This window comes from Agromyces arachidis (assembly GCF_052805135.1).
Genome location: NZ_JBRBDK010000001.1, coordinates 563,003 through 619,473, shown reverse-complemented (window position 1 = coordinate 619,473; position 56,471 = coordinate 563,003). Strand labels below are relative to the sequence as shown.

General features: G+C 70.9%; 54 protein-coding genes and 1 tRNA gene (1 of these 55 cut by a window edge). 27 read left to right on the top strand and 28 right to left on the bottom strand.

The window, feature by feature from the left end; genetic code table 11:
• Nucleotides 1-35 precede the first annotated feature (35 nt).
• The 4 genes from ACUY4T_RS02960 (at nt 36) to ACUY4T_RS02945 (ending at nt 4,603) form a co-directional block, all read left to right on the top strand.
• Nucleotides 36-950, top strand: a complete 915-nt coding sequence (locus ACUY4T_RS02960; protein WP_446017392.1) for a proteasome assembly chaperone family protein — start codon at nt 36-38, stop codon at nt 948-950.
• 188 nt (nt 951-1,138) lie between these two features.
• Nucleotides 1,139-2,611 (top strand): RNA polymerase sigma factor, encoded by a 1,473-nt coding sequence (locus tag ACUY4T_RS02955; protein ID WP_446017391.1) that lies wholly within the window; start codon nt 1,139-1,141, stop codon nt 2,609-2,611.
• Between the two features lie 7 nt (nt 2,612-2,618).
• Nucleotides 2,619-3,875, top strand: coding sequence for a Mur ligase family protein (locus ACUY4T_RS02950; RefSeq protein ID WP_446017390.1), 1,257 nt, complete (start codon nt 2,619-2,621; stop codon nt 3,873-3,875).
• Nucleotides 3,872-4,603 carry a type 1 glutamine amidotransferase gene (locus tag ACUY4T_RS02945; RefSeq protein ID WP_446017389.1) on the top strand — a complete coding sequence of 244 codons (732 nt, stop codon included), beginning with the start codon at nt 3,872-3,874 and terminating at the stop codon, nt 4,601-4,603. Before ACUY4T_RS02950 ends, ACUY4T_RS02945 begins: the two co-directional genes overlap by 4 nt.
• A gap of 62 nt (nt 4,604-4,665) precedes the next feature.
• On the opposite strand, the gene ACUY4T_RS02940 is transcribed toward ACUY4T_RS02945, so the two are convergent.
• On the bottom strand, nt 4,666-4,902 hold the full coding sequence (locus ACUY4T_RS02940) for a DUF7455 domain-containing protein (protein ID WP_446017388.1): 237 nt from the start codon (nt 4,900-4,902) through the stop codon (nt 4,666-4,668).
• Between the two features lie 146 nt (nt 4,903-5,048).
• Here ACUY4T_RS02940 and ACUY4T_RS02935 point away from each other — a divergent pair, with 146 nt between their 5' ends.
• Complete coding sequence (locus ACUY4T_RS02935; protein WP_446017387.1) at nt 5,049-7,127, top strand: DNA gyrase/topoisomerase IV subunit B; 2,079 nt, start codon at nt 5,049-5,051, stop codon at nt 7,125-7,127.
• Between the two features lie 51 nt (nt 7,128-7,178).
• Here ACUY4T_RS02935 and ACUY4T_RS02930 read toward each other — a convergent pair whose 3' ends face one another.
• Nucleotides 7,179-9,647: a DNA gyrase/topoisomerase IV subunit A gene (locus tag ACUY4T_RS02930; protein WP_446017386.1), complete on the bottom strand. Its 2,469-nt coding sequence runs from the start codon at nt 9,645-9,647 to the stop codon at nt 7,179-7,181.
• Between the two features lie 81 nt (nt 9,648-9,728).
• Between ACUY4T_RS02930 and ACUY4T_RS02925 the strand changes: the two genes are divergently transcribed.
• The gene (locus ACUY4T_RS02925) at nt 9,729-10,874 is read left to right on the top strand and encodes an alkaline phosphatase family protein (RefSeq protein WP_446017385.1); all 1,146 of its coding nucleotides are present in this window, start codon (nt 9,729-9,731) and stop codon (nt 10,872-10,874) included.
• A 10-nt stretch (nt 10,875-10,884) separates the two neighbouring features.
• On the opposite strand, the gene ACUY4T_RS02920 is transcribed toward ACUY4T_RS02925, so the two are convergent.
• A complete protein-coding gene (locus ACUY4T_RS02920; protein WP_446017384.1) occupies nt 10,885-11,466 on the bottom strand; it encodes a DUF3043 domain-containing protein in 582 nt (193 codons plus the stop codon).
• 40 nt (nt 11,467-11,506) lie between these two features.
• Here ACUY4T_RS02920 and ACUY4T_RS02915 point away from each other — a divergent pair, with 40 nt between their 5' ends.
• From ACUY4T_RS02915 to ACUY4T_RS02895, 5 genes are all read left to right on the top strand, one after another.
• Nucleotides 11,507-12,955 carry a dipeptidase gene (locus tag ACUY4T_RS02915; RefSeq protein WP_446017383.1) on the top strand — a complete coding sequence of 483 codons (1,449 nt, stop codon included), beginning with the start codon at nt 11,507-11,509 and terminating at the stop codon, nt 12,953-12,955.
• A 97-nt stretch (nt 12,956-13,052) separates the two neighbouring features.
• Nucleotides 13,053-13,403 carry an iron-sulfur cluster insertion protein ErpA gene (gene erpA / locus ACUY4T_RS02910; RefSeq protein ID WP_446017382.1) on the top strand — a complete coding sequence of 117 codons (351 nt, stop codon included), beginning with the start codon at nt 13,053-13,055 and terminating at the stop codon, nt 13,401-13,403.
• Between the two features lie 197 nt (nt 13,404-13,600).
• Nucleotides 13,601-14,494, top strand: a complete 894-nt coding sequence (ctaC, locus tag ACUY4T_RS02905) for an aa3-type cytochrome oxidase subunit II (RefSeq protein WP_446017381.1) — start codon at nt 13,601-13,603, stop codon at nt 14,492-14,494.
• 6 nt (nt 14,495-14,500) lie between these two features.
• Complete coding sequence (ctaD, locus tag ACUY4T_RS02900) at nt 14,501-16,237, top strand: aa3-type cytochrome oxidase subunit I (protein ID WP_446017380.1); 1,737 nt, start codon at nt 14,501-14,503, stop codon at nt 16,235-16,237.
• The gene (locus ACUY4T_RS02895; RefSeq protein WP_446017379.1) at nt 16,238-16,684 is read left to right on the top strand and encodes a cytochrome c oxidase subunit 4; all 447 of its coding nucleotides are present in this window, start codon (nt 16,238-16,240) and stop codon (nt 16,682-16,684) included. It abuts the gene before it with no gap.
• 63 nt (nt 16,685-16,747) lie between these two features.
• Here ACUY4T_RS02895 and ACUY4T_RS02890 read toward each other — a convergent pair whose 3' ends face one another.
• The 6 genes from ACUY4T_RS02890 to ctaE form a co-directional block, all read right to left on the bottom strand.
• Entirely contained in the window at nt 16,748-17,407 is a 660-nt protein-coding gene (locus ACUY4T_RS02890; protein ID WP_446017378.1) for an SAM-dependent methyltransferase, read from the bottom strand.
• Nucleotides 17,408-17,427: 20 nt separating this feature from the next.
• Complete coding sequence (locus ACUY4T_RS02885) at nt 17,428-18,114, bottom strand: methyltransferase domain-containing protein (protein WP_446017377.1); 687 nt, start codon at nt 18,112-18,114, stop codon at nt 17,428-17,430.
• Between the two features lie 203 nt (nt 18,115-18,317).
• Complete coding sequence (gene qcrB / locus ACUY4T_RS02880; protein WP_446017376.1) at nt 18,318-19,925, bottom strand: cytochrome bc1 complex cytochrome b subunit; 1,608 nt, start codon at nt 19,923-19,925, stop codon at nt 18,318-18,320.
• Nucleotides 19,922-20,998: a cytochrome bc1 complex Rieske iron-sulfur subunit gene (qcrA, locus tag ACUY4T_RS02875; protein ID WP_446017375.1), complete on the bottom strand. Its 1,077-nt coding sequence runs from the start codon at nt 20,996-20,998 to the stop codon at nt 19,922-19,924. Before qcrA ends, qcrB begins: the two co-directional genes overlap by 4 nt.
• A 30-nt stretch (nt 20,999-21,028) precedes the next feature.
• A complete protein-coding gene (gene qcrC, locus ACUY4T_RS02870; protein WP_446017374.1) occupies nt 21,029-21,820 on the bottom strand; it encodes a cytochrome bc1 complex diheme cytochrome c subunit in 792 nt (263 codons plus the stop codon).
• A gap of 52 nt (nt 21,821-21,872) precedes the next feature.
• Nucleotides 21,873-22,502 carry an aa3-type cytochrome oxidase subunit III gene (ctaE, locus tag ACUY4T_RS02865; RefSeq protein ID WP_446017373.1) on the bottom strand — a complete coding sequence of 210 codons (630 nt, stop codon included), beginning with the start codon at nt 22,500-22,502 and terminating at the stop codon, nt 21,873-21,875.
• A 139-nt stretch (nt 22,503-22,641) separates the two neighbouring features.
• Between ctaE and trpD the strand changes: the two genes are divergently transcribed.
• On the top strand, nt 22,642-23,694 hold the full coding sequence (trpD, locus tag ACUY4T_RS02860) for an anthranilate phosphoribosyltransferase (protein WP_446017372.1): 1,053 nt from the start codon (nt 22,642-22,644) through the stop codon (nt 23,692-23,694).
• A 106-nt stretch (nt 23,695-23,800) separates the two neighbouring features.
• Here the strand turns inward: trpD and glpK are convergent, their stop codons facing one another.
• Nucleotides 23,801-25,315 carry a glycerol kinase GlpK gene (glpK, locus tag ACUY4T_RS02855; protein WP_446017371.1) on the bottom strand — a complete coding sequence of 505 codons (1,515 nt, stop codon included), beginning with the start codon at nt 25,313-25,315 and terminating at the stop codon, nt 23,801-23,803.
• A 96-nt stretch (nt 25,316-25,411) separates the two neighbouring features.
• Entirely contained in the window at nt 25,412-26,206 is a 795-nt protein-coding gene (locus tag ACUY4T_RS02850) for an MIP/aquaporin family protein (protein WP_446017370.1), read from the bottom strand.
• 228 nt (nt 26,207-26,434) lie between these two features.
• Between ACUY4T_RS02850 and dhaK the strand changes: the two genes are divergently transcribed.
• From dhaK to ACUY4T_RS02830, 4 genes are all read left to right on the top strand, one after another.
• Complete coding sequence (gene dhaK, locus ACUY4T_RS02845) at nt 26,435-27,436, top strand: dihydroxyacetone kinase subunit DhaK (protein WP_446017369.1); 1,002 nt, start codon at nt 26,435-26,437, stop codon at nt 27,434-27,436.
• Nucleotides 27,437-27,445: 9 nt separating this feature from the next.
• The gene (dhaL, locus tag ACUY4T_RS02840; protein ID WP_446017368.1) at nt 27,446-28,093 is read left to right on the top strand and encodes a dihydroxyacetone kinase subunit DhaL; all 648 of its coding nucleotides are present in this window, start codon (nt 27,446-27,448) and stop codon (nt 28,091-28,093) included.
• The gene (gene dhaM, locus ACUY4T_RS02835; protein ID WP_446017367.1) at nt 28,086-28,790 is read left to right on the top strand and encodes a dihydroxyacetone kinase phosphoryl donor subunit DhaM; all 705 of its coding nucleotides are present in this window, start codon (nt 28,086-28,088) and stop codon (nt 28,788-28,790) included. The genes dhaL and dhaM overlap by 8 nt, the downstream gene beginning before the upstream one ends.
• A gap of 140 nt (nt 28,791-28,930) precedes the next feature.
• Entirely contained in the window at nt 28,931-29,260 is a 330-nt protein-coding gene (locus tag ACUY4T_RS02830; protein ID WP_446017366.1) for a hypothetical protein, read from the top strand.
• 432 nt (nt 29,261-29,692) lie between these two features.
• Here the strand turns inward: ACUY4T_RS02830 and ACUY4T_RS02825 are convergent, their stop codons facing one another.
• From ACUY4T_RS02825 to ACUY4T_RS02805, 5 genes are all read right to left on the bottom strand, one after another.
• A complete protein-coding gene (locus ACUY4T_RS02825; RefSeq protein WP_446017365.1) occupies nt 29,693-30,130 on the bottom strand; it encodes an iron chaperone in 438 nt (145 codons plus the stop codon).
• 45 nt (nt 30,131-30,175) lie between these two features.
• Nucleotides 30,176-32,572, bottom strand: coding sequence for an ATP-binding cassette domain-containing protein (locus ACUY4T_RS02820; RefSeq protein ID WP_446017364.1), 2,397 nt, complete (start codon nt 32,570-32,572; stop codon nt 30,176-30,178).
• A 2-nt stretch (nt 32,573-32,574) separates the two neighbouring features.
• Nucleotides 32,575-32,985, bottom strand: a complete 411-nt coding sequence (locus tag ACUY4T_RS02815) for a VOC family protein (RefSeq protein ID WP_446017363.1) — start codon at nt 32,983-32,985, stop codon at nt 32,575-32,577.
• A 10-nt stretch (nt 32,986-32,995) separates the two neighbouring features.
• Nucleotides 32,996-33,439, bottom strand: coding sequence for a helix-turn-helix transcriptional regulator (locus ACUY4T_RS02810; protein ID WP_446017362.1), 444 nt, complete (start codon nt 33,437-33,439; stop codon nt 32,996-32,998).
• A gap of 89 nt (nt 33,440-33,528) precedes the next feature.
• On the bottom strand, nt 33,529-35,163 hold the full coding sequence (locus tag ACUY4T_RS02805; protein WP_446017361.1) for a RecQ family ATP-dependent DNA helicase: 1,635 nt from the start codon (nt 35,161-35,163) through the stop codon (nt 33,529-33,531).
• A gap of 92 nt (nt 35,164-35,255) precedes the next feature.
• Here ACUY4T_RS02805 and ACUY4T_RS02800 point away from each other — a divergent pair, with 92 nt between their 5' ends.
• From ACUY4T_RS02800 to ACUY4T_RS02790, 3 genes are all read left to right on the top strand, one after another.
• Nucleotides 35,256-36,092: a patatin-like phospholipase family protein gene (locus ACUY4T_RS02800; RefSeq protein WP_446017360.1), complete on the top strand. Its 837-nt coding sequence runs from the start codon at nt 35,256-35,258 to the stop codon at nt 36,090-36,092.
• Nucleotides 36,092-37,171 (top strand): 1-acyl-sn-glycerol-3-phosphate acyltransferase, encoded by a 1,080-nt coding sequence (locus ACUY4T_RS02795; protein WP_446017359.1) that lies wholly within the window; start codon nt 36,092-36,094, stop codon nt 37,169-37,171. The genes ACUY4T_RS02800 and ACUY4T_RS02795 overlap by 1 nt, the downstream gene beginning before the upstream one ends.
• A gap of 124 nt (nt 37,172-37,295) precedes the next feature.
• Nucleotides 37,296-37,904: an HdeD family acid-resistance protein gene (locus tag ACUY4T_RS02790; RefSeq protein WP_446017358.1), complete on the top strand. Its 609-nt coding sequence runs from the start codon at nt 37,296-37,298 to the stop codon at nt 37,902-37,904.
• A 95-nt stretch (nt 37,905-37,999) separates the two neighbouring features.
• On the opposite strand, the gene ACUY4T_RS02785 is transcribed toward ACUY4T_RS02790, so the two are convergent.
• Entirely contained in the window at nt 38,000-38,767 is a 768-nt protein-coding gene (locus tag ACUY4T_RS02785; protein WP_446017357.1) for an SDR family oxidoreductase, read from the bottom strand.
• Nucleotides 38,768-38,894: 127 nt separating this feature from the next.
• On the opposite strand from ACUY4T_RS02785, the gene ACUY4T_RS02780 reads away from it, so the two are divergent.
• The 4 genes from ACUY4T_RS02780 to ACUY4T_RS02765 all read left to right on the top strand — a co-directional run bounded on the left by ACUY4T_RS02780 (nt 38,895) and on the right by ACUY4T_RS02765 (nt 41,508).
• Entirely contained in the window at nt 38,895-39,368 is a 474-nt protein-coding gene (locus ACUY4T_RS02780) for an NfeD family protein (RefSeq protein WP_446017356.1), read from the top strand.
• Nucleotides 39,365-40,294, top strand: a complete 930-nt coding sequence (locus ACUY4T_RS02775; RefSeq protein ID WP_446017355.1) for an SPFH domain-containing protein — start codon at nt 39,365-39,367, stop codon at nt 40,292-40,294. Before ACUY4T_RS02780 ends, ACUY4T_RS02775 begins: the two co-directional genes overlap by 4 nt.
• Before the next feature lie 7 nt (nt 40,295-40,301).
• Entirely contained in the window at nt 40,302-41,057 is a 756-nt protein-coding gene (locus ACUY4T_RS02770; protein ID WP_446017354.1) for a glycerophosphodiester phosphodiesterase family protein, read from the top strand.
• A gap of 85 nt (nt 41,058-41,142) precedes the next feature.
• Nucleotides 41,143-41,508 carry an RNA polymerase-binding protein RbpA gene (locus ACUY4T_RS02765; protein ID WP_446017353.1) on the top strand — a complete coding sequence of 122 codons (366 nt, stop codon included), beginning with the start codon at nt 41,143-41,145 and terminating at the stop codon, nt 41,506-41,508.
• Here the strand turns inward: ACUY4T_RS02765 and lnt are convergent.
• The 9 genes from lnt to ACUY4T_RS02720 all read right to left on the bottom strand — a co-directional run bounded on the left by lnt (nt 41,505) and on the right by ACUY4T_RS02720 (nt 51,484).
• Nucleotides 41,505-43,121: an apolipoprotein N-acyltransferase gene (lnt, locus tag ACUY4T_RS02760; RefSeq protein ID WP_446017352.1), complete on the bottom strand. Its 1,617-nt coding sequence runs from the start codon at nt 43,119-43,121 to the stop codon at nt 41,505-41,507. The two genes, ACUY4T_RS02765 and lnt, sit on opposite strands and share 4 nt — an antisense overlap.
• Nucleotides 43,118-45,544 carry a DEAD/DEAH box helicase gene (locus tag ACUY4T_RS02755; RefSeq protein WP_446017351.1) on the bottom strand — a complete coding sequence of 809 codons (2,427 nt, stop codon included), beginning with the start codon at nt 45,542-45,544 and terminating at the stop codon, nt 43,118-43,120. Before ACUY4T_RS02755 ends, lnt begins: the two co-directional genes overlap by 4 nt.
• Before the next feature lie 12 nt (nt 45,545-45,556).
• On the bottom strand, nt 45,557-46,306 hold the full coding sequence (tatC, locus tag ACUY4T_RS02750; protein ID WP_446017415.1) for a twin-arginine translocase subunit TatC: 750 nt from the start codon (nt 46,304-46,306) through the stop codon (nt 45,557-45,559).
• Nucleotides 46,307-46,355: 49 nt separating this feature from the next.
• Nucleotides 46,356-46,652 (bottom strand): twin-arginine translocase TatA/TatE family subunit, encoded by a 297-nt coding sequence (gene tatA / locus ACUY4T_RS02745; RefSeq protein WP_446017350.1) that lies wholly within the window; start codon nt 46,650-46,652, stop codon nt 46,356-46,358.
• 64 nt (nt 46,653-46,716) lie between these two features.
• Nucleotides 46,717-47,703, bottom strand: coding sequence for a helix-turn-helix transcriptional regulator (locus ACUY4T_RS02740; protein ID WP_446017349.1), 987 nt, complete (start codon nt 47,701-47,703; stop codon nt 46,717-46,719).
• Between the two features lie 29 nt (nt 47,704-47,732).
• A complete protein-coding gene (locus ACUY4T_RS02735) occupies nt 47,733-48,752 on the bottom strand; it encodes a helix-turn-helix transcriptional regulator (RefSeq protein WP_446017348.1) in 1,020 nt (339 codons plus the stop codon).
• Between the two features lie 48 nt (nt 48,753-48,800).
• Nucleotides 48,801-49,754 (bottom strand): FKBP-type peptidyl-prolyl cis-trans isomerase, encoded by a 954-nt coding sequence (locus tag ACUY4T_RS02730; protein WP_446017347.1) that lies wholly within the window; start codon nt 49,752-49,754, stop codon nt 48,801-48,803.
• A 42-nt stretch (nt 49,755-49,796) separates the two neighbouring features.
• Nucleotides 49,797-50,813: a tRNA (adenine-N1)-methyltransferase gene (locus tag ACUY4T_RS02725; protein ID WP_446017346.1), complete on the bottom strand. Its 1,017-nt coding sequence runs from the start codon at nt 50,811-50,813 to the stop codon at nt 49,797-49,799.
• The gene (locus ACUY4T_RS02720) at nt 50,810-51,484 is read right to left on the bottom strand and encodes an HAD family hydrolase (RefSeq protein ID WP_446017344.1); all 675 of its coding nucleotides are present in this window, start codon (nt 51,482-51,484) and stop codon (nt 50,810-50,812) included. Before ACUY4T_RS02720 ends, ACUY4T_RS02725 begins: the two co-directional genes overlap by 4 nt.
• A gap of 77 nt (nt 51,485-51,561) precedes the next feature.
• Between ACUY4T_RS02720 and ACUY4T_RS02715 the strand changes: the two genes are divergently transcribed.
• A complete protein-coding gene (locus ACUY4T_RS02715; protein WP_446017343.1) occupies nt 51,562-52,470 on the top strand; it encodes a PAC2 family protein in 909 nt (302 codons plus the stop codon).
• Between the two features lie 45 nt (nt 52,471-52,515).
• On the opposite strand, the gene ACUY4T_RS02710 is transcribed toward ACUY4T_RS02715, so the two are convergent.
• Nucleotides 52,516-53,337 (bottom strand): undecaprenyl-diphosphate phosphatase, encoded by an 822-nt coding sequence (locus ACUY4T_RS02710; RefSeq protein WP_446017342.1) that lies wholly within the window; start codon nt 53,335-53,337, stop codon nt 52,516-52,518.
• 92 nt (nt 53,338-53,429) lie between these two features.
• Entirely contained in the window at nt 53,430-54,785 is a 1,356-nt protein-coding gene (locus ACUY4T_RS02705) for a M20/M25/M40 family metallo-hydrolase (protein ID WP_446017341.1), read from the bottom strand.
• Between the two features lie 104 nt (nt 54,786-54,889).
• Here ACUY4T_RS02705 and ACUY4T_RS02700 point away from each other — a divergent pair.
• The 3 genes from ACUY4T_RS02700 to ACUY4T_RS02690 all read left to right on the top strand — a co-directional run.
• Nucleotides 54,890-54,973 (top strand) — tRNA-Leu (locus ACUY4T_RS02700).
• Nucleotides 54,974-55,306: 333 nt separating this feature from the next.
• Entirely contained in the window at nt 55,307-56,080 is a 774-nt protein-coding gene (gene imuA' / locus ACUY4T_RS02695; protein WP_446017340.1) for a DnaE2-dependent mutagenesis accessory factor ImuA', read from the top strand.
• On the top strand, nt 56,077-56,471 hold the start of the coding sequence (locus tag ACUY4T_RS02690) for a DNA polymerase Y family protein (protein WP_446017339.1). 1,162 nt of this gene lie beyond the right edge of the window; the window shows 395 of its 1,557 coding nt (coding positions 1-395); the start codon lies at nt 56,077-56,079; its stop codon lies off the right edge, out of view. Before imuA' ends, ACUY4T_RS02690 begins: the two co-directional genes overlap by 4 nt.

Here is a 56,471-nt window from a genome sequence, read left to right as displayed (position 1 = left end):
CCCGGCCGCGCCCGCGACGTCAGTAGCCTTGAAGCATGCACGATCCCCGTTCCCTGTACGAGCTCGCCGAGGTCGAGGTGCCGCCCGGCCTTCCCCTCGTCGCCGGGCTCACGGGATTCGCGGACGCCGGGGGCGGCGTCGCACAGACCACCGAGTACCTGCGATCCACCCTCGAGACGACCGTCGTCGCGACGTTCGATGCGGACGAACTGCTCGACTACCGGGCGCGCCGGCCGATCATCATGTTCGAGGAGGACCACCTCACCGACTACCGGCCGCCGCGGCTCGCGCTCGACCTGGCCCGCGACGAGCTCGGCCAGCCGTTCCTCCTGCTCACCGGGTTCGAGCCCGACTTCCGATGGGAACGGTTCTGCGCGGCGGTCCTCGACCTCATCGAGCGGCTCGCGGTCGGTTCGACCACGTGGATCAACTCGATCCCGATGCCCGTGCCGCACACGCGCCCCATCGGGGTGACCGTGAGCGGCACCCGGGACGACCTCGTCGAGGCGATGTCGGTGTGGCGCCCGACGACGCAGGTGCCGGCCAACGCGCTGCACCTGGTCGAGTACCGGCTCCAGGAGCGCGGGCACCCGACCACCGGCTTCGTGCTGCTCGTCCCGCACTACCTCGCCGACGCCGAGTACCCCTCGGCCGCCGTCGCGGCGCTCGAGGCGGTGAGCGCGTCGACGGGCCGCATCTTCCCGACGGACGCGCTCCGGGAGCAGGGGCGCGACTTCGTCGCGAGGATCGACGAGCAGGTGGCCGAGAACGGCGAGCTCGCCAAGCTCGTGCATGCGCTCGAGGAGCGCCACGACGCCTACATGGAGGGCACGTCGCTGCGGTCGCCCCTCACCGACGAGGACGGCGAGCCGCCGTCGGCCGACGAGATCGCCGCCGAGCTGGAGAAGTTCCTCGCGGCGCGACGCCATCGCGACGACGAACCGGGCTGACCCGCGGCCTCGCCGGGAATGTCTGCCGCGCGTTCGGCGTTGTGGTGGTCGAGGGGCTGGAGCGCCCGATTCCGGCGGAGTCGCGGGACGGATGACGCTTCCGTACCTGTATAATGGGGGAAGGACCCGTTCTGGTCCGCCGTGTGGCTCGCGCCGCACACCGCGCGGACTTGACATGGGTCCTCATCGTGTCCGAAATCGCCGGATCGCGACGTTCTCCGCGTGTCCGAGCTCGGACACCGCGCGCGACGGCGAGGAAGAGGTTCATACGCATGGCATCCAAGGCCACCAAGGCGGCGACCGACGAGGTCGAGGCGAGCGCCGCCGCCCCGAAGCGCGCCGCCACGACGAGGAAGACCGCCGCGGCCAAGCCCGCGGCGAAGACCGCCGCGAAGGCCCCCGCGGCCAAGTCCGCCGCTGCCGAGTCGGACGCCGCCGCCAAGCCCAAGCGGGCGACGACCGCGTCGAAGACCCCCCGCGCGTCGACGGCCAAGTCGTCGACCGCGAAGTCGTCGAAGTCGAAGTCGGCCGCCGCGGCCGACGGTGACGAGGCCGCCGAGCTCGACGACGCCGCTCCGGACGCCGCCGAGGCGGCGGTCGACGCGGCCGCTGAGGCCGCGGCCCCCGCGGAGGACGAGGAGGAGGCCAAGCCGATCCCCGTCGAGCCGCACCCGACCGGCGCCCTGGTGCTGCGTGCGTCCGACGACGAGGACGAGATCCCCGTCTACTCGACCACGATCACTGGCGCGACGGCCGACCCGGTCAAGGACTACCTCAAGCAGATCGGCAAGGTCGCGCTGCTGAACGCGGCCGAAGAGGTCGAGCTCGCGATGCGCATCGAGGCCGGCCTGTTCGCCGAAGAGAAGCTGTCGCACATGTCCGACGCCGAGAAGAAGTCGCAGCTCGGCCGCGAGTTGCAGTGGGTCGCGCGCGACGGCCAGCGGGCCAAGAGCCACCTGCTCGGCGCGAACCTGCGCCTCGTGGTTTCGCTCGCCAAGCGATACACCGGCCGCGGCATGCAGTTCCTCGACCTCATCCAGGAGGGCAACCTCGGCCTCATCCGCGCGGTCGAGAAGTTCGACTACACCAAGGGCTTCAAGTTCTCGACCTACGCGACCTGGTGGATCCGCCAGGCGATCACGCGCGCGATGGCCGACCAGGCCCGCACCATCCGCATCCCGGTGCACATGGTCGAGGTCATCAACAAGCTCGCACGCGTCCAGCGGCAGATGCTGCAGGACCTCGGCCGCGAGCCCACGCCCGAGGAGCTGTCGAAGGAACTCGACATGACCCCCGAGAAGGTCATCGAGGTGCAGAAGTACGGCCGCGAGCCCATCTCGCTGCACACGCCGCTCGGCGAGGACGGCGACAGCGAGTTCGGCGACCTGATCGAGGACACCGAGGCGGTCGTCCCGGCCGACGCGGTCGGCTTCACGATGCTGCAGAAGCAGCTCGAGTCGCTGCTCGACTCGCTGAGCGAGCGCGAGGCCGGCGTCATCCGCATGCGCTTCGGCCTCGGAGACGGCATGCCGAAGACGCTCGACCAGATCGGCGACACCTTCGGCGTGACCCGCGAGCGCATCCGCCAGATCGAGTCCAAGACGATGGCGAAGCTCCGCCACCCGTCCCGGTCGCAGTCGCTGCGCGACTACCTCGAGTAGGCCGCCGGTGAAGTACGCGCCGGCGATCCTCGTCGGCCGGCTCGTGAGGATCGCCGCCCGGCTGCGCAAGCCGGGCGGCGGTTCGGCGGTGCCCGGCCTCATCGTCAACCGCATCGCCCCCGGCTACCTCCGTTCCACGCTCTCCGGATTCCCGCAGGGCCTCGTCGTCGTGTCCGGATCGAGCGGCAAGTCGACCACGACCAAGATGCTCGTCGCGATCCTCCGCGCCCACGGGGAGCAGGTCTTCACCAACCCCTCCACGGCGAACATCAGCCAGGGGCTCACCTCCGCGCTGCTCGAGCAGGCCGACTGGCGCGGCCGCGTGCCGGGCGACGTCGCGGTCCTCGAGATGGACGAGGGCCACGGGGCGCTCGTGATGCAGGGCGTGGACGCGCGCGTCGTCACGCTCACCAACGTGATGGTCGACCAGATCGACCGCTTCCACGACTCCGACATGGTCGCCGGAATGCTCGCCCGCATCGCCGACCGCGCGCACGAGGCGGTCGTGGTCAACGCCGACGACGGCTACCTGCTCCGCCTCGCGGCCGACCTGCGGCCCGGCGTCGCCGTCCGCCGGTTCGGCGTCTCCGAGTCCGTCCTCGCGGCCGCGCCGAGGGGGCTCGGCCACACGGAGACGAGCCGGGTCCGGCTCGCCCCGGAGGAGGGCGTGGTCGTCTCCGCCGTCGACGGTGCGTCGACCGTGCTCGCAGACGGTGCGGTATCCGTCCCCGTGGGCCTGCCGGCGCGTGGCACGCATTACGCCGTGGATGCGGCGGCAGCATGGGCGACCGCGAAGCAGGTGCTCGGCGAGCGCTTCTCCGCCGCTACCGCGGCCGAGGCGCTGGGCTCGATTCCGGCGGTCTTCGGTCGCGGCGAGCGCGTGACGGTCCGCGGGCAGGAGGTCGACTTCGTCCTCGTGCAGAACCCGGCGAGCTACCAGCTCAACGTCGACAGCATCCCGCCCGGGACGGAGCAGATCCTCTTCGCGATCGGCTCCGACGTGCGGGACCCCTCGTACTTCTGGCCGGCCGACGCCTCGTCGCTCGGGCGGGTCTCGATCGTGAGCGGGTCGAAGGCCGCCGAAGCCGCGCTCATGCTGGCCTACGACGGCGTCGCGATCGATCGCGTCGAGCCGGAGCTGTCGCGGGCGCTCGACGACTTCCTCGCCGCGCCAGCGCCGACCTCGGGCGTGAAGACGATCGTCTTCTCCGCCGACTCGATGCGCCGGACGCGCGCCCACCTCGGACTCACGGGAGCGGAATGACCCTCACGATCGTCTCCCTGCTGCCCTCGCTGCAGAACACCAACGGCGACGCCGAGAACGCCGCCGTGCTCGCCGCGCGCGCACGATGGGCCGGTCTCGACGCCCGCGTGGTCGCCGTGGAGACGGCGGCCGACCTGCCCGAGCGCGTCGACGCGGTCGTGCTCGGCTCCGGGAGCGACGCTTCGCTGACCGTCGTCCGCGAGCGGCTGCTCGGCCTGGTCGACGAACTCCGGCGATGGGGCACCGAGGGCGTGCCGATCCTCGCAGTCGGCACCGGCTGGGAGCTGTTGAGCTGGGGGATCGAGCGGGCCGACGGCACGACCGTCGAGGGGCTGGGCGTGCTCGCCGGGCGCGGCGTGCCCCGCGCCGAACGGGTCACCGGCGACCTCGTCGTCCAGATGCCCCGGATCGGCCAGCTCGTCGGGTTCGAGAACCACGCGCGCGACTACATCGGCGCCGAGGCCTCGCCGCTCGGGCGCGTGCGCGCCGGAACCGGCAACGGACGCGGTTCGGGCCAGGAGGGCGTCCGGATGGGCGACGTCATCGGCACCCACTTGCACGGCCCCGTGCTCGCGAAGAATCCGCGGCTGGCCGACGCGATCCTCGAGCGCATGTGCGAACGGGCCGGCCTCGCGTACGCGCCCGGGGTGCACGCCGTGGAGGTCGACCGCTACGCGGAGGTCGCGCGCCAGGCGCAGTTGCGTGCCGTCGGCGTGGCTCCGGCCTGAGCCATCCGCAACGACGAACGCCCCGGAGGAGCTCCGGGGCGTTCGTGGTGTCGGGGACGCGCTCAGTCGCGCGTGTCGGTGAGGAGCCGGCTCGACTCGTCGTGCCAGCTGTGGGCGATCTGCGACAGCTTCTCCTCGTGCTTGCGGCCGTGGTGGGCGCAGAAGAGGAGTTCGCCGCTCGAGACGACCACTCGGATGTAGGCCTGCGCGCCGCAGGCGTCGCACCGGTCGAGGGCGGTGAGCTCGTGAGGGGTGTCGATCTCGTCGACTGCACCGGCGGTGTCGGTGTACTGGTTCATGGCGCCTCCTCCGTAGCTCACGATCCGATCTGTCTGCATCAATGAAAACACGCCGGATGCTGCGAAGCTTCCGTGCGGCCCCGCATTTCGCTCAGCGCGAAGCGCCTGTCCGGCATCCGGGGTGGCCCTCAGTAGGCTTGTGCGACGTGAGCTCCGACTATTCCGCCCGCCATCTCTCCGTGCTCGAAGGCCTCGAGGCCGTGCGCAAGCGTCCGGGCATGTACATCGGCTCGACGGACTCCCGCGGGCTCATGCACTGCCTGTGGGAGATCATCGACAACTCGGTCGACGAGGCGCTCGCCGGCCACGGCGGCACGATCGACGTCGTGCTCCACCGCGACGGCAGCGTCGAGGTGCGCGACCGTGCTCGCGGGATCCCCGTCGACGTGGAGCCGAAGACGGGGCTCTCCGGGGTCGAGGTCGTGTTCACGAAGCTGCACGCGGGCGGCAAGTTCGGCTCGGGCTCGTACTCGGCGTCGGGCGGGTTGCACGGCGTCGGCGCCTCGGTCGTCAACGCCCTGTCCGAACGCCTCGACGTCGAGGTCGACCGCGGCGGAGCGACCTGGGCGATGTCGTTCCACCGCGGTGAGCCGGGCGTCTTCGACGACCGCGGGACGCCGTCGCCCACCGCATCGTTCACGCCGTTCGAGCAGTCGAGCGAGCTCCGCAGGGCCGGGCGTGTCGCGAAGGGCGTGACGGGCACGAGGGTGCGGTACTGGGCTGACCCCCAGATCTTCACGAAGGGCGCCGAGTTCCAGCTCGACGAGCTGTTGAACCGCGCTCGCCAGACCGCCTTCCTCGTTCCCGGCCTGGCGATCTCGGTCGTCGACGAGCGCGGCGAGGAGCCAGAGACCCATCGGTTCCAGTTCGACGGGGGCATCTCCGAGTTCGTCGAGCACCTGGCCGTCGACGGCGCGGTGACCGACATCTGGCGACTCACGGGCGACGGACGCTTCACCGAGACCGTCCCGGTGCTCAACGACCACGGCGCGATGATCCCCACCGACGTCGAACGGCACTGCCACGTCGACATCGCCCTGCGCTGGGGCACGGGGTACGACACGGTGTCGCGCAGCTTCGTGAACATCATCGCGACGCCCAAGGGCGGCACGCACCAGGCCGGCTTCGAGCAGGGCCTCCTGAAGTTCCTCCGGCAGCAGGTCGAGCAGAACGCCCGCCGGCTCAAGGCCGGCAACGACAAGGTCGAGAAGGACGACGTCCTCGCCGGGCTCACCGTGGTCCTCACGGTGCGGTTGCCCGAACCGCAGTTCGAGGGCCAGACGAAGGAGGTGCTCGGCACGCCCGCCGTCCGGTCGATCGTGGCCTCCGTCGTCCAGAAGGCGCTGGGGGAGCGGTTCGCGTCGACCAAGCGGGACGACAAGGCGCAGACCTCGTTGCTGCTGGAGAAGATCGTCTCCGAGATGAAGGCGCGGATCTCCGCCCGCACGCACAAGGAGACGCAGCGGCGCAAGAACGCCCTCGAGACCTCGTCGCTGCCCGCGAAGCTCGTCGACTGCCGCTCGACGGATGTCGCGCAGAGCGAGCTGTTCATCGTCGAGGGCGACTCGGCGCTCGGCACTGCGAAGCTCGCGCGCGACAGCGAGCACCAGGCGCTCCTGCCGATCCGGGGCAAGATCCTCAACGTGCAGAAGGCGAGCATCGCCGACATGCTGAGCAACGCCGAGTGCGCGTCCATCATCCAGGTCATCGGGGCGGGTTCCGGGCGCACGTTCGACCTGTCCACGGCACGCTACGGCAAGGTCATCATCATGAGCGATGCCGACGTCGACGGCGCCCACATCCGCACCCTGCTGCTGACGCTCTTCTTCCGCTACATGCGTCCGATGATCGAGGACGGCCGCGTGTTCGCCGCCGTCCCGCCGCTGCACCGGATCGTGGTCATGAACCCGGGGTCGAAGCCGAACGAGGTGATCTACACCTATTCCGAGGCCGAGCTGAGCGGCGTGCTCGCGACCCTGCGCAAGCAGGGGAAGAAGTACCAGGACCCGATCCAGCGATACAAGGGACTCGGCGAGATGGATGCCGACCAGCTGGCCACCACCACGATGGACCGGCGGCACCGCACGCTGCGTCGAGTCGGGGTCGCCGACGCGGAGAACGCCGGGCGCGTCTTCGAGCTGCTGATGGGCAACGAGGTCGCGCCTCGGAAGGAGTTCATCGTCGACAGCGCTGCGGCGCTCACCCGCGACCGCATCGACGCCTGATCGGGGCCCGCCCCGCTCGCGCATTCGCGGACGGGGCGGCCACGCGGGGGATCAGCGGATGCCGCGTCCCACCGCCTGGACGGGGCCTTCGAGGGGCTGCCCGGAACCGTCTCGCCTGCCCCCGACCTCCGGCAGCGCGCGGACGGAGCCGTCCGCGGCCAGGCCGTGAGCCGGACCTCGGCCCACCCAGGCGACGGCGAGGGCGTCCTGGCCCTTCAGGAACCGGTGCGCGCGCACGCCGCCGGTCGCCCGGCCCTTCCCGGGGTACTCGGAGAACGCGGTGACCTTGGCCGCGCCGGGATCGGCCCCGAGCAGCGTGTCGCTGGCTGCGGCGACGGTGACGACGACCGCGTCGTCGACGTCGGCCCGCGGGATCGACTGGAAGTCGATCACGCGCCGGCCCGCGGCGAGCTTGATGCCGGCCATCCCTCCGGCCGGGCACCCCTGCGGGCGCACCGCGGATGCCGGGAAGTGCAGCAGTTGGGCGTCGCTCGTGACGAACACCAGCTCGTCGTCGTCGCCGCCCTGCGATGCGCCCACGACGCGGTCGCCCGGCTTGAGGGAGACCACCTCGAAATCGGGCCGATTGGGGTAGTTGCCGGGCGAGACCCGCTTGACCACGCCCTGCTCCGTGCCGAGCACGATGGGCTGCGACGAGTCGAGCGAGACGATCGCGAGGACCTTCTCGTCGCGATCGGCGAGGGCGAGGTACTCCGCGACCTTCACCCCGGCCGCCAGGTGCACGGAGTTCGACGGCAGGACGGGGAGCTCGAGCGGGGAGAACCGGATGAGTCGTCCGGCCGAGGTCACGGCGCCGATCTCGGTGCGGCTGGTGGTCGCGAGCTCCGAACGCACGGCGTCGTGCTTCGCCCGGCGCGTCGGGGGAGTGAGCTGGACCGCGTCGGCGCCGTCGGCGGCATCGATGCGGGCGATGCGCCCGGTCGCGCTGAGGATCACGCGGCACGGCACGTCGGCATGCTGCAGCTCCGCCGGGTCGACCGCCCGACGGGTCTTCGGCTGCACCTTGGCCTCGGTGAGCATCGTCCGTCGCGGCGAGCCGTACAGGTCGGCGGCGCGGCCCAGTTCGTCGCCCACCATCGCGCGGATCCGCAGGTCGCTGCCGAGCAGGTCCTCGAGGTCGGCGATCTCGGCGAGCAGCTGGTCGCGCTCGGCCTCGAGCTCGATCCGCGAGAACCTGGTCAGGCGTCGGAGCCGGAGCTCGAGGATGTACTCGGCCTGCAGCCGGCTGAGGTCGAACACGTCGATCAGGCGCCCGCGCGCGGCATCCGCGTCGTCGCTCGTCCGGATGACCTGGATGACCTCGTCGATGTCGAGGATCGCGATGAGCAGTCCCTCGACCAGGTGCAGTCGTTCGCGGCGGCGCGCGAGCCGGAACTCGGAACGGCGGGTCACGACCCGGATCCGGTGGGCCAGGTACACCTCGAGCAGCTCGCGCAACCCGAGCGTCTGCGGCTGCCCGTCGACGAGGGCGACGGCGTTGATGTTGAAGCCGTCCTCGAGCGGCGTGAGCCGGTACAGCTGCTCGAGCACGGCCTGGGGGTTGAAGCCGGTCTTCACGCCGATGACGAGGCGAAGCCCGCGATTGCGGTCGGTGAGGTCGGTGACGTCGGCGATGCCGGTGATCTTCTTGGCGTTGACGCCGTCCTTGATCTTCTCGATGACCTTCTCGGGACCGACGAGGTAGGGCAGCTCGGTGACCACGAGGCCCGTCTTGCGCGCGGTGAGCTGCTCGATGCTCACCTTGGCGCGGGTCTTGAACGAACCCCGGCCGGTGGCGTACGCGTCGCGGATGCCGGCCAGGCCGACGATCGTGCCGCCGGAGGGGAAGTCCGGGCCGGGGACGTACTCCATGAGCTCGTCGAGGGAGGCCTCCGGATGCTCGAGGAGGTGGCGCGCCGCGGCGACGACCTCCACGAGGTTGTGCGGCGCCATGTTGGTCGCCATGCCGACCGCGATGCCGCTCGCGCCGTTGACGAGCAGGTTGGGGATCGCCGCGGGCAGCACCTCGGGCTGCTGGTGGGAGTTGTCGTAGTTCGGCACGAAGTCGACGACGTCCTCGTCGAGGTCGTCCGTCATGGACATCGCGGGCGGCGCCATCCGCGCCTCGGTGTAGCGCGCTGCGGCCGGGCCGTCGTCGAGCGAGCCGAAGTTGCCGTGGCCGTCGACCAGCGGGACGCGGAGCGTGAACGGCTGCGCGAGCCGGACGAGGGCGTCGTAGATCGCCGAGTCGCCGTGCGGGTGCAGCTTGCCCATGACCTCGCCGACGACGCGCGCCGACTTGACGTGGCCGCGATCGGGCCGCAGGCCCATGTCGCTCATCATGTAGAGGATGCGGCGCTGCACGGGCTTCAGGCCGTCGCGCGCGTCGGGCAGCGCTCGCGAGTAGATCACCGAGTACGCGTACTCGAGGAACGAGCCCTGCATCTCTTCGGCGACGTCGACGTCGTCGATGCGTTCTGCGATGGGGGTGGCGGGGGGCTCGTTCTTGCCTGGGCTCATTCGTCGTCTCTGCGCGGGGCGTGCCGGGGCACGCGCGGGGAACGGGGACCGCGCCCCGGGTCCTGTGGAAGACTGGGCGCGATGCCTGCCATGCTACCGGTGCCCGCCGACGGTGCTCCGAGGCTCACCGCGGTCCTCGGCGCCGCCCTCGCATCCGTCGCGGGCACGCAGAACGTCCTCGACCTCCCGGCCGCGTCCTCGGCGGTCGTCGTGCTCATCGACGGGCTCGGGGCGGCCAACCTCGCCGCGCGCTCGGGCCATGCGAGGACCCTCGCGGGCCGGATGGCACGGCGCGACGTCATCCGGACGGTGTTCCCCTCCACGACCGCCGCCGCGATCGCGAGCTTCGCCACCGGGTTGATGCCCGGCGCGCACGGGCTGATGGGGTACCGCGTGCCCGACCGGGCGCACGACCGGGTCGTCAACCAGCTCAGCGGCTGGGACGACCGGATGGTGCCCGAGACGTGGCAGCCGCACCCCACGATCTTCGACCGTGCCGTCGAGCGCGGCATCCGCGCCGTCGCCGTCGGCGGCACCCGCTACGCCGACTCGGGTTTCACGCGAGCGGTGCTGCGAGGCGCGGAGTACCGCGCGGGGGCGAGCGTCGCGGACCGCTTCGCCGAGGCCATGCGCATCGTCCGCGAGGGTCCGGCGCTCGTCTACGTCTACGTGTCGGAGCTCGACCAGATCGCCCACGCGCACGGCTGGGAGTCCGACCGGTGGATCGCCGCGCTCGAGTCCCTCGACGCCGAGGTGGCCGGGTTCGAGGCGCGGATGCCGCGGGGGACCGGGCTGCTCGTCACCGCCGACCACGGCATGGTCGACGTGCCGCCGCACCGCCACCGGTTCGTCGACGACCGACCCGACCTGCTCGAGGGGGTGCGTCACGTCGCGGGGGAGCCGCGCTGCCTGGGCCTCGTGCTCGAGCCCGGCATCGGACCCGGGCCTCGGGACGCGCTCGTGGCGGGATGGCGCGAGGCCGAGGGCTCGCGCGCGTGGGTCATGTCGTCGGACGAGGCGGTCGCGGCGGGCCTGTACGGCGATGTCGAGCCGGGCAATCGCGACCGGATCGCCGACATCCTGATCGCCGCTCGCTCCGGGGTCGCGTACTACGACCGGCGCGACGCCGACCGGCGAGGCGAGTCCATGGTCGGCCAGCACGGCTCGGCGACCGACGACGAGACGCGGATCCCGCTCATCCGGATGGGAGCGTTCGCCCGGCCGTGAGGCGGACCGGTCAGGCCGGGTACTGCCCGCGCTTGACCTGGGGCTTGGGCAGGCGCAGCGGACGCAGCTGCAGGGCGCGCATCGCGGCGTACCAGCGGATCCGCTCGACCCGCTCGGCGCCGAACCGCGCGGCGAGCTTCCGCTGCAGGACCGAACCGAGGATGATCACGTCGACGACCGAGATGAGGAAGAACGCCCACAGGGCGAAGATCCCGATGGTCTGGACCTCGTAGCTCGGCACGAAGGTCAGGATGATCACCGCGAACATGACGGGGATCAGGATCTCGCCGACGCTGAAGCGCGCGTCGACGTAGTCGCGCACGTACTTCTTCTGCGGTCCGCGATCACGCGCGGGAAGGTACTTCTCCTCGCCCGCGGCGAGTCCGAGGCGGGCACGCTCACGGGCCTCCGTAGCTCGAGCGCGCGCCTGCCGCGACGCCTCCTTGCGGTCGTCCGGGACCAGCGGCCGCTTCCGCGCGGCCTCGCGCTCGGCACGCGTGGGGGTCGGGGCGCCCTTGCCGACCTTGCGGGCGGCGTCATCGCCGTCGCCGGTCTGCGGAGCGGGGGTGTCGGTGCTGGGGTGCTTGGCCACGGGAGTCCTCGTCGAATCGGTTCCCCTTAAGATTACCCGCATGACCGACCTGCGACCCGACGTCCCGCCCGCCCCCGCATCCGATCGGGGGAGCGGCGGATCCGAGGTCGTCGCTCGACTCCGAGAGGCCGTCGAGGCCGGATTCCCGTCGACGATCGCCGACCTGGGTCGCCTGGTGCGCATCCCCTCCGTCTCCTGGGCCGCGTTCGACCCGGAGCACGTCGCGCGGAGTGCCGACGCCGTCGCCGAACTGGTCCGGGGCACGGGCCTGTTCGAAGTGGTCGACATCCGCCGCGCCGCCGTCGGCTCGGAGGGCGACACGCTCGGCCAGCCCGCGGTGGTCGCACGACGCGCGGCCCGCAACGGGCGTCCGACCGTCCTCCTCTACGCCCACCACGACGTCCAGCCTCCCGGGCGCGACGAGGACTGGGAGTCCGAGCCGTTCGAGCCCACGCTGCGAGGCGACCGCCTCTACGCTCGCGGCGCCGCCGACGACAAGGCCGGCGTCATGGCCCACATCGCGGCCATCAGGGCACTGGTCGAGGTGCTCGGCGACGACCTCGACCTCGGGCTCGCCCTCTTCATCGAGGGGGAGGAGGAGTTCGGGTCGCGCTCGTTCGCCGAGTTCCTCCGCGAGAACCGCGACCTGCTCGAGGCGGATGCGATCGTCGTGGCCGACTCGAACAACTGGGACGTCGACACCCCGGCACTGACCGTCGCCCTGCGCGGCAACGTCACCTTCCGGCTGACCGTGCGCACGCTCGACCACGCGTCGCACTCCGGGATGTTCGGCGGAGCCGTGCCCGATGCCATGCTCGCCGTGATCCGGCTCCTCGACAGCCTCTGGGACGCCGACGGCGCCGTTGCGGTCGACGGGCTCGAGTCGGCGTCGTTCGGGACGCCCGAGTACGGTGAGGCGCAGCTCCGCGCCGAGGCCGGTCTCCTCGAGGGCGTCGCGCCGATCGGCCGCGGCGCGATCCTCTCGCGTATCTGGGCGCAGCCGTCGATCACGGTCACGGGGATCGACGCGCCGACGGTGGCGAACGCCTCGAACACCCTCCTGCCGGCCGTGTCGGTGCGGATCAGCGCGCGGATCGCACCGGGTCAGGATGCCGGGGCCGCGTTCGATGCGCTCCGCGCGCACCTCGAGGGCAACGCCCCGTTCGGCGCCCGGATCGAGATCGACGACGTCGACACCGGACAGCCCTTCCTCGTGGACACGAGCGGGTGGGCGGTCGCCGAGACCAAGTCGGCGATGGCCGACGCGTGGGGGAGGGAGCCCGTCGACATCGGCGTGGGCGGATCGATCCCGTTCATCGCGCAGCTCGTGCAGGAGTTCCCGTCCGCCCAGATCCTCGTGACCGGCGTGGAGGACCCGGATTCGCGCGCGCACAGTCCGAACGAGTCCCTGCACCTGGGCGTCTTCCGTCGGGCCGTCCTCGCCGAGGCGCTCCTCCTGGCGCGGCTGCAGGACCGATCCGGTCACTGACGCCTGCGGGCGCGTCGGCCGCACGGCCGGACGTGCCGTGGGAGGGCATCCAGCCAGCGCGGGTACAATCGCGGTACCCGATCCACCGAGGAGTGACATGAGCGACACGATCACCGACGCCATCCACGGCGTGAAGCTGAGCGAGCCCGCGGCCGCCAAGGTTCGCAACCTCCTCGAGCAGGAAGGTCGCGACGACCTGCGCCTCCGCGTGGCGGTCCAGCCCGGTGGCTGCTCCGGCCTTATCTACCAGCTGTACTTCGACGAGCGACTGCTCGACGGCGACGCCGTGGTCGACTTCTCCGGCGTCGAGGTCGTCGTCGACAAGATGAGCGTGCCCTACCTCGACGGCTCCACGATCGACTTCGAGGACACGATCCAGAAGCAGGGGTTCACGATCGACAACCCGAACGCGCAGGGCAGCTGCGCGTGCGGCGACTCGTTCCACTGACCTCGCTCGATCTCGACGGAGGGAGACCCGCCCAGGCGGGTCTCCCTCCGTCGTTTCGCCCGGTGCGGTGGGATTTCTCCGTGGGTCGGCGGGAATGGATGCCCTGAGTGCACGAGCATGGCGCCGGTTCGGAGTAGGCTAGGACCGATCAATGCGCTTCGCTGAGAAGCGCCTTCGAGTCTCCCGAAAGGTCACCGGTGCGCCACAATCGCCGTCTCCGATGGGCTGCTGTTCCGATCGCAGCGACGCTCAGCCTCGTCCTCGCCGGATGCACGCAGGCACAGCTGAACGGATTCCTCCCCGGCTTCGAGGAGGGCGAGTCGCCCGTCACGAACCACACCGAGCGCGTCTCGGGGCTGTGGGTCACCTCGTGGATCGTGCTGCTCATCGTCGGCGTGGTGACCTGGGGCCTCACGATCTGGGCCGTGATCGCCTACCGCCGGCGCAAGGGCCAGACCGGGCTCCCGGTCCAGCTCCGGTACAACATGCCGATCGAGGTGTTCTACACGGTCGTGCCGCTGATCCTCATCCTCGGCTTCTTCGCGTTCACCGCACGCGACCAGGCCGCGATCGAGGAGCGCTTCGCCGAGAACGACGTCGATGTCCGCATCGAGGCCATCGCCAAGCAGTGGGCGTGGGACTTCAACTACGTCGACGAGGACGTCTACTCGCCCGGCATCCAGGCCCAGCTCGATGAGGAGGGCCCGGCCGGCTCGGTGAAGACGGACGAGCTTCCGACGCTCGTGCTCCCGGTGGGTGCGAACGTCGAGATCGCGCTCGAGTCCCGCGACGTGATCCACTCCTTCTGGGTGGTCGACTTCCTCTACAAGAAGGACATGTTCCCGGGCAAGACGAACTACATGTCGTTCGTGCCCGAGCGCGAGGGCACCTACGCCGGCAAGTGCGCGGAGCTGTGCGGCGAGTACCACTCGCTGATGCTCTTCAACGTCGAGGTCGTCTCCCAGGGCGAGTACGAGGACTACATCGAGTCGCTCCGCGACGCGGGCCAGGAGGGCCAGCTGTCGACCGAGTTCGACCGGAACCAGAACCTGCCCGGCACGGGCGCTCCCGATCTGAAAGAGGAAGAGTAAGCCGCGATGAGCACCAGCACCGCACCGGCTCGCCCCAGCGCGACGTCGCAGCCGTTCGGCGCCTCCACGGTGGAGCGCAAGGGCAACATCCTGGTCAAGTGGATCACCTCGACCGACCACAAGGTCATCGGGTACCTCTACCTGATCACCTCGTTCATCTACTTCCTCATCGGCGGCGTGATGGCGCTGATCATCCGCGCCCAGCTGTTCGAGCCCGGCCTCGAGATCATCCAGACGCGCGAACAGTACAACCAGCTGTTCACGATGCACGGCACGATCATGCTGCTGATGTTCGCCACCCCGCTCTTCGCGGGCTTCGCGAACGTCCTCATGCCGCTCCAGATCGGCGCGCCCGACGTCGCGTTCCCGCGCCTGAACGCCTTCGCCTACTGGCTGTTCAACTTCGGCTCCCTGATCGCGGTGGCCGGCTTCTTCACCCCGCAGGGCGCCGCGTCGTTCGGCTGGTTCGCCTACCAGCCACTCGCGTCGACGACGTTCTCACCGGGTATCGGCGGCAACCTCTGGATGCTGGGCCTCGGCATGTCGGGCTTCGGCACGATCATGGGCGCGGTGAACTTCATCACCACGATCATCACCATGCGCGCACCCGGCATGACGATGTTCCGCATGCCGATCTTCACCTGGAACACCCTCGTGACGTCGATCCTCGTGCTGATGGCCTTCCCGATCCTCGCTGCCGCGATCCTCGCCGCCTCGGCCGACCGCATCTTCAACGCGCACATCTACGATCCCGAGAACGGCGGGGTCATCCTCTGGCAGCACCTGTTCTGGTTCTTCGGGCACCCCGAGGTGTACATCATCGCCCTGCCGTTCTTCGGCATCGTGTCCGAGATCTTCCCGGTGTTCAGCCGCAAGCCGATCTTCGGCTACAAGACCCTGATCTACGCGACGATCGCGATCGCCGCCCTCTCCGTCTCGGTCTGGGCGCACCACATGTACGTCACCGGGTCGGTCCTGCTGCCGTTCTTCGCCCTCATGACGATGCTGATCGCGGTGCCGACCGGCGTGAAGATCTTCAACTGGATCGGCACGATGTGGCGGGGATCGATCACGTTCGAGACGCCGCTCATCTGGGCGCTGGGCTTCCTGATCACCTTCGTGTTCGGTGGCCTCACCGGCGTCATCCTCGCGTCGCCGCCGCTGGACTTCCACGTGTCCGACACCTACTTCGTGGTCGCGCACTTCCACTACGTCGTCTTCGGCACCGTGGTCTTCGCGATGTTCGCCGGCTTCTACTTCTGGTGGCCCAAGTGGACCGGCAAGATGCTGAACGAGACCCTCGGGAAGTGGCACTTCTGGCTGCTGTTCATCGGCTTCCACACGACGTTCCTCATCCAGCACTGGCTCGGCGTCGTCGCGATGCCCCGGCGGTACTACTCGTACCTCCCTGAGGACAACATCACCTGGATGAACCAGCTGTCGACGGTGGGCGCATTCATCCTCGCGGTGTCGATGATCCCGTTCTTCCTGAACGTGTACATCACGGCCCGTCGCGCACCGAAGGTCACCGTGAACGACCCGTGGGGCTACGGGGGATCGCTCGAGTGGGCAACGAGCTGCCCGCCGCCGCGGCACAACTTCACCTCGATCCCGCGGATCCGGTCCGAGCGTCCTGCCTTCGACCTGAACCACCCGGAGGCCGGCATCCCCGTGGGCATCGGCCCGGCGAAGGATGCCCCCGAGGCGCCCGTGTACGACGTTGACAGCAAGGAAGTCAAGTAGATGCGCACGAACGTCATCCTCTTCTGGGTCCTGACCGGATTCTTCGTCCTCGCCGCGGCGGTGTACGCGTTCTGGTCGTCGATCGACACCGCCGCGTCGCGGATCGCCGATTCGGGCGGCGGCGGTCCCGAGTGGGCCGGCACCGTGGCGCTCGCGCTCACCGCCATCCTCAGCGCGTTCATCGCCTTCTACCTCGGCCGCGTGCACAAGGAGCAGGGCGGTGAGCTGCCCGAGGACCGCCTCGACGCCAACATCGACGACGGCGACGCCGAGCTCGGCTTCTTCAGCCCGTGGAGCTGGTGGCCGATCGTCCTCGCCGGCGCCGCGGCACTCGGCTTCCTCGGTCTCGCCGTGGGCTTCTGGATCACGTTCATCGCGGTCCCGCTCGTCCTCGTGGCGCTCGTCGGGTGGGTCTACGAGTACTACCGCGGCAACTTCGCCCGCTGACACCGGCTCCCGACGCCCCCGGTCCTCTGGCCGGGGGCGTCGTCGTGCACGGGGGCGGTACGCTCAACTCGGTCGCCGGGCGCCCATCACGCACCACGAGAAACCCGCGTCGCGGACGACGATCTCGAGCCCCGCGCTGCGCACGGCCTCGGCCATCCGCTCCGGGTCGTGGACGTAGGCGCGATACTCGCGCCGGGCCACACGGTTGATCGCGTTGTCGAAGGCCACTCGGGCTCGGGTGACCAGATTGCGCGGGGGATAGCTGAAGGCGAGTGCGTGCCGGGCACGACCGGCCGCGGCCGCGAGCAGCTCCGGCGCCTCCGGATAGCAGCACACCACGCGGTTGAGGATGACCAGGTCCGCCGCGTCGACGGCGTCGTGGGTGCGCGCGAGATCGGCTCCGACGACCCGTGTGACGCGGTCTCGCACGCCGGCGTCCTCCATCAACCGCGTCGCCTCCGCCTCGTAGGCGTGCGAGAGCTCCAGGTTGGTCGTACGAGCAGCGCCGCGCGCGAGAAGCTCGAGCTGCAGCTCGCCGACGCCCCCGCCGATCTCCAGCACGGATGCTCCGCTGATGCCCGCCTGCTCGAGGATCGCGAGCAGCCTGCGCTCGATCGCGGTCGGTCCGCCGGATCGGTATCGTCGCGCGACTCGGCGAGCGAACCTCGAATCGAATGCACGGTCGTAGAGCTGCGACTCGGTCGGACCGCAACAGTCCTCCATGCCCACAGTATGGGCCTGGATCAGTCGCGGCGGAAGACCAGGACGTCGACTGAAACGGTGACGTCGCCCGGGGTGTCCGGCGCGCCCGGCGCTGCGGGCGCGGAATCCGCGTTTTCGGGGGCGTGGTGCGCTGAGGGTCCCATTCCGACCAGCGACTCGAGATCGCGCCGCGCGAGGTCGACCGTGTACTCGACGGCGCGACGCGCGTGCAGGTCGAACCCGGCGCCGGAGAGCTGATACGTGACCAGCTCGACCTTCCCGCTCGGGATGTCGAGCATCGCGCCCGCGGCGCGCGCCTCGATCAGGTGCCGTTCCGTGGGGACGACCACGACGAGGGCACCACCCGGGCGGATGATCCGCGCGAACTCGTCGACGTTCCGCGGTGCGAAGACGTTGAGGGCGATGTCGACCGAAGCGTCTCGGATCGGGAGCGGACGCCAGAGGTCGAGTACCACGCCGGTCGAGTTCGGCACAGCCCGGGATGCGATCCGAACGGCGATCGGCGATCGATCCGCGAGCAGGAACGCGGCGGATGGGGACCGTGACGCGATGTACTCCGAGTAGTAGCCGGTGCCGCACCCGAGATCTGCGATACGCGGCGTCGTCGCGGACGCCACCGATGCGGACGAGGCGACCCCCGCATGGACCGCGTGGGCGATGGGCTCGAACGCACCCGTGGAGAGCAGCTCTGCGCGCGCCTCCAGCATCGGCCTGGTGTCGCCGACCGTCTGCGGTGCACGAGGGGGGAGGAGCGTGATCGTCCCGTACTTCGTCGGATCGAACCGATGTCCCGCGTCGCAGCCGAGCACTCCTCCGGCGAGCACGGCGAGAGGGAGGGAACAGTTCGGGCACCGGAGCCACGCCGAATCGATCGACATGGTCCGGTGCCCGAGGAAACCGCGTTCGCGGATCAGTGGTGCGTCGAGTGGTGCGCCGCTTCGAGCTCGCCCTTGGTGACGGGAGCGATGCGGTCCTCGAAGAACCACCGCGACATGCCCGCGCGGAGTCGCTGGCCGACCGTGATCTTGCCGCGGTCGTTGGGGCGGAGCATCAGCGGCTGGTACGACTCGTAGCTGACCAACTTCCAGCGCTCGTACTCGTCGAGCGGCTGGTGCACCTCGATGAACTCGCCGCCGGGGAGCTTCACGATGCGACCCGACTCGTACCCGTGCAGGACGATCTCGCGGTCCTTCTTCTGCAGGGCCAGGCAGACGCGCTTCGTGACGAAGTACGCGATGATCGGTCCGACGATCAGCAGCGCCTGGAGCGTGTGGATCACGCCCTCCATCGTGAGCATGAAGTGCGTCGCGATGAGGTCGGACGCCGCCGCCGCCCAGAGGACCGCGTAGAAGGTCACGCCGGCCGCGCCGATCGCCGTGCGAGCCGGAGCGTTGCGAGGACGCTCGGCGATGTGGTGCTCGCGCTTGTCGCCCGTCACCCAGGCCTCGACGAACGGGTAGATGAGCACGGTCAGGATGAACAGCCCGAGGCCGATCAGCGGCACGAGGATGTTGAACGACCAGGTCCGGTCGAACAGCACGAACTCCCAGCCCGGCGGAATGAGGCGCAGGGCGCCGTCCGCGAAGCCGATGTACCAGTCGGGCTGGGTGCCTGCCGAGACGGGGGAGGGGTCGTACGGACCGTAGTTCCAGATCGGGTTGATCGTGAACATCGAGGCGATCAGGGCCAGCACGCCGAACACGATGAAGAAGAACCCGCCGGCCTTCGCGGCGTAGATCGGGAGGATCGGCGGGCCGACCGCGTTCTGCTGGGTGCGACCCGGAGCGGCGTAGTGGGTGTGCTTGTGCACGACCACGTACAGCAGGTGGATCGCGATGAGCGCGAGCAGGATCACCGGCAGGATAAGGATGTGCAGGGTGTAGAGCCGGCCCACGATCGCCGTGCCCGGGAACTCGCCGCCGAAGAGGAGGAAGGAGGTCCACGTGCCGATCAGGGGCATGCCCTTGATCATGCCGTCGATGATGCGGAGGCCGTTGCCCGAGAGGAGGTCGTCCGGCAGGGAGTAGCCGGTGAAGCCCTCGCCCATCGCGAGGATGAACATCACGAAGCCGATCACCCAGTTGAACTCGCGCGGCTTGCGGAAGGCGCCCGTGAAGAAGATGCGCAGCATGTGCAGGCCGATGGCCGCGACGAACAGCAGGGCCGCCCAGTGGTGCATCTGGCGGACGAAGAGGCCGCCGCGGATGTCGAACGAGATGTCGAGCGTGGAGGCCATCGCCACCGACATCTCGACGCCCTTGAGGGGAACGTACGAACCCTCGTACTCGACCTCGGCCATGGAGGCCTGGAAGAAGAAGGTGAGGAACGTGCCGGTGATCAGGATCACCAGGAAGCTGAAGAGCGCGACCTCACCGAGCAGGAACGACCAGTGGTCGGGGAACGCCTTGCGGCCGAGTGCGTTGACGAACGTCGAGAGGCTGGTCCGCTGGTCGATGTAGTTCGATGCGGACGCCGTGACGGAGCGGCGCTGCGGCGCTTGGGTTGTTGCGGTACTCAATGACGCTCCCAGAAGCTCGGACCGACGGGTTCGGTGAAGTCGCTCTGCGCGACGAGGTAACCCTCGTCGTCGACTGCGATCGGCAGCTGCGGCAGCGGCCGCGCCGCCGGTCCGAAGATGACCTCGCAGTGGTTGGCCACGTCGAACTGCGACTGGTGGCACGGGCAGAGCAGGTGGTGGGTGTGCTGCTCGTACAGTGCGACGGGGCAGCCGACGTGGGTGCAGATCTTGGAGTACGCGACGATGCCGTCGTACGACCAGGATGCTCGCTCCTCGGTCTCGTTGAGCTCATCGGGGTTGAGGCGCATGAGCAGCACCGCTGCCTTCGCCTTCTCCTCGAGCCGGCCGTGGTGCATCTCGCTGAGCCCCTCGGGGATCACGTGGAACGCACTGCCGATCGTGACGTCGGCCGCCTTGATGGGCACGCCCGACGGGTCGAGCGTGAGGCGGGTGCCCTGCTTCCACATCGTGTGACTGAGCAGCTCGACGGGGTTCTCACCCTGCGGCGCGAGACCGCGGAAGAGCACCACAGCGGGCAGCGGGAAGACGAGGAGGGCACCGATGAGGCTGTTCCGGATGACCGAGCGGCGGGTGAAGCCGGACTCGCGGTCCGCGTCCTGGAACACCTGGATCGCGCCCTCGCGGGCCTCGACGTTGCCCCCGACCGGGTGGCGCTCGTCGGCCAGCTCGACGTCGGTCATGACGGCCTTCGCCCAGTGCACGGCGCCGAAGCCGATGCCGAGCAGGGCGAGGGCCGCGCCGAGGCCGATGAACATGTTGTTCAGGCGGACGTCGCCGACGTCGTTGCCCTCCATCGGGAACAGCATGTACGCGGCGATCGCCCACACGCTGCCGAGGATCGAGAGGTAGAAGAGGGTGTAGACGGTGCGCTGCGCGCGCCGTTCCTTCTTCGGGTCCTCGTCGGTCACCCGGGGGCGGTGCGGCGGGAAGCCGGGGTTCTCGAACGCGTCCGTCTGGATCAGTGCCGTGCCCGTCTTGACGGCGGGAACGTTCGCGGCGTGCGACGAGTCGGCAGCGGCGAGTTCAGTGCCGCTGTGGTCGTCCTGTGCCATGGTTCTCCTTCTTCGCTTCTTCGGTCGGCCCTAGTTGGACTTCGCCGTGATCCACACGGTGATCGCGACGATGGCGCCGAGACCGAAGATCCAGATGAACAGGCCCTCCGCGACCGGGCCGAGCGAGCCGAGCTCGAACCCGCCGGGCGACCGGTTGTCCTGCACGTACTGCAGGTAGGTGATGATGTCCCGCTTGTCTTCCGGCGTGATGTTCAGGTCATTGAACACCGGCATGTTCTGCGGGCCCGTGACCATGGCCTCATAGATGTGGACGCCGGAGACGTCCGTCAGCGGGGGAGCGTACTTGCCCTCGGTGAGCGCGCCGCCCGCGCCCGCGACGTTGTGGCACATCGCGCAGTTGATGCGGAAGAGCTCGGCACCGTTCGCGGCATCGCCGCCGCCGTTCACCAGGCTCTCGGCGGGGATGTCGGGGCCGGGGCCGAGGGAGCCCACGTAGTACGCGAGCTGCTTGACCTGCTCGTCGGTGAACTGCACGGGCTTGACCTGGGCCTGCGGTCCCTGCATCTGCATCGGCATGCGGCCGGTGCCCACCTGGAAGTCGACGGAGGCGGCGCCGACGCCGATCAGGCTCGGGCCCTCGTCGGTTCCCTGCGCCTCGAGCCCGTGGCAGGTGGCGCAGTTGGCCTGGAAGAGCTTCTCGCCCGCTTCGATCGTCTCCTGCGACGAGGGGGAGGGCTCGGCCTGGGCGGTCGTCGTGCTGAAGGCGGCGTAGGCGCCTCCGGTGAACACGAGGCCGAGGGCGAGCAGGGCCGCGGTGGCGAGCGGATGCCGGCGACCGGTGCGTCGCGTCGAGCGGGTCATTGATCTCTTCCTGTTCACGGGCATTGCGGGGTGACGCTCCTGGGCTCGGCCGTTATCTGAGGACGTAGATGACGAGGAACAGGCCGATCCAGACGACGTCGACGAAGTGCCAGTAGTACGACACGACGATCGCGCTGGTGGCCTCTCGGTGGCCGAAGTTCTTCACGGCGAAGGTGCGGCCGAGCACGAACAGGAAGGCGAGGAGCCCGCCGGTGACGTGGAGACCGTGGAACCCGGTCGTCAGGTAGAACGCCGAGCCGTAGGCGTTCGAGTCGAGGGCGATGCCCTCCGAGACGAGCTGCGCGTACTCCCAGACCTGGCCCGCGACGAAGATCGCGCCCATCGCGTAGGTGAGGAAGAACCACTCGACCATGCCCCACTGGGTCGGCTTCCAGCCCGTGCGATAGGGCTGGCTGCGCTCGGCCGCGAACACCCCGAACTGGCAGGTGAACGACGACGCCACGAGGATGATCGTGTTGGTCAGGGCGAACGGGAAGTTCAGGCGATCCGCCTCGAACGCCCACAGCTCGGGGGACGTCGAACGGAGGGTGAAGTAGATCGCGAAGAGGCCCGCGAAGAACATCACCTCGCTTCCGAGCCACACGATCGTGCCAACCGCAACGGTGTTCGGACGCTTGATCACGGGCGCGCTCGCCTGATACGTCAATGAGGTGCTCGTCACCCTCCCATTATGGCGGATTCGGAGGCGAAGTTTTCGACGTCGTGTCGAGATCGCAGCATCGCGATCCATTCGGAGGGCATGGATCGGGCTCCCGAAGCCCCGTGAATCCGCCGTGAATCGGCCCGGATAGGATCGGACCATGTCCGCGACGCAGAACTGGCCGGCCGTCCTCAACGCGCTGCTTGAGGGGGAGGACCTCAGCGTGTCGGATGCCGCGTGGTGCATGGAGCAGGTCATGACGGGTGCGGCGACCGACGCCCAGCTGGCCGCGTTCCTCGTCGCGCTGCGGCTGAAGGGCGAGACCGTCGACGAGGTGGTCGGCTTCCGGGACGCCATCCTCGAGCACGCCGTCCAGCTCCCGGCCGACTCGATGGCCCTCGACATCGTCGGCACCGGCGGCGACCGCTTCGGAACGGTCAACGTGTCCACCATGGCGTCGATCGTCTGCGCCGCCGCGGGCGTCCCGGTGATCAAGCACGGCAACCGGGCCGCGAGTTCGCAGTCCGGCTCGTCGGACGTCCTCGGCGCGCTCGGCGTGGACCTGTCGCTCCCGGCCCTCCGCGTCGCGGAGGTGCTCGACGAGGTCGGCATCACGTTCGCATTCGCGGCCGCGTTCCACCCGGGATTCCGTCACGCCGGGCCGGTGCGGTCGCAGCTGGGCATCCCCACCGTCTTCAACTTCCTCGGACCGCTGTGCAACCCTGCACGACCCGAGGCCTCCGCCGTCGGCGTCGCGCACCTCGACCGGGTTCCGCTGATCGTCGGCGTGTTCCAGACCCGTGGGGCGACGGCGCTCGTCTTCCGCGGCGACGACGGCCTCGACGAGCTCACCACGACCGGCCACAGCCACATCTGGGAGATCTCCCGCGGCACCGTCAAGGAACACGACCTCGACCCGAGGGAGCTGGGCATCCCGCGGGCGGCGATCGAGCAGCTGCAGGGCGGGGACGCCGAGCACAACGCGTCCGTGGTGCGCGACGTGTTCTCCGGCGCACGGGGACCGGTGCGGGACATCGTCGTGCTGAACGCCGCCGCCGGACTGGTCTCCTACGAGCTGGCGAACGACCCGACCCAGATGCAGCGCACCATCCTGGATCGCTTCCACGAGAAGATGGCCGTCGCCGAGGGGGCCATCGACAGCGGGGCCGCCGCCCGCAAGCTCGAGGACTGGGTCGCGGCGACTCGCCGCTGACGCCGGCCGCGCCGGGATCGGGACGGCGTCATCCGCCTTCCGGGCCGGACGGCCGAACGGGGCCCCGCCGAAGCGGGACCCCGTCCTGGTCGGAGCGGTGCTGGGCTCAGCGAACGTCCTCGTCGACCCAGTCGAAGGTCTTCGTGACGGCCTTCTTCCAGAGCCGCAGCTGACGGTCGCGCTCCTCGGCGTCCATCTTCGGCTCCCAGCGACGGTCCTCCTGCCAGTTCGCGCGGAGGTCGTCGAGACCGGACCAGAATCCGACGGCGAGTCCCGCGGCGTAGGCGGCGCCGAGTGCGGTCGTCTCCGCGACGACCGGGCGGATGACCGGCACGCCGAGGATGTCGGCCTGGAACTGCATGAGCGTGTCGTTCGCGATCATGCCGCCGTCGACCTTGAGGTCCTCGAGGTCGACCCCGGAGTCGGCGTTGATGGCGTCGATCACCTCGCGCGTCTGGAAGGCGGTCGCCTCGAGCGCGGCGCGCGCGATGTGGCCCTTGTTGACGAACCGGGTGAGACCGACGAGCGCACCGCGGGCGTCCGGGCGCCAGTACGGCGCGAACAGGCCCGAGAACGCCGGGACGAAGTACGCGCCGCCGTTGTCGTCGACGGACTTCGCGAGCTCCTCGATCTCGGGGGCGGAGGAGATGATCCCGAGGTTGTCGCGCAGCCACTGGACGAGCGAGCCGGTCACGGCGATCGCGCCCTCCAGCGCGTAGTGCGCCGGCTGGTCGCCGATCTTGTAGCCGAGCGTGGTGAGCAGCCCGTTCTTGGAGTGCACGATCTCGGTGTCGGTGTTGAAGATGAGGAAGTTGCCCGTGCCGTAGGTGTTCTTCGACTCGCCCTTGTCGAAGGCCGCCTGGCCGAAGGTCGCGGCCTGCTGGTCGCCCAGGATGCCGGCGACCGGCACCTCGCGGAGCAGGCTCGACGGCTCCACCGTGCCGTAGACCTCGGACGAGGACCGGATCTCCGGCATCATCGAGCGCGGGACGCCGAAGGTCTCGAGGATGTCGTCGCGCCAGGACAGCGACTCGAGGTCCATGAACATCGTGCGGCTCGCGTTGGTGACATCCGTCGCGTGCACGCCGCCGTCGGTGCCGCCGGTGAGGTTCCACAGCACCCAGCAGTCGGTGGTGCCGAAGAGGAGGTCGCCGGCCTCCGCCTTCTCGCGCGCGCCCTCGACGTTCTCGAGGATCCAGACGATCTTCGTGCCCGAGAAGTAGGTGGCCAGCGGAAGGCCCACGTCCTGCTTGAAGCGCTCGACGCCGCCGTCGGCCGCGAGGCGGTCGACGATCGGCTGGGTCCGGGTGTCCTGCCAGACGATGGCGTTGTAGACGGGCTCACCGGTGTTCTTGTCCCAGACGACCGCGGTCTCGCGCTGGTTCGTGATGCCCACCGCGGCGATGTCGTGCCGGGTCAGGTCGGCCTTCCCGAGGGCCTGTCCGATGACCTCGCGGGTGTTGCGCCAGATCTCCATGGGGTCGTGTTCGACCCAGCCTGCCTTCGGGAAGATCTGCTCGTGCTCGAGCTGTCCCGTCGAGACGATCGAGCCCTTCTTGTCGAAGATGATCGCGCGGGAGCTGGTGGTGCCCTGATCGATCGCAAGGATGTAGTCGGCCATGGTTTCCTCTCAGATTCGCTGCGGCCGTCGTGGTCGACGACCGAATGGTCGCGGGGAAGCGGGGGCGGCTCGTTGGACCGAGCCGCCCCCGACGGTTCAGCCCATCGCCATGGTGTACATGTCGGCGAGCGGGATCCACAGCCAGCCGGCGATCAGTCCGCCGATGATGGGGCCGGCGACGGGGACCCACGAGTAGCCCCAGTCGCTCGAGCCCTTGCCGCGGATGGGCAGGACGGCGTGGGCGATGCGCGGTCCGAGGTCGCGAGCGGGGTTGATGGCGTAGCCGGTCGGGCCACCGAGCGATGCGCCGATGCCGACGACCAGGAGCGCCACGGCCAGAGCGCCGAGCGGCCCGAGGCCCGCCGGCGTGACGGTGTCGGGATCGCCCCACTGCCCGAAGCCGATGACGACGAACACGAGCACGAAGGTGCCGATGATCTCGGTCACGAGGTTCCACCCGTAGGAGCGGATCGCCGGGCCCGTCGAGAACACGCCGAGCTTGAGGGCGGCCTCGGGCTCGTCGTCGAAGTGCTGCTTGTAGGCGAGCCACGCGACGGTGGCTCCGAGGAACGCACCGAGCAACTGGGCGCCGATGTAGGTGAGGATCGACAGCGCGTCGACCGGGACGCCCGGAACGAACTCGGTGCCGCCCGTCCCGAGGATGTTCGCCGCGAGCCCGAGCGTGACGGCGGGGTTGATGTGCGCGCCCGACACGACCGCGACGATCACACCCGAGAACACGGCGAGACCCCAGCCGAAGTTCACCATGAGGAAGCCGCCGCCGAACCCCTTGGTCTTGGCGAGCACGGCGTTCGCCACGACGCCGCAACCCAGCAGCAGCAGCATTGCCGTTCCCGCCATCTCCGAAACGAATACGACCCCGAGATTCATGTCCACATCGACCTTTCCTGCTCTGGATGGTGCCCGTTGGGCCGCGCCCAGGGGCGGAACTGCGCCCCACCATACTCGCGGCGCTCGCAAGCGGGGAAGGGGTTCCGCATTTTCCGCCGAGGCCTTCCGACCACGCCCTCGCCGGGAGTACGTTGGCGGGGGGAATGCTGCGTCGAGGCCGACGGGCGAGGGGTCCGGGCGGGCGCGGCCGAGGGGAAGGGACGCTTCGTGAAGAAGATCATCAATGACCCGAAGCGCGTGGTCGACGAGTCGGTCGCCGGCTTCGCACGCGCGCACGCCGACCTGGTCGCCGTCGCCACCGATCCGATCCACGTCGTGCGCGCCGACGCGCCGGTCCAGGGCAAGGTGGGCCTGGTCTCGGGCGGCGGCAGCGGCCACGAGCCGCTGCACGCCGGGTACGTCGGCCACGGGATGCTCGACGCGGCCGTGCCCGGGGCGGTCTTCACCTCGCCGACGCCCGACCCCATCCTCAACGCCACCAAGGCCGTCGACGGCGGCAAGGGCGTCCTGCACATCGTGAAGAACTACACGGGGGACGTCCTCAACTTCGAGACCGCCGCCGACCTCGCCGCCGCCGACGGCATCGAGGTGCGCGCCGTGGTCACCAATGACGACGTCGCGGTGAAGGACTCGCTGTACACGGCCGGTCGGCGCGGCGTCGCCGGCACCGTGCTCGTCGAGAAGATCGCCGGCGCCGCCGCCGAGCGGGGCGACTCGCTCGACCAGGTCGCCGAGATCGCCGAGCGCGTGAACGCGAACGCGCGCTCGATGGGCATGGCACTGACGCCGTGCACGGTCCCGCACGCGGGGGAGCCGAGCTTCACCCTGGCCGAGGACGAGGTCGAGATCGGCATCGGCATCCACGGCGAACCGGGCCGCGAGCGCATCAAGCTCGAGCCCGCGGACTCGCTCGTGGACCGCCTGATCACGCCGGTGATCGAAGACCTGCCGTTCTCGTCCGGCGACCGCGTCCTGCTGTTCGTCAACGGCATGGGCGGCACTCCGCAGATCGAGCTGTACCTCGCTTATCGCCGCGCGGCGGAGGTGCTCGACGAGCGAGGCATCCGGATCGAGCGCTCGCTCGTGGGCAACTACATCACCTCGCTCGAGATGCAGGGCTTCTCGATCACGCTGCTGAAGCTCGACGACGAGATGGTCGAGCTGTGGGACGCGCCCGTGCACACCGCCGCGCTGCGGTGGGGCCGCTAGGGGCGCCGGGTGGGTCTCGACATCACCTGGGCGGTCGACTGGGTGCGACGAAGCGCCGAACTCATGTCGGAGCATCGGGTGGAGCTGATCGGGCTGGACCGCGAGATCGGTGACGGCGACCACGGCGAGAACATGGACCGGGGTTTCCAGGCGGTGCTGCCGAAGCTGGACGACCTGCCGGCCGGGTCGACGCCGGCCGACGTGCTGAAGGTGGTCGCGACGACGCTGATCTCGACGGTCGGCGGCGCGGCGGGGCCGCTCTACGGAACCGCCTACCTCAAGGCCTCCGGGGCGGTCGGCGGCGAGGTGTCGCTCGATGCCTCGGCCGTGGCGAAGCTCCTCGAGGCCGGTCGCGACGGCATCGTCCTGCGCGGGAAGGCGGAACTCGGCGACAAGACGATGGTCGACGCCTGGTCGCCCGCGGTGGAGGCCGCTCGGGCGGCCGCCGAGTCGGGCGCGACGGCGGTCGAGGCGCTGCGGGCGGCCGCGGACGCCGCGGCGGGCGGTTCCGACGCGACGATCCCGCTCGTGGCCCGCAAGGGCCGCGCGAGCTACCTGGGCGAGCGCTCGGCGGGCCATCGCGATCCGGGCGCGCAATCTACCGCGTACCTGCTCGAGGCGGCGGCGACGACGGCGTCGAACGGCACCAGTGCCTGACGCGCCCGGCGCCGAGCGGGTCGGCATCGTCTTCGTGTCGCACTCGGAGCGGCTCGCGGCGGGGCTCGTGGAACTGGCGCGCCAGATGGCGCCGACCGTCCGGCTGGAGGCGGCCGGAGGAACCGACGACGGCCGCATCGGGACGAGCTTCGACAAGGTGACCGCCGCGATCGGGGCAGCGGATGCCGGCGCCGGCGCGGTCGTGCTGTGCGACCTCGGGTCGGCCATCATGACCGCCGAGACCGCGCTCGAGTTCCTCGACGACGAGCAGCGCGAGCGTGTCCGGCTCGCCGACGCTCCGCTCGTGGAAGGCGGCGTCGCGGCGTCGGTCGCCGCGGAGGCGGGGGAGTCGCTCGACGCGGTCGTGGGGGCCGCACGGTCGGCCGCACCCGCCGGTCCGGCTGAGGCGGCACCATCCGCGGGGGCGGAGACGAGCACGGCGGGGATCCGCCGGCGGGTGACGCTCACGAACGCCGACGGGCTGCACGCCCGCCCGGCCGCCGAGCTCGTGAAGCTCGCGAGCACGTTCGACCAGCGGGTCACCGTGAACGGCATCGACGCGAAGAGCCTCCTCTCGATCATGGCGCTCGGCCTGACGAAGGGGGCGGAGGTGGAGATCGCGTCCGACGACCCGGACGGGTCCGAGGCGGTCGACGCGATCGTCGCCCTGGCCGAATCGGGGTTCGGAGAGCACTGAGGGACCGACAGACGCCCCGGCGCGAGGCGCGTTCGGCCGTGCGGATCGGAGGCAGGCGCTGAGGCGTGGCGCACCCCGCCCGGCGGCACATCCATGAGAATCGCTCGCGTTCGGCGGTCGAGCCGGGGTACGATCGCGCCATGGCACGCGAAGAGGCGGGCCCCGGCACTCCGAACGCGTTCACGCGGTTCTTCGATCGCGTGGACCGGGTTCTCAGCCCGGCGTTCGAGTCGCCGACGGTGGCCCAGGAGGAGCCCGACGACCGCAGTCGATCGGGGGAGAAGCCGTGTCCGCTGTGCGGACACCCGATGTTCGAGCACTACATCGACGAGTCGACGCCGAACGTGCTGCTCGAATGCCCGACCGACGAACGACTGCCCGAGCCGGCGGCCAGCGGCCCGCTCAACGAGTACGGGATGCCGGCCAGCGAGGCGCGCAAGGAGAAGCTGAGGCGACGCGAGCGCGCGTGATCGGAGCGATGCCCGGGGGAGAGGTCTCCAGGACGCGCTGCTGAGGCGACATGGTGAATCCCATTGATCGTGAAGCCGGTTCATGATCTCGGGTCGAACTCGGACGTGAGCAGCGAGTGCCGGAGGCACGGGACGCCACCGGGCGGGACCAGGTGGCCGGCGATCAACCGGGCCCGTCGCACGACGTCGTCGGCGATCCGCCACGGCGGGCCGGGTCGGAAGCGCCGAGTGGAGCGTCGCGACGTGCGTGAGCGAGCGGATGCGACAGTGCGGCGCATCGCACGTCGAGTCGCGTCGTCCGACACGGGCGGGGAGTGTCGACCGTTCATCTCTTCAGGTGTTCGGACATAATGTGCATTATCGGTCTGCGGGCGTCTGCGGTGGCGAACGGTCGATCCCGCCGTCACGACGCCCTCGAATGTCGCGTGCCGATCACGCCATGGCGCGCTTCACGAGCTCCACGATCGTCGCCTCGACCTCCGGGGTGAGCTCGGTCACCGCGAACGACGTCGGCCACATCTCGCCGTCGTCGAGCGCCGCCACGTCATTGAATCCGAAGGTCGCATACCGCGACGAGAACTTCGACGCCGCCTGGAAGAAGCACAGCACCTTGCCGTCCTTGGCGTACGCGGGCATCCCGTACCAGGTCTTCGCCACGAGCTCCGGCGCGGCGTCCGTGATCAGCTCGTGGAGACGCTCGGCGATCGCCCGATCGGCGGCATCCATCTCGGCGATCTTCTCGAGCAGGTCGGCCGTTCCGTCCTTCTTCCTGCTGCGGACCTCCCGGGCCCGCTCCTTCATCGCCGCCCGCTCCTCGTCGGTGAACCCGTCCACGTCGGCGTCGCGCGTGCGCTTGTCCGTCCCTGCCATCTCCTGCTCCCTGTGCGTTTCCTGAGGTCTTGCTGAGAATGATGATCACGAATCGACGTAGTCGGCGAGATGCCGGCCCGTCAGCGTCGAGCGCGCGGCGACGAGCGCGGAAGGCGTCCCCTCGAACACGACCGTGCCGCCGTCGTGCCCCGCGCCGGGTCCGAGGTCGATGATCCAGTCGGCGTGCGCCATGACGGCCTGGTGATGCTCGATCACGATCAGCGTGCGGCCGGCGTCGACGAGTCGGTCCAGCAGGCCGAGCAGCTGCCGGACGTCGGCGAGGTGCAGGCCGGTGGTGGGTTCGTCGAGGATGACGATGCCGCCCTGCTCCCCCAGGTGCGTCGCCAGCTTGAGCCGCTGGCGCTCGCCGCCGGACAGCGTCGTCAGCGGCTGGCCCAGGGCGAGGTACCCGAGCCCGACGTCGGTGAGGCGCTCGAGGATCGCGTGCGCCGCGGGGACGCGCGCCTCCCCCGCGGCGAAGAACTCCTCGGCCTCGGCCACCGGCATCGCCAGGACCTCGCTGATGTCGCGGCTGCCGAGCCGGTACCCCAGCACCGACGCATCGAACCGCCGCCCTTCGCAGACCTCGCAGGTGGTCGCCACCGTCGCCATCGGCCCGAGGTCGGTGTACACGACGCCCGCGCCGTTGCAGTTCGGGCACGCGCCCTCCGAGTTGGCGCTGAAGAGCGCCGGCTTCACGCCGTTGGCCTTCGCGAACGCCTTGCGGATCGGCTCGAGCAGGCCGGTGTAGGTGGCCGGATTGCTGCGGCGGGACCCGCGGATGGCGCCCTGGTCGATCGACACGACGCCCTCGCGCCCGGCGACGGATCCGTGGATGAGCGAGCTCTTGCCGGACCCGGCCACGCCCGTGACCACGGTGAGCACGCCGAGCGGGATGTCCACGTTGACGTCCCGGAGGTTGTTCGCCCGCGCGTTCCGGACTTCGAGCACCCCGCTCGCGGTGCGGGACGTCGCCTTCACCGTCGCGCGGTCGTCGAGATGGCGGCCGGTCAGCGTGCCGCTCCCCCGCAGGCCGTCCACCGTTCCCTCGAAGCAGACGGTTCCGCCCGCGGACCCCGCTCCCGGGCCGAGGTCGACGACGTGGTCGGCGATCGCGATCGCCTCGGGCTTGTGCTCGACGACGAGCACGGTGTTGCCCTTGTCGCGCAGCCGGAGGAGCAGCGCGTTCATGCGCTGGATGTCGTGGGGGTGCAACCCGATCGTCGGCTCGTCGAAGACGTAGGTGACATCCGTGAGCGAGGAGCCCAGGTGGCGGATCATCCGCGTGCGCTGCGATTCGCCGCCCGAGAGCGTGCCCGACGAACGGTCGAGCGAGAGGTAGCCGAGACCGAGCTCCACGAACGAGTCCAGGAGGTGCCGGAGTCCGCTCAGGAGCGGCGCGACGGACGGCTCGTCGAGACCGCGGACCCACTCGGCGAGGTCGGTGATCTGCATCGCGCAGGCGTCGGCGATGTTGACGCCCGTGATCCTCGACGACCTCGCCGGGGCGTTCAGCCGGGTGCCGTCGCACTCCGGGCACCGCGCGAACGCGACCGCGCGTTCGACGAACGCCCTGATGTGCGGTTGCATGGCGTCCACGTCCTTGGAGAGCATCGACTTCCGGATCTTCGGCACCAGCCCCTCGTAGGTCAGGTTCACCCCGTTCACGCGGACCTTCCGAGGCTCGCCGTACAGGAGTTCGTGCCGTTGCTCGTCCGTGAAGTCGCGGACGGGCACCTCGGCCGGGACCACGGCGCCGATGATCCGGGTGCTCCATCCGTCGGCCGTGTAGCCCGGCACCGTGATCGCACCCTCGGCGAGCGACTTCGTCTCGTCGAGCAGCTCGGCCGGATCGAGGTCGGACACGGTGCCCATGCCCTCGCAGGTCGGGCACATCCCGCCGAGCTGGGTGAACGTCCGCTCCGCCGTCTCGGGGTCCGCGCCCCGCTGGACCGTGACGGACCCGCTGCCGCTGACCGACGGGATGTTGAAGGAGAACGCCTGCGGTGAGCCGACGTGCGGGCGTCCGAGCCGGCTGAAGAGGATCCGGAGCATGGCGTTGGCGTCGGTGGCCGTGCCGACCGTCGAGCGCGCGTTGGCGCCCATCCGCTCCTGATCGACGATGATCGCGGTGGTCAGTCCCTCGAGCAGGTCGACCTCCGGGCGCGCGAGCGACGGCATGAAGCCCTGGACGAAGGCGCTGTACGTCTCGTTGATCATCCGCTGCGACTCCGCCGCGATGGTGCTGAAGACGAGCGAGCTCTTGCCCGAGCCGGACACGCCGGTGAACACCGTCAGCCGACGCTTCGGGATCTCGAGGTCGATCCCCCGGAGGTTGTTCTCGCGTGCGCCGACGACGCGGATGAGATCGTGTCGGTCCGCGGGGTGGGGCGCCTGCTCCCCCGCCGCCGCGGCCGACGTCTCGTCGATGCGCTCCGCCATCGTCAGCGCGGCTCCTGGATCCTGACCATGTTCCCCGCGGGATCGCGGAAGGCGCAGTCGCGCACGCCGAAGGGCTGGTCGATCGGCTCCTGGGCGACCTCGGCCCCGGTCGCCTGGATCCGCTCGAACACGGCGTCGACCGCGCTCGTCGAGAGCACGATGGCGGCGTACGTGCCCTTCGCCATCATCTCGGCGATCGTCCGCCGCTCGTCCTCCGTGATGCCGGGGTCGGCGGCCGGCGGCGTGAGGACGACCGAGGTGCCGGGCTGCCCCGCCGGCCCGATCGTCACCCAGCGCATCCCGTCGTAGCCGACGTCGTTGCGCACTTCGAAGCCCAACGCGTCGCGGTAGAACGCCAGCGACGCGTCCGGGTCGGTGTGCGGGAGGAACGTGTACTGAATCATGAGGTCCATGGCGGTCACGCTACTGGCGCGGCGCGCGCGCCGCTTCTCGATTCCTGATCGGTCGGGTCACGCGCTTCGCGAGCACCGATGGGACGCCGTCGAGCGGGTGCAGGGCCTCCCGGCGGTAGCGGCCGGGCGAGACGCCGACCAGTTCCGTGAAGCGCGTCGTGAACGTGCCGAGCGAACTGCACCCGACGGTGAAGCAGACGTCGGTCACCGAGAGTCGCCCCTGCTGCAGGAGGGCCATGGCCCGCTCGATGCGCCGCGTCATCAGGTACGAGTACGGCGGCTCCCCGTAGGCGCGCCGGAACTCGCGGCTGAGGTGCCCTGCCGACATGCCCACCGACCGGGCGAGCGCTGCGACGTCGAGCGGCTCGGCGTAGTCGCGATCCATACGGTCGCGCACGCGACGAAGCAGCGCGAGCTCGCGAAGGCGCTGCTCCCCGGTCGGGTCGGTGCTCACGTCGGCGATGCTCCCACTCCGGGCCCTCCGTGTCCACCATCCGCTGGAGACCCCGGGCGTGCACCCTGCGGCGGCCGAGGCCGGTCGGGTCAGCGCGTCGTGAGCAGGTCGCCGCCTCGGATCGCCTCGAGGGCGAGCACCCGGTAGCCCTCGTCCTCGAAGAAGACCGTGAGCCGATCGGACTCGACGCTCATGACCCTCCCGTCGCCCCAATCGCGGTGCCGTACGGGCTGGTCGGGGCGGTACTCCCCCGACGCCGCCGCGTCCTCCTCCTCGTCGTCCTCGGCCGCTCCGCGGTCGCAGGTGTCGCAGGCGCCGCATGACCCGGCGTGCTCCGAACCGAAGTACTCAAGCAGGAACGCGCGACGGCAGCGCGACGTCTCCGCATAGGCGCGGATCATCGCGATACGCGACTCGTCCACCCGGCGGCGCCGTTCGACGACCTCCTCGACGAGGGCGACCGCGTCGGCAGGGTCGAACGATGCCGCGGCGACGATCCCGTCGTCCGTCGAGGTCGCGACGTCGGCCTCGACGAGGAGGTTGAGGATCGCGGTGACCGCGCGCGGGGGCAGGTCGAGGTCGCGGGCGAGATCTCGGGCGGTCCGCGGTCCGTCCGCCGCCGCGAGGGCACGCGCCACCGAACGCACCCGGTCCTCGCGCGGGGATCCGGACGCGAAGAAGGTGCGCAGCCCGAGGTCCTCGGCGCGATAGTGCAGCGTCGCCCGCGACGGCGCCCCGTCGCGGCCGCTGCGCCCGACCTCCTGGTAGTAGGCGTCGATCGACTCGGTGATGTCGCCGTGCACGATGAAGCGCACGTTCGGCTTGTCCACGCCCATCCCGAAGGCGCTCGTCGCGACCACGACGTCGTACTCGTCGGCGAGGAACGCCTCGTGCACCTCCCGTCGGATCCGCGCGCCGAGCCCGCCGTGGTAGGCGGCGGCGCGCATCCCCTCCTCCCGGAAGCGCTCGGCGAAGCGCTCCGTGTCGGCCCGCGTCGCGACGTAGACCAGACCGGGCTTCTCCGCGGCGACGGCCGTCTCGACGACGGCGCGTTCCTTGGCGGTCGCGTCCTCGTGGCGCTCGACCGAGAGGTGGATGTTCGGGCGGTCGAACCCGCCGACGAGGACCATCGGCTCGCGCATGCCCAGCCGCTCGATGATCTCCTCGCGGACCGGCGCGGACCCGGTGGCCGTGAGCGCCACGACCCTCGGTCGGCCGAGGGCCTCGACCGCCGCGCCGAGCCGGAGGTAGTCGGGCCGGAAGTCGTGGCCCCAGGACGAGACGCAGTGCGCCTCGTCGACGACGACGAGCGACACGCCGAGGGCGGCGAGCTCGTCGATCACCTCCGGCTTGGACAGCTGCTCCGGCGCGAGGAACAGGAACTCGGCGTCCCCCGCGGCGACCGACTCCCAGGATCTGGCGTTGGCGCGTTCGCTGTGCGTCGAGTTGATGGCGACCGCGGTCCCCTCACCCGATGCCCGCTCGAGGTGGCGCACCTGGTCGGCCTGGAGGGCGATGAGCGGCGACACCACCAGGGTCGGACCGTCGAGCAGGTGCGCGGCGATCTGGTAGACCGCCGACTTGCCGTATCCGGTCGGCATCACGACGACCGCGTCGCGTCCCTCGACCACGGCGTGGATGGCCCGCTCCTGCCCCGGCTTCAGCCGCTCCCATCCGAACCGCTCCCTCGCGATCCGCCGCATCCCGTCCGTCGTCCGTGTCACGCGACTCCCCTTCTGCACGAAGTCCCCAGTCTGGCGTACGCGGAATGGACGGAAGGGGGGCTTGCGCGCTCGCACGATGGGAGAATGCAGGCATGTCCGCGAAGGTGGCGTTCGTCCTCGGCGGGGGCGGCGTGCTGGGGGCCGTCCAGGTCGGGATGCTGCGCGCGGTGCTCGAACGCGGCATCCGCCCGGACCTCGTGGTCGGCACCTCGATCGGGGCGATCAACGGCGCGATCGTGGCGGCCGACGTCGAGCGCAGCATCGAGCGGCTCGACCGGGCATGGACGTCCAGCGACGCGCGCGTGCTCACGGCGGGGCTGGGCGTTCGGCCGGGCCGCGCGCACATGATGTCGCCCGGGCCGCTCGTGCGACTGCTGGAGGGGTCGCTCCCGCGCGTGCGCACCTTCGAGCAGCTCCAGGTCGAGTTCCGGTGCTGCGCCGCGAGCATCGAACGCGCTGCCGAGCACTGGTTCTCCGCCGGCCCGCTGATCCCGGCCGTGCTGGCTTCCGCAGCGCTGCCCGGGGTGTTCCCCGCCGTGCAGATCGGGAACGAGCACTTCGTCGACGGCGGCATCGTGAACTCCATCCCGGTCAGCGAGGCCGTGGCGGCCGGCGCGACGGACCTCTACGTGATGCAGGTGGGGCGCATCGAGCACCCGCTGACCGCGCCGCGCAACCAGTTCGAGAACGCGCGCGTGGCGTTCGAGATCTCGCGGCGGCACCGGTTCGCGCGCGACACGGCGGCGCTGCCCGACGGAACCCGTCTGCACCTGTTGCCCACCGGAACCACGAGCGAGCGCGACAACCGCCTCGTGCGCAACCTCTCCCCGAGCGCCGTGCTCCGGCGCATCGAGAGCGCGCACCGAGCGGCATCCGACTATCTCGACGCCGAGGTCACGGCGACGGCCGACGAGGGGCCGCGTTCCTGATGCGAGTTCCGCCGACCTGGGTCCGCCGCCTGGTCCTCGCCCCGGCCGTCGTGGTCGCCGCCGTCGTCGTGACGGCGCTGCTGCCGCTCTGGCTGGTCGGGGCGACCGCCGTGTCGATCTTCATCGAGCCGCGCCTGCGCACGCCCAGGCTGCTCTGGATGGGCAATCTCTACCTGCTCTGGGACGCCGCGGCGCTCATCGCCCTCTTCGTGCTGTGGGTGGCGTCGGGATTCGGGTGGCGGATCCACTCCCCCGGCTTCCGCCGCGCGCACTACCGGTTCGTCGCGCGGATGCTGGAGTTCCTGTTCTGGAACGGCCGCTGGGTGCTTCGCCTCGACATCGACGTGCGGGTCCCTTCGGGGTTCCACGACGACGACGGGCCGCGGGTGATCGCGAGCCGGCATGCCGGACCGGGCGACTCCTTCATCCTCGTCCACGCGCTGTTCGACTGGTTCGAGCGCTCCCCGCGGATCGTCATGAAGGACACGCTGCAGTGGGACCCGGCGATCGACGTGGTGCTCAACCGCCTGCCGAACCGGTTCCTCGCTCCCGCGCCGGGGCCCGACGAGCGGCGTCCCGCAGAGCACCTGCTCCAGGAGCGCATCCGCGAACTGGCGAGCGACATGGGGCCCCGCGACGCGCTGCTGATCTTCCCCGAGGGCGGCAACTTCACCGAGCAGCGCCGGACGCGCGCCATCGAGCGGCTCCGCGCCGCGGGACTCGACGCGGCCGCCGATCGGGCCGCGCGCCTGCAGAACGTGATGGCACCGCGCCCCGGCGGGTTCTTCGCGGCCGTCGATGCGGCACCCGAGGCCGACGTGTACTTCGTGGCCCACACCGGCCTCGACCGCATCCGCACCATCGTCGACGTCTGGCGCGAACTGCCGACCGACAAGACGATCACGATGAGGTTCTGGAGCGTCGCTCGTGCCGACATCCCGCACGACCGCGAGGAGCGCAACGAGTGGCTCCTCCGCGAGTGGGAGGAGATCGACGGCTGGATCGAGGAGCACCGGCCGCCGGCGACGTCCGGTGCCCCACCGGTCTCGAGGATCGGGCGTCGGGCCGAGGCGGGCTGAAGCGCGCCCGGGCGAACCCGCGACACGCCGCGAATCGCGGGGTTCCTTGGACCGTTCGGGGGCGGTGCGGGCGTAGCCTGACCCCGAGCGCGACACACTGGTCGCGCCGGAAGGAGCCGCCGCAATGTCGTCCCCGCAGCAGAGCAGCGCGTTCAGCGCCTTCGCATTCGACACCGCCGACCTCACGAGATCGACGGTCAACACGATCCGTGTCACGCTCGGCATCACCGGGGTGCTGGCGCTCATCGCCGGCATCTTCATCACGTTCTGGCCGGCGAAGTCGGCGGTCGTCCTGACCGTGATGCTCGGGATCTACTTCCTGATCGCGGGTCTCGCCTACGTCGGCCTCGGGCTCTTCTCCCGCGGCATCTCCGGCGGAGCGAGGGCGTTGGACATCATCCTCGGCGTCCTGTTCGTGATCGGCGGGGTGCTGATGCTGTCGAACCCCTCGGAGAGCGCGGTCGTGCTCGGCATCTTCCTCGGCGTGCTGGTCGGCATCCTCTGGATCGTGGAGGGGGCCGTGGCACTCGCCCAGGCCGGCAGCTCCGCATCGAAGGGCTGGGCGATCTTCTTCGGCATCCTCAGCCTGATCGCCGGCATCGTCCTGCTCTTCTCGCCGTTCTGGGGCGCCGCGGTCCTGTTCTGGGTCACGGGGATCGCGCTCATCATCCTCGGCATCGTGCAGATCGTCCGGGCGTTCACGTTCGGCCGGGGGCTGCAGCTGTCCGCCTGAGCGGACATCGATCGTCCGCCTGAGTCGGGGGGCTCGCTCGGCGGACTGCGGGGCCGGTCGTCTCGGATTCGACCGGCCCCGCCTCTCGGCCCGGACTACTGCGCGGGCTGAAAGCCTGAGACGTCGCCGACGTAGCGGGTGTGGTCCGCCGGGATCGGATCGACCGCGGCGGCCGCCACCTCGGCCGCGAACTCGGACACGTTGTAGAGCTTGCCGGCGTCCTCCTTGCGCGCGGCGATCGCTCCCGGGTTCGCGCGCTCCAGCAGGGTGGCCGTGATCGTGCCCTCGATCATGTCGCCCGAGACGACGACGAACTCGACGCCCTGCTCGGCGAACTCGGGCAGCTTGGAACGCAGCGCGTCCTCGCCGGCGCGCTTGGAGAGCGCGACGGGCTCGTACTCGGGCATCGTGGGGGTCGTCCGGATGAAGTGGGCCTGGTGGCTCGTGACGAACACGATGCGCGCGCCCGCGGCGAGGTGCGGGAGCGCGTTGTCGACCACGTTCACCTGCGCGTCGCGGTTCAGGCGCATCGCGTAGTCGTCGCCCATGCCGGTCTCCATTCCGCCCGAGGCGTTCAGGACCAGCAGGTCGACGGGGCCGAACTCCGCGACGGCGCGCTCGAAGAGGGCGCGGACGGACGCGGCATCCGTGAGGTCGGCGCCCACCGCGATCGCACGACCGCCGGCCGAGGTGATCTCGCCGACGATCTTCTCCGCGCGGGGGGCCTTGCTGCGGTAGTTGATCACGACCGCTGCGCCGGCCTCGGCGAGGTAACGCGCGGTGTCGGCGCCGATGCCGCGGGACGAGCCCGTCACGACGGCGACGCGGCCGGCGAGCGATCCGGGGGCGAGCGGGTTGGTCACGATGGGCTCCTCGATGCGTCGGATGGCGACGCGCCGCGGGGGACGCGCCGACCCCGAGACTACCAACTCCCCCACATGCGCCGAGCGCGCTGATAGGTTCGAAGCGGGGGTCGCGAAGGAGACGGACGTGGATGTGCTGACGCAATACGCATGGATCGCCTGGCTCGTCCTGATCCTGGTGTTCGCGACCATCGAGGTGTTCACCCTCGAGATGACCTTCCTGATGCTGGCCCTCGGCAGCGTCGCGGGACTGCTCTCCGGACTGACCGGCATCCCGTGGTGGGCGCAGTTCATCGTCGCGGCCGTCGTCGCGGTCGCGCTGCTGCTGACCCTCCGGCCGTCGCTGCTGCGGATGCTGAGGCGGGGCGCCGATCCGGCCCGCAGCAACGTCGATGCGCTGATCGGCGCCGAGGGGCAGGTCATGCGGCCGGTGACCGCGACCGGGGGCCAGGTCAAGCTGAGCAACGGCGACGTGTGGACGGCGAGGCTGTCGCCCATCACCGACCAGGCGGACGTGCCCGCAGGCGAGCGCGTCCTCGTCACCGGGATCGACGGCGCGACGGCGGTCGTCGTGCCCACCGGAAGGAGCGCACAGGCGTGAGCGACATCGGACCCTTCATCACCCTGATCGTCGTCGTCGCGATCGCGATCTTCGCGATCGTGGTGATCGCCAGATCCATCCGGATCGTGCCGCAGGCATACTCCGGCGTGGTCGAACGACTCGGTCGGTACCACAAGACCCTCTCCCCCGGCCTGAACATCCTCGTGCCCTTCATCGACCGCCTGCTGCCGCTCGTCGACATGCGCGAGCAGGTCGTGTCGTTCCCGCCGCAGCCGGTGATCACCGAGGACAACCTCGTCGTGTCCATCGACACCGTCGTGTACTTCCAGGTGACCGACGCGAGGGCGGCGACGTACGAGATCAACAACTACCTCGGCGCGGTCGAGCAGCTGACCACGACGACGCTGCGCAACGTGGTCGGCGGACTCAACCTCGAGGAGGCGCTGACCAGCCGCGACAACATCAACGGCCAGCTCCGGATCGTGCTGGACGAGGCCACGGGCAAGTGGGGCATCCGCGTCTCCCGGGTCGAGCTGAAGGCGATCGACCCGCCCCTGTCCATCCAGGACTCGATGGAGAAGCAGATGCGGGCGGAGCGCGATCGGCGAGCCGCCATCCTCACGGCCGAGGGCACCAAGCAGTCCGCCATCCTCGAGGCCGAGGGATCGCGACAGGCCGAGATCCTCCGCGCGGAGGGCGACGCGAAGGCCGCGGTGCTCCGTGCCCAGGGCGAGGCGGAGGCGATCCTGACGGTGTTCGACGCGATCCACAAGGGCGATCCCGATCCGAAGCTGCTCGGCTACCAGTACCTGCAGATGCTGCCGCAGCTGGCCGAGGGGGCGTCCAACAAGCTCTGGATCGTCCCGAGCGAACTCACCGAGGCGCTCAAGGGCATCGGCAGCGCGTTCACGCCGAAGTCCGGCGATTCGCCCACCGGCGGCTCGCGCGCGAATCCGGGCGCCTGAGTCCGGCGTGACCTCGCGCTGGTTCGCGCCGCCGACGCCGCGCGTGCTCGCCCACCGCGGTCTCGCGATCGAGGCGCCGGAGAACACGATGCCCGCCTTCGAGCACGCGGTGCGGATCGGAGCCGGGTACCTCGAGACCGACGTGCACGTGAGCGCCGACGGCGTCGCGGTGCTCACGCACGATCCCACGCTCGAACGCGTCGCCGCCGGCCGATCCGAGCGGGTGGCCGACCTGCCGATGGCCCTGCTCCGCGACGTCGACCTCGGCGGGCGCACGGGCTTCGCGACGTTGGGCGAGTTGCTCCACGCATTCCCCGGCGTGCGACTGAACATCGACGTCAAGACGGATGCCGCGGTCGTCGCGACGGTGGAGGCGGTCCGGCGCGCCGGCGCGACCGACCGCGTCCTGCTCACGGCCTTCTCCGATGCTCGACGGAAGCGACTGGCCGCGATGGTGCCGGGGGTCGCGACCTCGGCGGGCCGGGCGTCGGTGCTGCGCGCCCGAGCCGCATCCGTCACCCGCAGCCCGCAGGTGCTCCGGCGCGCGGCCGCCGGAGCCCACGCGCTGCAGATCCCCGAGCGCGTCGGACGGGTGCGGCTGCTCTCCCCTGCGCTCCTCGAGACCGCCCACCTCGCCGGGATCGAGATCCACGTGTGGACCGTCAACGAGGAGGCCGAGATGCGGCGGCTCCTGGCGCTCGGCGTCGACGGGATCGTCACCGATCGCGCCGACCTCGCGCTGCGCGTCACATCCGCAACCTGAGCGTTCCCCGGCAAAATCCAGCCTCCGGAAAGAGGATGCCCAGCTTGGTCGTCTATACCTGAGTGACGATCGAGAGGAGTACGCCATGGCGGACCGGAGCCTTCGGGGCATGCGTATCGGCGCCCAGAGCCTGCAGAGCGAGGACGGCGTGATCTTCGCCGACCGCGCGGAGTACACGTACCAGTGCCAGGCGTGCGGACACGACACGGTCATGACGTTCTCGACCGAGGCCGAGACCCCTGAGACGTGGGAATGCCGGCACTGCGGCAACTCCGCGGTGCTCCTGGTCGACTCCAAGCCGGTCGAGATCGACCGCTCGGGCGAGAAGGTCGCCCGGACGCACTGGGACATGCTGCTCGAGCGCCGCACCCGCGCCGAGCTCGAGGAGCTCCTGCAGGAGCGCCTCGCCTACCTTCGCGCCCGTCGCGGGCAGCAGAAGATCGGCGCCTAGCCCGCCGCAGCTTCGCCGACGCCCCGCCTGGATCCTCTCCGGAGCGGGGCGTTCCGCTTGCCCGCGCGCACGCCTGCCAGGATGAGGCCGGCGAAGGCTCCCCAGCTGATCAGCGTCGGGACGAATCCGCCGAGGACGACCGAGGGAGTCAGCCCGGTCCGCAGTTCGACGTCGGTGACCATCGCCCCGGCCTCGTAGGCGGGAAGCGAGTCGATGGTCCGGCCGTCCGGCGCGATCACCTGGCTCGTCCCCACCGTCGAGATGTTCACGACGCTCCGGCCGGTCTCGATGGCACGCAGGCGCGCGATGGCCAGCTGCTGCTGGTTCTCGTCGGTGCCTCGGAAGTCGGCGTTGTTGGTCTGCAGCAGGTAGAGCTCTGCACCGTCCCGTGCGCCCTCCCAGATCAGGCCGTCGTAGATGACGTCGAAGCAGATCGCGAGACCGGCGACCGTTCCGTCGAGGTCGAACACCGGGGGCTCGGTCCCCGGTGAGTAGCCCCGCTGGATGAGTCCCGTCAGCTCGGGCGCCAGCGCGTCGTAGAACCAGCGGTCGGGGATGTACTCGCCGAACGGCACGGGGTTCCGCTTCGCGAAGCGGTCGACCGCGCCCTCCCCGGCCTTCCAGAGCAGCGAGGTGTTGTAGAAGCGCTCCTCGTCGTCGACCGTGACGGTGTTGAGGACGACGGGCGCATCGAGCTGCTCGCTCAGGTCGTCGAAGACCCGCGCACCCGCATCGCTGCGGGTGGGGTCCACGTCGGAACCGCCCTCCGGCCAGAGGAGCACGTCGACCCCCTCCTCGTCGAGGATCGGTGCCGTGGCATCGAGCTGCGCCTGGAGGAGGTCGCCCGGCTCGCGGGCGTCGAAGTACCCGGCCGGCCCGTTGCCCTGCACACTCGCGACGCGCAGCTCACCCGACTTCGCGGTCGGCCACGCAGGCACGGCCACGGCGACCACGAGCAGCGCGGCGACCGGGACCGCGGTCACGGGTTCGCGCCAGCCGCGCAGGCGGACCCATTCGACGGCGCCCGCGACGATGACGACCATGATGAAGCCGAGCCCGGTCGAACCGCCCCAGGAGACCACCTGCGCGAACGGGCTCTCGGACTGGCTGAGCGCCGCGCGCCCCCAGGGGAAGCCGCCGTACGGGAGCGTGCCGGTGGCCGTCTCGCGGGCGATCCAGAGCCCGCCGACCAGGAGCGGCAGCAGCACGATGCGGGCCCAGCGCGACGTCGTGGCCGCGGGCATCCAGCGGTACGCCAGCGCGATGAGGACGGCGCCCGCGGCCACGAAGAGGGATTCGAGGATCGACAGCGCGAGCCAGGGCACGGGACCGAGGTACAGCGACGTCCACGACACGTGGGTGAGGTAGAACCCCAGCCCGAAGACGAGTCCGATGTGGAACGCCGCCCACGAGGACCGTCCGATCAGGGTCACGAGCGCCATCGCGATGCCGGCGAATGCGAGCGGCCAGACGCTCGCGCCCGGGAACCCGAGGTCGTAGACGACCCCGCCGAGCGCCGACACGATCAGGGCCGCCCACAACGGCATCATCGGCCGGGACGCGACGGCGTCCGGAGCCGGCGCCGTCTCCGTGTCGGCCGCAGCACTGCTCATGCCGCGGCTCCGTACGCGACGACCCCGCGGCGCACCGCGTCGATCGCCGCACGCGCGGTCGCGCCCAGCTCGGCGTCGGCCACGATCGACACCTGGTCGAGCAGGTCGACGACCTGCTTGGCGAGCCGCACGAAGTCGCCGGCCGCGAGCTCGGTGTCCGACAGGACGCTGCCGAGCGCGGCGCCGCGCGCCCACGCGTGCATGGCCGCGGCGAGGGCCGGCGAGGGAACCTCGCTGCCGGGCAGGCGGTGGTCGCGCTCGACGTCGTCGAGCTCGCTCCACGCATCCGTGGTCCGGTCGAACGCCGTCCGGAAGGGACCCTTGGGCAGCCGGAACTGGATGCCGCGCTCGTCGCGCCGAGGTTCGTACACGAGTGCCGCGGCCATGGCCGCGATGCCGGCCACGTCGAGTCCGTCCCACAGCCCGCGGCGCAGCGACTCGGCGACGAGCAGGTCCCGGTCGCCGTAGATGCGCTTGAGCGTGCGACCGGCCGCCGTCGGCACGAGCCCGCCGTCGCCGTCGGACTCGAGGTAGCCGAGCTCCTCGAGCACCTCGGCGACGCGGTCGAAGCGCTTCGCGACCTGACCGGTCCGCGCACGGATCTGCCGACCGAGGTCGTCGTGGTCGCGCTTCAGCCGCCACCAGCGCTCGGCCCAGCGGGCGTGCTGCTCGCGCTCGGCGCAACCGTGGCACGGGTGCGCGCGCAGGCGCTTGCGTTGCGCGGCCAGTTCGCGTTGCATCCGCTCGCGCTGGGCGTGCGTCGCGTTGCCCTTCGACTGCCGTCGTTCGAGGTCGGAGATGCCGCGTCGCAGCGTTGCGTACTCGGCGAAGTCGCCGAGATGGCACTGCATCGCCTTCTCGTACCCGGCCATCGAATCCTCCTGCTTGCGCAGCGTCCGCGCGAGGTCGACGACGGCGCGATCGGCCTGGAACTGGGCGAACGACAGCTCGAGCACCTGCCGGGTGCGCTCCCGTCCGAACTGGTCGACGAGGTTGACCGCCATGTTGTACGTCGGGGTGAAGCTGGAGTTCAGCGGGTAGCTCCGTCGTGAGGCGAGCGAGGCGACGGCCTCGGGGTCGAGCCCGTCGACCCACTGGATCACCGAGTGCCCCTCGACGTCGATGCCCCGTCGTCCGGCGCGCCCGGTGAGCTGCGTGTACTCCCCCGGCGTGATCGGCACGCGCGCCTCGCCGTTGAACTTCTCGAGCTTCTCGAGGACGACCGATCGGGCCGGCATGTTCACGCCGAGCGCCAACGTCTCGGTCGCGAAGACCACCTTCAGGAGCTTGCGCTGGAAGAGGTCCTCGACGATCTCCTTGAAGGTCGGGAGCATGCCCGCGTGGTGGGCGGCGACCCCGCGCTGGAGGCCCTCGAGCCATTCCCAGTACCCGAGGACGGCGAGATCGTCGTCGCGCAGCATCCGCGCCCGGTCCTCGACGATTCGCCTGATCTCATCGCGTTCCTCGGCATCGGTGAGGCGGATGCCGCTGCGGAGCACCTGGCGGACCGCCTGGTCGCAGCCGGCCCGCGAGAAGATGAACACGATCGCCGGCAGCAGGTGCTTCGAGTGGAGCAGCGCGACGACGTCGGGCCGGTCGATCCGCCCGCTGCCGTGGCCCTGATGGAACCGGCCCCGGTCGCTGCCGCGGCGTCCGCGCTCGGAACGCCCCCGGATCGAGCGCCCTCCGGCCCTGGCGAGCCGCTGGAGTTCGGGGTTGACGCGGTGGGTCGCCGCCTGGCCGGACGAGTCGAACAGGTCGACCAGCTTGCCACCGACCAGCACGTGCTGCTCGAGCGGCACCGGCCGCTCCTCGGAGACGATGACGTCGGTGTCGCCGCGCACCGCCTGGAGCCAGTCGCCGAACTCCTCGGCGTTCGAGACGGTCGCGCTGAGCGACACGAGGCGCACCTCCTCGGGGAGGTGGATGATGACCTCCTCCCACACCGCGCCCCGGAACCGGTCGGCGAGGTAGTGCACCTCGTCCATGACGACGAAGGCGAGCCGGTCGAGCAACGGGGAGTCGGCGTAGAGCATGTTCCGCAGGACCTCGGTGGTCATGACCACGATGCGCGCGCCGGAGTTGATGTTCGTGTCGCCGGTGAGCAGCCCGACCTCGTCGTGGCCCCACGTCGCGGCGAACTCCTGGTACTTCTGGTTCGAGAGCGCCTTGATCGGCGTCGTGTAGAAGACCTTCTCGGCGCCGGAGTGCATCGCCAGGTGCACGGCGTACTCCGCGACCACGGTCTTGCCCGCACCGGTCGGCGCGGCGACGAGCACGCTCCGGCCCTCGTCGAGCGCGGCGCAGGCCGCTCGCTGGAACGGGTCGAGATCGAAGGAGAGGTCGGCCGCGAACTCCTGCAGGCGCGGCTGCCGCCGCTGCTGCCGGGAGAGGGCGTAGCGTTCCGCCGGCGAGAGGCTCATCACCACTCCAGCCTAGACAGGCGAGCCGAACTCCAGTTCATTGCGCTTGGCCGCCCTCCGGTCGTGCACCCAGGCGATGCCCCAGGCCCCGAAGTACAGGGCGATCATCGGCACGGCGAGCAGGAACATGGAGACCACGTCGGCCGACGGGGTGGCGATGGCGGTGAACAGGACGATCACGAGGATCGCGATCCGCCAGCTCTTGATGATCGACGCGGCGCTGATGACCCCGGCGAAGTTCAGCAGCACGATGAACACGGGCACGACGAAGGCGATGCCGATCGCCAGCACGAGCTTCAGGACGAAGTCGAAGTAGATCTTCGCGTCGAGGAAGCTGACATCCTCGCTGGGCACGAACCCGGTCATCAGCTCGACGATGTGCGGCAGCACGAACCAGCCGGCGGCGCACCCGGCGAAGAACAGCGGCACCGCCGAGAAGAAGAACCCGAAGGTGAACCGCTTCTCCTTCTTCGTCAGCCCCGGGACGAGGAACGCGAAGACCTGGTAGAGCCAGACCGGGCTGGAGATCACGATGCCCAGCGTGAAGGCGATCTGGAGGCGCAGGTCGAACGCGCCCGTGATCGTGGGATAGGTGATCTCCGCATCGCGCGCCTGGGCCTCGGCGATCTGTCGCACGGGCTCGCGCAGGGCGTCCCAGACGAAGTCGGACAGGAACCAGCCGGCGACGGCGCCGACGAGGATCGCGATGCCCGAGATGAACAGGCGCTTGCGGAGCTCGACCAGGTGCGCGCCGAGCGACATCCGCTTCTCGCGGTTCGCGGTGCCGCGATCCTTCACGGCCGACACGCGGCTACCCGTTCGGGCCGGCGTCCGTGCGCTTCGCCGGGTCGGTGGATCCCGTCGCGGCCGGAGGCGTGGGCGCCGTTGCGGAGGACGACGGCGCACCGGCTGCGGGCGCCTCGGCCGACGTCGAGTCGTTCGAGGCGTCGCTGCGCTCGTCGGAATCCGACCGGACCTCGTTCTTCAGGATCTTCATCGACTGGCCCAGGCTCCGCGCGAGCGCGGGAAGCTTCGGCGCACCGAACAGCAGCAGGATCACCAGAAGGATGATCAGCGCGTGCCAACCGGTGAAGGCGTTTCCAAACATAGAAGCTCGTCCAATTCTGACGGGATGGTGCGTCCAGTCTACCCGTTCGTCGCGGGCCTCGCCCTCACGCGGCGTCGCCGTCCGGCGCCGTGCCGGACGATTCGTCCGGATACGCGGCGAGTCCGGCGAGGGCCCATTCCGCGACGACGGCGCGCGCCTCGGGAGGGCCGACCACCGTGACCAAGCCCGGCAGGCCGGCGACGAGCCGCTTCAGCCCATGCACGTGCGCGAGCCGCAGCGTGACGCGCAGGCGCCCGTCGACCTCCGTGGTCGTCGAGTCGGCGAGGTAGTCGGCCAGCAGCGGCAGCGTCGCCGGCGCGACGTCGACCACGACCTCGAGGTCGGTGTCCGAGGCCTGGAACAGCGTCTCGGGGATGGCTCGCCCGGAGTGGTCCGCGACGCGGTCCTCGGCCACCTCGAGCGCGCTCATCCGGTCGATCCGGAAGTTGCGCACGTCGTCGCGGAGATGGTCGAACGCCTGCAGGTACCAGTCGGCGCCGAGGGAGGCGATGCGCAACGGGTCCACCCTCCGCCGGCGACGTTCGCCGCGGGCGTTGAGGTAGTCGAACTCGAGCTGGCGACCGGATGCCACGGCGCGCCGGACCACGGCCAGGGAGGCGTCGGCGACCTCCTCCGCCACCGCGAGCCGGCTCGGCGCGGCCGACGCGCCGGCCCTGAGCTTCTCGGTGAGCGCGGCGAGCGAGGCGCTGCCCGCGTTCTCGGGCGACGCCGACAGGTACTGGAGGCCGGCGATGAGCGCGGCCGCCTCGCGAGCCGAGAGCCGGGGCGCGTCGTCGATCGCCACGTGGTGCACGATGACGATGACGTCGTCGTCCTCGAACGAGTCCCAGTCGATGTCGAACAGGTCGTTCGGCTGGTAGGTGCCCGTCGCGCCCGGCAGGCCGGACGTCGCGATGAGCCGGACGGCGTCGCGGATCTCGGCCTCGCCGACGCCGAAGTGCGCCGCCGCCTCGGCGACGTCGACGACGCGCTGCTCGAGGAGGTAGGGGACGAGGGCGAGGAGGAACACGAGCCGGTCCGGCGCCCGCATCCCACCCGATCGGCGTGGCGGCGACCCGGTCATTCCGCGCCTCCCGCCCGATGCGCGGCGGCGACCGCCGCGAGCCGGTCGCGGACGGCGTCGCGCAGCGAATCCGGGGCGAGGACGCGGACCTCGGGGCCGTACGACGCCAGTTCGTCGGCGAAGACCGCGGCATCGGTGAAGTGCAACCGGATGACGCCGGCGTCCTCGTCGGACTGGACGGCGCGCTTGCCGAGGCGAACCTCGGCGTCGGAGCCCGCCGCCACGGCGAGGTCCGCGGCGTTCGCCTGCCGGAGCGCCCGGAGGTCGGCCAGGACGCGGTCCTGGACGTCGGCCGGCGGCGCGTCGAACGGCTTGCCCGGCAGGGTCTGCACGTCGCCGACGATCCTCGAGAGCAGGAAGGTCCGCGTGCCCGCGGCGTCGACGTCACGCCCGTGCAGGTGCCACCGGCCCTCGTGCAGGACGACCGCGTACGGCTCGACGGTCCGCAGCCGCGGGGCCTGCTCCCCCGGCTTGAGGTATCGGAAGCGCACGCGCTGACGCTTGTCGAGCGCCTGTCGGAGCGGTTCGAAGGCGGCGTCGCGCACGCGCAGGCGCGGCGCGTACCCGATGACGGGCTCGCGCGGCTCGATGCCGAGGGAGCGCAGCTTGGTGAGCGCGCGCTGCGAATCGGACGACAGCGACGCCTCGCGCCACACCTCCGCGGCGAGCCCGAGCAGCGCGAGCTCGTCGGGCGTGAAGCGCACGTCGACGGGGAGGTCGTAGTCGCCCTTCGGGATCCGGTAGCGGAGCGCCTGGTTGTCGCCCGGCCGGTCGGGCGACTCGATGGTCTCGAGCGGGATGCCGAGGTCGCGGATCTCGTCCTTGTCGCGCTCGAACTGCCGCTCGAGGTTCGCGTTGCCGCCCCGGTCGTCGTAGCGTTCCGCGTACCCGCGCACCGTCGAGAGGATCTCGGACTTCAGCAGTCCGGTCTCGGTCGCGAGCAGCGCGAGGACGAGGCTGAACAGCCGGTCCTCGACCGGGATCCTCGGCTCCCCCGAGCGCTTGGACGACGCCACGTCAGCGATCATACTGAAGCGGCCGCGGGTGGCATCCGTTCGGCCGGGTCACACCACGCCGAGGATGTCGATGACGAAGAAGAGCGTCGAGCCGGCGGGGATGCGGGCCTGGTCCGCATCGCCGTAGCCGTCCTCCGGAGCGACCACGACGCCGACCTGCGAGCCCACCTTCTGGCCGATGATCGCCTTCGAGAACCCGGGGATGACCTGCGAGGCCTCGCCCTCGGAGACCGTGAAGGTGGTCGGGCCGCCGAGCTGGCCGTCGCGCTCCCAGGTCGAGTCGAACACCTCGTTGTCGTCCCAGAGGACCCCGGTGTAGTGCACGACGACCTGGTCGCCGTCCTCGACGACGGGGCCGTCGCCGCCCTTGATGACCTCGACCTGCGTGGTGTCGAAGGGCTCCGCGTCGGGCACGGTGATGCCCGGGCGGCCGTCGGGTGCCGTGACCACGGCGGGGAACCCGTCGCGGGTCAGCTGCGGCGTCCCGTTCGCCTTGGGGAGGAAGGCCCGCTGCACGTCGAACACGGCCACCAGGCTGTCCTCGGGAGCGATGCCGAGCTGCTCGTTGCCCGCTTCGCCGAAGGCGTCCGACGGCGGGACGACCACGACGACGCGCGAGCCCTCGCGGGCGCAGGTCAGGCCGGCGGCGAAGCCGGGGATGCCGCCCCCGCCCAGCAGGAGCGAGATCGGCTCCTCGCCGCCGAAGCCGCCCGTGGTCAGTTCCTCGCCGGTGGTTCCGTTGTACACCGCGAGGCCGACCAGCGCCTGCTGGCCCGCGACGAGGCGGTCGCCCTCGCCGGCGATCACCTCGGTGCACTGCGTCTCGTCGGGCGAGACCGGCGTCGGGAAGTCGACGCGCGGCGTCTCGCCGAAGTCGCCGCCGACCTCGATCAGGTCGGACGACGCGCCGGCGCTGGCCTTCGGCTCGGGGGCCGCGGTGCAGCCGGACAGCGTGAGTGCCGCCGCGGTGGCGGTGGCAAGGAGTGCGAGCGGGAGACGCACGGGTCCTCGTTTCGTCGTCGGTGGGAACGGGGCGCAGACAGCCTAGTCGGCGTCGGCGGCTCCGGTGTCGGGTCGGGCGTCGTCGTCCTCGCGCGAACTGCGGGCCGCGGCGTCCGCCGCCCGCGCCCGCTTGCGCAGCACCTTGTCGCTCACGTTGCGTTCGCCGAGCGCGCCCGGGGTCCACGCCTCGACGTCCTCGTCGCTGAACTCGGTCTTCGACGGACGGCGCTTGAGCTCCGGGAGGACCGTGCCGGGTGCGAGGCGACGCGCAGTGAGGAGGAAGCCGGTGTGGGCGATCATGCGGTGGTCGGGCCGGACGGCGAGGCCCTGCACGTGCCATCCGCGCACCATGGTCTCGCTCGCCGCGGGCTCGGTGTAGGAACCCGTGGCCCGGATCGCCTCGGCGACCCGGGAGAGCTGCGTGACCGTCGCCACGTAGCAGAGCAGCACTCCCCCGGGCTTCAGCGCGGTGGACACCGCGCCGAGGCATTCCCACGGCGCGAGCATGTCGAGCACGACGCGATCGACGGATGCCGCGGGCGCCTGCTCCGGCAGCGCCTCGGCGAGGTCGCCGAGCGTGATGGTCCAGTTCGCCGGGTCCTCGCCGTGGAACGTCGCGACGTTGCCGCGCGCGACGTCGGCGAACTCCGCGCGGCGCTCGAACGACATCAGCCGGCCGTCCGATCCGATCGCCCGGAGCAGCCAGAGCGAGAGCGCCCCGGAGCCGACCCCCGCCTCGACGACCGTCGCGCCCGGGAAGACGTCGGCCTGGGCCAGGATCTGCGCGGCGTCCTTCGGGTAGACGATGGCGGCGCCCCGGGGCATCGACATCACGAAGTCGCTGAGCAGCGGGCGCAGGGCCAGGTACTCGACGCCGACCGCGTTCGCGACGACCGAGCCGTCGGGCAGCCCGATGAGGTCGTCGTGCGCGATCGCGCCCTTGTGCGAGTGGAACAGCTTGCCGGGCTCGAGGGTGATGGTGTGGAGGCGGCCCTTCGGGCCGGTCAGCTGCACCCGGTCGCCGGCGCGGAAGGGCCCGCTCGCTTCGCCGCGGCTCATGCGCCGGCCCTCGCCGTGGCGGCGACCCGGACGAGATCGTCGACGGCCTTCCCGTCGAGGGTGTCCCAGATCACGTGGGCCGCGGCCGGGTCGAGCGGGACCATGTGCGGGACGCCGATCGCGATGGTGCCGGCGGAGGCCGCGGAGCGCAGGCCCGGGACCGAGTCCTCGATCGCCACGCAGTCGCGGATGTCGACCCCGAGGAGTCCGGCCGCCGCCAGGTAGGGCTCGGGGTGCGGCTTCGGCTCGGCGACCTCGTCGCCGGTGACCAGCACGTCGAAGGCCTCGAACGGGATCGCGCCGACGATGTCCTCGGCCATCGAACGCACCGACATCGTCACGAGCGCCGTGGGGATGCCGGCCTCGCGCACCGACTTCAGGAGCTCGCGCGCTCCCGGCTGCCACGGCACGCCGTGGTCGGCGAGCTGCTCGCGCACGCGGGCGGTGAGGCGCGCGACGATCGTGTCGGCGTCGAGTTCGACCCCGGCGCCCTGGAACACGGCGGCGGCCTCCCAGAGGCCGGCGCCGACGACCTGCAGCGCCTCCTCGTCGGTCCAGGTGCCGCCGAACTCGCGGACGAGCTCGCCTTCGGCTCGCATCCAGTACGGCTCGGTGTCGACGAGGGTGCCGTCCATGTCCCACAGGACGGCGGCGGGGAGGGCTGTGGTCACAACGGGCGATTCTATCGCCACGCCCTATTGTGGAGGTGAGCCCGGAGGTTCCGGGTTCGGGAAGCGGGGCGAACCGAGTGCAGCAGCCGACCGGGTTCGAGGGCGGGCGACTCCTCATCGTCGCATTCGAGGGGTGGAACGACGCGGGCGAAGCCGCCACCGGCGCGGCCCGGCTCCTGGCCGAACGGCTCCGGCTCGTCGAGCTCGCCGCGGTCGACCCGGAGCTGTACTTCGACTACCAGTTCACGCGCCCCACCATTCAGGCCGAGCCCGACGGCTCACGCCGGCTGAAGTGGCCGGGCGCCGCCATCCTCGGCCCGAGCGGCATCCTCGCGGAACCCGACGAGGAGGGCGTCACGGGCCCCGGCGCCGACACGCTCCACGTGCTCCTCGGCGCCGAGCCGGCGCGCACCTGGAAGGGCTTCGCCGCCGAGCTCATCGACGCCGCCCTGTCCGCCGACATCGAGGGCATCGTGCTGCTGGGCGCCATGCTCGCGGACGCGCCGCACACGCGGCCGCTCGCGGTCTTCGCCTCGAGCGAGAACCCCGAGGTGCGTGCCGCGCTCGGCGTCGAGCGATCGACCTACGAGGGGCCGGTGGGCATCCTGAGCGTGATCGCCGACCAGGCCGAGCGCGTCGGGATCCCGACCGTGTCGCTCTGGGCGTCGGTGCCCCACTACGTGCACAACGCCCCTTCGCCCAAGGCCGTCCTGGCGCTGCTCGGCAAGGTGGAGGAACTGACCGGGCTCAGCATCCCCCGCGGGTCGCTGGAGGACGAGGCGAAGGCCTGGGAGTCGAGCGTCGACGCGCTGGCGTCCGATGACGACGAGATGGCCGGGTACATCCAGCAGCTCGAACAGGCGCGCGACGCCGCCGACGCCCCCGAGGCCTCGGGCGAGGCCATCGCGCAGGAGTTCGAACGCTACCTGCGCCGCCGCGGCGACCAGCCCGGCGGCGGCCCCTGGCGCCCGCGCGACGGCGCCTGACCGCGCCCGTCCGCACGCGGCATCCGGCGGTTCGGCCGCTGGTCGCTAGAACGGCTGCAGCACACCGGTGCCGAGCAGCACGAAGATCGTGGTGCCGAGCGCGATGCGGTAGATCACGAACGGCAGGAAGCTCCGCTTGGAGATGTAGCTCATGAAGAACGCGATCACGAGCAGCGCGACGACGAACGCCACGACGGTGGCCACGGCGGTCTCGAGCAGACCGTACACCGCCGGCTCCCCCCAGCTCTTGAACAGCTGGTAGAAGCCCGAACCGAACACCGCCGGGATGGCGAGCAGGAACGCGTACCGTGCCGCGGCCGCTCGCTCGTAGCCGAGGAAGAGCCCCATCGTGATGGTGCCGCCCGAGCGCGAGACGCCCGGGATCAGCGCGAGCGACTGCGCCAGGCCGAAGAAGATGCCGTGCGGGACGGTCAGGTCGTCGAGCTTGCGCCGCTTCGCGCCCGCCCAGTCGGCGAGGCCCAAGACGATGCCGAAGACGATGAGCATGGTCGCGACCACGTAGAGCGAACGGAACACCGTCTCGATCTGGTCCTGGAAGAGCAGGCCGAGCAGCACGATCGGGATCGAGCCGACGATGATGAGCCAGCCCATGCGCGCATCCGGGTCGGTGCGGGGCACCCGCCCGGCGAGCGAGGCGAACCAGTTGCGGATGATGCGGACGATGTCACGCCAGAAGAACACGACCACGGCGGCCTCGGTGCCGAGCTGCGTGATGGCGGTGAACGCCGCCCCCGGGTCGGACGCGTTCGGCAGGAACTCGCCGAGGATGCGCAGGTGGGCGCTCGACGAGATCGGCAGGAACTCGGTGAGTCCCTGGACGAGGCCGAGGATGATCGCTTCGAGCAACTGGGTATCGCCTTCCGCCCTGCGCGTCGGCGGAGGGCACGGGACCGTCGGGGTCGGGAGTCGTGTGGACGTGCGTCGGGGTGCGCGACCCCTCAGTACGCGAGCAGGAGGTCGCGGAGGACCTGCCTACCGAAGACTAGTGCGTCGAGCGGGACGCGCTCGTCGACCCCGTGGAACATCGACGGGAAGTCGATGTCGGCCGGCAGCCGGAGCGGCGCGAAGCCGTAGCCGGCGATCCCGAGCCGCGAGAGGGCCTTGTTGTCGGTGCCACCGCTGAGCAGGTACGGGAAGACCGTCGCCTCGGGGTCGTGGGCCCGCAGCGAACCGGTGACCGCGTCGACCAGCGGCCCGCGGGTGGGCGCTTCGAGGCCGACGTCGCGGTGCACCGTCAGGATCTCGATGTCGGGGCCGACGAGCTCCCGGATCTCGGCGAGGACCGCGTCCTCCTCCCCCGGCAGCGTGCGGATGTCGACGAGCGCCTCCGCCCGGTCGGGGATGACGTTGTGCTTGTAGCCGCCGTCGAGGAGGGTCGGGTTCGACGTGGTGCGCAGGGTCGCCGTGATGAAGCCGGAGGCGGATCCGGTCGCGAGCGCGAGCTCGTCCGGCGCGACCTGCTCCGGGTCGACGCCGAGCGCCCCGGCGATCGCGGCGAGCAGCTCCCGGGTGGTGTCGGTGAGGCGCACCGGCCATTCGCGCCGCCCGATGCGCGCGACCGCCTCGGCGAGCTTCGTGATCGCGTTGTCGCCGACCAGGCGCGAGCCGTGCGCCGCGGTGCCGTGCGCGACCAGCCGCACCCACACGAGCGACTTCTCGCCCGTCTGGAGCAGGTACGCCCGCTCGCCGCCGACGGTGATCGAGTAGCCGCCGACCTCGCTGATGGCCTCCGTGGCCCCGGCGAACAGCTCGGGGTGCTCGTCGACGAGCCACCCTGCGCCGTAGAGGCCGCCGGCCTCCTCGTCGGCGAAGAACCCGAGGACCAGTTCGCGTTCGGGCAGGCGCCCGTCTGCGAGGATGTCGCCCACGGCGGTGAGGATCATGGCGTCCATGTCCTTCATGTCGACGGCGCCGCGCCCCCAGAGCATGCCGTCGCGGACCTCGCCGGCGAACGGGTCGACGCTCCAGTTCCGCGGATCGGCCGGGACCACGTCGAGGTGTCCGTGGAGGACGAGGGCGGGCTTGTCCGGGTTCGCGCCCGGGACCCGCGCGACGACGCTCGTGCGGCGGGGCGCCGACTCGAACACCGCGGGCTCCAGGCCCATCGCGCGCAGCCGGGCCTCGACGTACTCGGCGGCCTCGCGCTCGCCGTTCGAACGGCCCTCGCCGTGGTTCGTGGTGTCGAATCGGATGAGGTCGCGTGCGATGGCCGCGGTCTCGTCGAGGCCGTCCGGCGGGCTCGCACCGGCGACCGCGGCGGGTGGTCGGGCGTCGGTCGGGGTCGTCTCGGACATGCGTTCCACGCTAGCGCCGGGGTGCCTCCGGCGGTGGTCAACGGGTCCGGAAAAGCGTGCTAATGTCTTCTACGGCCGCTGAGCGATCAGCGGTTCGAGACAACGCGCGGGTGGCGGAATTGGCAGACGCGCTAGCTTGAGGTGCTAGTGCCCTAACGGGCGTGGGGGTTCAAGTCCCCCCTCGCGCACGCGTTGTCGAGAAGGCCGGATCTTCGGATCCGGCCTTCTCGCGTTTCCGGGGTGATCCCCCCTCCGACTCCCCCCTCCCCCTCCCGGAGGTGCTCTTCTCAGGAGCCCGCGCCGCGTGTCGCCGCGATCGTCGGCGTGTCCTCCTGAGAAATGCGTCGATTCGGCCGCGCGGTCCTGAGAAACGGTTGGTGGGGCGACGGTACGGCGGTGCGGGCGGGCGGCATCCGCTCGAGAGCCGAGAGCGCCGGTGCCGACCCCCGCTCGGGGGCGTGGACGCGTGGCATCCGCGACTTGCCGTATTCGAACATGTGTTCGAATATTGAGTGGTGACCATGACCGCTCCCCGATCCGCGCCGACCGCTTCCGCGGCGGCCGCGGGCCGGGTCGAGCGCGTCGAGGAACTGCAGGCGCGCATCCGCGGCATGCAGGCCACGCGGCTCGACTCGCGGGCGGTGCCGACGCATCCGGCGCTCGCCGCGGTCCTGCCGGGCGGGGCGCTGCGCGAGGGTGCGGTCGTGCAGGTCGAAGGGTCGATCACGCTCCTCATGGCTGCGCTGGCGGGGCCGTCTCGGAGCGGGCGCTGGGTCGCCGTCGCCGGCATCCCCGAATTCGGCGTCGAGGCGGCCGTGCGGTTCGGGATCGACCTCGAACGGCTCGTGCTGGTGCCCGACCCGGGTCGGCAGTGGCTCGCGGTCGCCGCGGCGCTCGCCGACGTCATCCCGGTGGTGGCCGTGCGTCCGCCGGGCCGGCCCGCGCCCGCCGAGGCATCGCGGTTCGCGGCCCGGCTGCGGCAGCGCGGAGCACTGCTGCTCGTCGACGGCGACTGGCCGGGCAGCGATGCGCGCCTCGAGCTCGAGCAGAGCGAGTGGGTCGGGCTCGACCACGGGCACGGTCACCTCGCGGAGCGGGAGGCCGTCGTCAGGGTGACGGGGCGCGGCGAGGTCGGCCGTGGCAGCCGACGGCGGTTGCGGCTCCCGGCGGGCGATCTCGGGTTCGCGGCGGTCGACGAGCAGAGCGCGTCACCCGCCTCCCCGGCCTCGTCCGCGCACGCCGCCGTCGACGATGCCGTCGTGCACCGGCCCGACTTCGCGGCGAGGGCGTCGTGAGCGCAGCGGTGCGCACGATCGTGCTGTGGTGCCCCGACTGGCCCGTGCTCGCGGCGTGCCGTGAGCACGGCATCGATCCCGCCCGGCCCGTGGCCCTCACCGAGAAGGGGCTCGTGCACTCGTGCTCGGCCGCGGCCCGCCGCGACGGCGTGGCGCGCGGCCTGCGGCTCCGCGAGGCCCAGTACCGGTCGACCGCGCTCACGGTGCTCGAGTACGACGCGGCGCTCGACCACCGGGCGTTCGAGCCGGTCGTGCGCGGCATCGAGGCGATCGTGCCCGGCGTGCAGGTGCTGCGGCCGGGCGCGCTCGCGATGCGGTCCCGGGGTCCGGCCAGGTACTACGGCGGCGAGGAGGCCGCGGCGCGGGCGCTCCTGGATGCGGCATCCGGGCT

What these genes read in the sequence shown, in the direction of transcription:
- ACUY4T_RS02960 (WP_446017392.1), top strand. Translation starts at nt 36, where the DNA reads ATGCACGATCCCCGTTCCCTGTACGAGCTCGCCGAGGTCGAGGTGCCG.
- ACUY4T_RS02945 (WP_446017389.1), top strand. Translation starts at nt 3,872, where the DNA reads ATGACCCTCACGATCGTCTCCCTGCTGCCCTCGCTGCAGAACACCAAC.
- ACUY4T_RS02940 (WP_446017388.1), bottom strand. Translation starts at nt 4,902, where the DNA reads ATGAACCAGTACACCGACACCGCCGGTGCAGTCGACGAGATCGACACC.
- ACUY4T_RS02930 (WP_446017386.1), bottom strand. Translation starts at nt 9,647, where the DNA reads ATGAGCCCAGGCAAGAACGAGCCCCCCGCCACCCCCATCGCAGAACGC.
- ACUY4T_RS02925 (WP_446017385.1), top strand. Translation starts at nt 9,729, where the DNA reads ATGCCTGCCATGCTACCGGTGCCCGCCGACGGTGCTCCGAGGCTCACC.
- ACUY4T_RS02915 (WP_446017383.1), top strand. Translation starts at nt 11,507, where the DNA reads ATGACCGACCTGCGACCCGACGTCCCGCCCGCCCCCGCATCCGATCGG.
- erpA (WP_446017382.1), top strand. Translation starts at nt 13,053, where the DNA reads ATGAGCGACACGATCACCGACGCCATCCACGGCGTGAAGCTGAGCGAG.
- ctaD (WP_446017380.1), top strand. Translation starts at nt 14,501, where the DNA reads ATGAGCACCAGCACCGCACCGGCTCGCCCCAGCGCGACGTCGCAGCCG.
- ACUY4T_RS02895 (WP_446017379.1), top strand. Translation starts at nt 16,238, where the DNA reads ATGCGCACGAACGTCATCCTCTTCTGGGTCCTGACCGGATTCTTCGTC.
- ACUY4T_RS02890 (WP_446017378.1), bottom strand. Translation starts at nt 17,407, where the DNA reads ATGGAGGACTGTTGCGGTCCGACCGAGTCGCAGCTCTACGACCGTGCA.
- ACUY4T_RS02885 (WP_446017377.1), bottom strand. Translation starts at nt 18,114, where the DNA reads ATGCTGGAGGCGCGCGCAGAGCTGCTCTCCACGGGTGCGTTCGAGCCC.
- qcrA (WP_446017375.1), bottom strand. Translation starts at nt 20,998, where the DNA reads ATGGCACAGGACGACCACAGCGGCACTGAACTCGCCGCTGCCGACTCG.
- qcrC (WP_446017374.1), bottom strand. Translation starts at nt 21,820, where the DNA reads ATGACCCGCTCGACGCGACGCACCGGTCGCCGGCATCCGCTCGCCACC.
- trpD (WP_446017372.1), top strand. Translation starts at nt 22,642, where the DNA reads ATGTCCGCGACGCAGAACTGGCCGGCCGTCCTCAACGCGCTGCTTGAG.
- glpK (WP_446017371.1), bottom strand. Translation starts at nt 25,315, where the DNA reads ATGGCCGACTACATCCTTGCGATCGATCAGGGCACCACCAGCTCCCGC.
- ACUY4T_RS02850 (WP_446017370.1), bottom strand. Translation starts at nt 26,206, where the DNA reads ATGAATCTCGGGGTCGTATTCGTTTCGGAGATGGCGGGAACGGCAATG.
- ACUY4T_RS02830 (WP_446017366.1), top strand. Translation starts at nt 28,931, where the DNA reads ATGGCACGCGAAGAGGCGGGCCCCGGCACTCCGAACGCGTTCACGCGG.
- ACUY4T_RS02825 (WP_446017365.1), bottom strand. Translation starts at nt 30,130, where the DNA reads ATGGCAGGGACGGACAAGCGCACGCGCGACGCCGACGTGGACGGGTTC.
- ACUY4T_RS02820 (WP_446017364.1), bottom strand. Translation starts at nt 32,572, where the DNA reads ATGGCGGAGCGCATCGACGAGACGTCGGCCGCGGCGGCGGGGGAGCAG.
- ACUY4T_RS02815 (WP_446017363.1), bottom strand. Translation starts at nt 32,985, where the DNA reads ATGGACCTCATGATTCAGTACACGTTCCTCCCGCACACCGACCCGGAC.
- ACUY4T_RS02800 (WP_446017360.1), top strand. Translation starts at nt 35,256, where the DNA reads ATGTCCGCGAAGGTGGCGTTCGTCCTCGGCGGGGGCGGCGTGCTGGGG.
- ACUY4T_RS02795 (WP_446017359.1), top strand. Translation starts at nt 36,092, where the DNA reads ATGCGAGTTCCGCCGACCTGGGTCCGCCGCCTGGTCCTCGCCCCGGCC.
- ACUY4T_RS02790 (WP_446017358.1), top strand. Translation starts at nt 37,296, where the DNA reads ATGTCGTCCCCGCAGCAGAGCAGCGCGTTCAGCGCCTTCGCATTCGAC.
- ACUY4T_RS02765 (WP_446017353.1), top strand. Translation starts at nt 41,143, where the DNA reads ATGGCGGACCGGAGCCTTCGGGGCATGCGTATCGGCGCCCAGAGCCTG.
- lnt (WP_446017352.1), bottom strand. Translation starts at nt 43,121, where the DNA reads ATGAGCAGTGCTGCGGCCGACACGGAGACGGCGCCGGCTCCGGACGCC.
- ACUY4T_RS02755 (WP_446017351.1), bottom strand. Translation starts at nt 45,544, where the DNA reads ATGAGCCTCTCGCCGGCGGAACGCTACGCCCTCTCCCGGCAGCAGCGG.
- tatC (WP_446017415.1), bottom strand. Translation starts at nt 46,306, where the DNA reads ATGTCGCTCGGCGCGCACCTGGTCGAGCTCCGCAAGCGCCTGTTCATC.
- tatA (WP_446017350.1), bottom strand. Translation starts at nt 46,652, where the DNA reads ATGTTTGGAAACGCCTTCACCGGTTGGCACGCGCTGATCATCCTTCTG.
- ACUY4T_RS02740 (WP_446017349.1), bottom strand. Translation starts at nt 47,703, where the DNA reads ATGCGGGCGCCGGACCGGCTCGTGTTCCTCCTCGCCCTCGTCCCCTAC.
- ACUY4T_RS02725 (WP_446017346.1), bottom strand. Translation starts at nt 50,813, where the DNA reads ATGAGCCGCGGCGAAGCGAGCGGGCCCTTCCGCGCCGGCGACCGGGTG.
- ACUY4T_RS02705 (WP_446017341.1), bottom strand. Translation starts at nt 54,785, where the DNA reads ATGTCCGAGACGACCCCGACCGACGCCCGACCACCCGCCGCGGTCGCC.
- imuA' (WP_446017340.1), top strand. Translation starts at nt 55,307, where the DNA reads ATGACCGCTCCCCGATCCGCGCCGACCGCTTCCGCGGCGGCCGCGGGC.